Genomic DNA, 56716 nt, shown 5'->3' with positions numbered 1-56716 from the left:
GGACGGGTTCGGCTCGCCCGCACTGGCGCGCCGCCCGCAGAAGCTGACGATCGCGCCTTCGTCGAGGAAGCGCTCGACGATCCGCCGGCCCAGGCCTCGGGTTGCGGCGCTGACGATGACCTTCTTGCCTTTGAGTTCGAGATCCATCAGAATGTCTTTCTGTCGGAGCCTCCTGCCGCGCTTCGGCGCACGCCGGGGCTTGCTGATCGGGAACGGCGTTACAGTTCGCCAGCCAAGTACCGGTCGAGCGTGTCGTGCAGGTGCCGGATACGCGATTCCTGATAGTTGGACAGGATCTGCACACCCGTGGCGCTGGCGTACATGCCCTCGCGCTGCCAGCGCATGATGTCGGTATCCTGATCGAGGACGCTGGCAAGGAACGGGTCCATCCCCTCGACACTGCTGAACGGCACATCCTCGGCGATGTCGATCACCTGCGCAGGGGTGAAATCGCCTTTCGCGGGCTTGGGCCGGAGCACCAGCTGGTCGAAGATCGAGCGGTCGGGATCATGGCCGTCCGGACGGAAGAGTTGGATCAGGCACAGGCCCGGCGCCGGGTAGAAATTGACGTTTGGAAAGACCGCATATTTGATGCTGTCGATCATCTCCGGCACCGAGTGGCCCGAATAGTCCAGCCCGTGCTCGCGCTGCATCGTCTCGCGAAGCTGCTGCGCCATTACCCAACGCGCGGTCTTCCCCGGCGGAACCTCTGAACGCTGCCCGACCATAGAGCCGTCGCCGACCAGCATCGTCTCGAGCAACTGCTGCTCGCTCATCCTGACGGTCGAGGTCGGGCTGGGGGTGGCCATCGCGCAGAGATCGCGGCTGACATGATCGGAGAAGATGTCGTGCTGCATATTGTGGTCGCCCACCACATGCGTCATTTCCGGATGCACGACGGGCGTATGATAGGCCTCCATGAAGGCCTCCTGCGCCAGCTTCCAGTTTCCCGGCAGATGCTTGCGGATGTGGGTGTGGACATACCAGCCCGACATGTCCCAGTTCGCGAAATGCCCGGGCAGATCCGCCAGATACTCGGCGAGGCTCGGCCCTTCCTTGGCGAAATTGATGAAGACGTTGCCGTTCCAGCTGTCGACCCGAACCTCGGGCAGACAAGCCTTGGCTTTGTCCAGATGCGGGAACTCCCATTCGCAGGGGATCTTTTTGATCGTGCCGGACAAGTCCCACTCCCAGCCGTGGAACGGGCAGGCCAGCGACGCGCTCCAGCCCGCGTCGCCGGACGGCTTCAGCTTGGTGCCGCGGTGCAGGCAGGAATTGACATAGCCCTTGATACCTTCGGCCGTACGCACGAGCACCACCGAGAGGCGCGCCAGATCATAGACGACATAGTCGCCTTCCTCCGCGAGATATTCCTCGCGGGTGGCATATTGCCACACACGTTTCCACATCCGCTCGATCTCGAGGTCGAAATGGCGGGTCGAGGCGTAGCGATCGAAATCGATGGGCCGCATGTCCTGCGGCGGGTTGGCCTGCAGCGCAAGCACCGGGGGCAGGTCGCCGTCGCGCGCCGCGATATCGGCCCATGTGTTATCGGGATAGTGCGCACGCTGCTGCGCCTGCACATCGGTCATATCGCTCTCCCAAGCATCGGGACGGCTCAGCCCCTGTCGAGAGTGAATATGAACCGATAGTCACGTTTCGCAACGGCTATTCGCTCACCCTCTCCAAAGAGTGAGGGAGACAGCCTCGCCGCGCGCGCTCCAGCTTGGGCTGGCCTGGAAGTCTACGCGCCGACGAGATGGAGTTGCGGCCGCCCCAATGTCCCGATGCGCGCCGTCAGACCGGGCAGACGCTCGATCCGGGCCACCAGTTCGGCATCCAGGCGGAAATCCCGGCCGAGCAGGACCTCGGCGCGCGAGCCGTCGGACAGAAGCGCCTTGAGGTACATTTCCCCCCTGCCCCCGCGCTCGCCCGCCACCAGCGCCGCCAGTGCCGGTATGGCGGCAGCGTCGGCGGTCTCGACGTCGACGCGCAGGCGGATCGACTCCATCGTGTCGAACCCCTGCAGGGTGCGGATCGTCACGCGCGGCGTCTCTTCCCCGGCGCGCCAGTCGAGCTCGACCCGCAGCAAGGCGCACGCCCCCGACTTGGCCGCCGTTTCCAGCTCAGCCGAAGCGAGGTCGTCGAAGCAGGTCGCAATGAACTGCCCGCTCGAATCCGAGCAGGTCGCCATCATGTAGCGCTTGCCCTTTGCCGAAGTACGCCAGCGCGCCTCTTCGATCAGGGCAGCCATGACGGCGTTGACCCGCCCGCCGTCCGCAGGAGCCGGCAAAGCGCACAGGGCAGCAAAGCTGCGTGCGCCGTTTGCGTCGGCAAGGTGGCGGATGCGGTCGGTCGGGTGCGAGGAGAAATAGAAGCCGAACGCCTCCTTCTCTGCCCCCATCCGGTCCGCCAATGTCCAGGACAGTCCGCGGTCGATCCGGATCGGCGGTATTCCGCCATCGTCCATGTCGCCGAACAGGCCGCCCTGGCCGCTTTCCCTTTGCTGCGCCGCGCTGGACGCATGGGCGAGGATCAGCTCCGCCGAAGCGAAGACGCCTGCGCGCTCGTCCTCCAGCGCATCGAATGCACCGCCGGCCGCAAGGCTTTCCAGCTGGCGCCGGTTGATCAGGCGGGGGTCGATGCGGTCGGCGAAATCCTCGAGCGAGCGGAACGCGCCCTTTGCCTTCCGCTCGTCGACCAGTTGCTCCATCGCCTTCTCGCCCACGCCCTTGAGCGCGCCCAGCGCATAGCGCACGGCCTGGGCATCGCCATGCGGCTCGACCGAGAATTCGGCCTCGCTATGGTTGATGCAGGGGCCGAGGCACTGGACGCCCATGCGGCGCATGTCGTCGATGAAGATCGCCAGCTTGTCGGTCTGCGCCATGTCGTAGCACATCGAGGCGGCATAGAACTCGGCCTTGTGATGCGCCTTCAGCCAGGCGGTATGATAGGCGACGAGCGCATAGGCGGCCGCGTGGCTCTTGTTGAAGCCGTAGCCCGCGAACTTGTCGATCAAGTCGAACAGCTCGTTCGCCTTCTCCGCCGATATGTCGTTCTTGGCGCAGCCATCGACGAAGCGGCTGCGTTGTGCATCCATCTCCGCCTTGATCTTCTTGCCCATGGCGCGGCGCAGAAGGTCGGCGTCCCCAAGCGAGTATCCCGCCAGGATCTGCGCGGCCTGCATCACCTGTTCCTGGTAGACGAAGATGCCGTAGGTCTCGCTCAATATGCCTTCGAGGAGCGGGTGCGGATATTGGATCGGTTCCCGCCCATTCTTGCGGGCGCCGAAGGTCGGGATATTGTCCATCGGGCCGGGCCGATAGAGCGAGACGAGCGCGATGATGTCCTCGAAGCAGGTCGGACGGACTGCGGCCAGCGTGCGCCGCATGCCTTCCGATTCCAGCTGGAACACCCCGACCGTATCGCCGCGCTGAAGCAGGGCATAGACTTCGGGATCGTCCCAGCTCAGCGCATCGAGATCGACTTCGATCCCGCGCTGGCGGAGGAACTGGACGGCCTTCTGCAGCACCGACAGCGTCTTGAGGCCGAGGAAGTCGAACTTCACCAAGCCGGCACCTTCGACATATTTCATGTCGAACTGCGTGACCGGCATGTCGGAACGCGGATCGCGATACAGCGGCACCAGCGCGTCGAGGCGCCGGTCGCCGATCACCACGCCGGCCGCATGGGTCGAGCTGTGGCGCGGCAAGCCTTCGAGCTTCATCGCGAGGTCGAGCAGACGCCGCACCTCGACGTCGCCCTTATACTCGGCCGCCATCTCGGGCACGCCGTTGAGGGCGCGGTCGAGCGTCCATGGGTCGGTCGGATGGTTGGGCACCAGCTTGGCGAGGCGATCGACCTGGCCATAGCTCATCTGGAGCACGCGGCCCGTATCCTTGAGCACCGCGCGGGCCTTCAGCTTTCCGAAGGTGATGATCTGCGCGACCTGATCGCGGCCATATTTCTGCTGGACGTAGCGGATGACCTCGCCACGCCGCGTTTCGCAGAAGTCGATGTCGAAGTCGGGCATCGACACGCGTTCGGGATTCAGGAACCGCTCGAACAGCAGGCCCAGCCGCAGCGGATCGAGATCGGTGATGGTCAGCGACCAGGCGACCAGAGAGCCAGCGCCCGATCCACGGCCCGGCCCCACGGGAATCCCCTGCTCCTTCGCCCATTTGATGAAGTCGGCGACGATCAGGAAGTAACCGGGGAATCCCATCTTGATGATGATGCCGGTCTCGAACTCGAGCCGCTCGAAATAGGCCTGGCGCTCGACCGGATCGGTGATGCCCAGTTTCTCCAGCCGCCGCTCCAGCCCGTCGCGCGCATCGCGGCGGAGCATCTCGGCCTCGCCATCGCGGTCGCCGGCAAGGCTGGGCAGGATCGGCTTGCGATAGGGTGCCGAGACCGCGCAGCGCTGCGCTACCACGAGGGTGTTGGCCAGCGCCTCGGGCACATCCTCGAACAGGCGCTGCATCTCCGACGCCGGCTTGAGCCAGAGATCGGGCGAACTGCGCGGGCGTTCGGGCGTATCGATGTAGGAGGAACTGGCGATGCACAGCATCGCGTCGTGCGCGGGATGGAATTCGGGCTCGGCGAAGCAGGCCGGATTGGTGGCGACCAGCGGCAGGTCGCGCGCATAAGCGAGATCGATCAGCGCTGCTTCCGCCTGTTCCTCCACCGCATTGCTCCGCCGGCAGAGCTCGACATAGAGCCGCCCGGGGAAATAGGCCTGGAGGAGGTCCGCATAGCTTTCGCCCGCCAACATCTGCTGTTCGGCGAACAGCCGCGCCAGGGCGCCCTCGCCCCCCGCCGTCAGCGCGATGAGGCCATCGGTGCGCCCCTCCAGCTTCGACAACGGGACATGTGCGTCCTCATGGACCGGCCGCTCCAGATGCGCCGCCGACACGAGGGCGCAGAGATTGTCATAACCCCGCTCGTCCTGCGCGTAGAGGGCGAGCCAGTCGATCACCAGCTGGTCGATACCGGGCCGGCGGACGGCGAGCATCGTGCCGATGATCGGCTGCACGCCCTCCTTCTTGGCGCCGTCGGAAAAGGCCATCGCCGCATAGAGACCGTTGCGATCGGTCAGCGCAGCCGCCGGAAAGCCCAGCTTCCGGGCATGTTTCGCAATCGCCTTGGGATCGATCGCGCCTTCGAGCATCGTATAGGCGGAGAAGATCCGCAGCGGGACGAAGGACTGATAGGGCATGGCAGCGAATGTATGCCCCCGGGAGGGATTCGTCAGCCCTGACGAGTCCTTTTATCCACAGTCTTGAGGGCAGGAGGCGGGTTGGCAACCGATCAGGAGGGCGCCGTTGGAAAGCAGCTTTCCGTGTTCAGGGTGGTGAGGCTGCTCGGCAGCAGCTTGGTCGAGGCCCCCTGATAGGTCGCCGCGATCGCGACCTTGGTCATTCCCGAAACCGACGAGCAGGTCGCCGCGCTGGTCAGGGTCACGGCGCTGCTGGTGATCTTGACGCCGTTGGCGGCGGCGCGTGCGACGGCGTAGCTCTTCACGTCGGCAGCGTTGGTGCAGCCCGTCGCGCCCAGCGCCGCGCATCGCGCCGCACTGGTCGCGACCTCCTGCAGCGCCTGAAAGCTCCACGCCATGCGGGCCCCGTCGATGATCAGGAACATGAAGGCGAGGAAGGCCGGCGCGACCAGGGCGAACTCCGTCGCCGTGACTCCGCGCCGGTCCCCGAAAAGCGAACGGAGCATCATTCGAGCCGCACCACGGCGGTGCGCGTCTGCGTCAGCGCGCCGCCGAGCATCGCGGCGGGAACCAGCATCGTATTGCTCGTCGCGGTCGCCTTGATTGTCATATAATAGCCCGCAAGGCTGCCGTCGCTGCAGGTCGAATTGCAGGCCGCCGTCGTATAGGTCGGCGCGGCAGACGTGCCGCCCAGACAGGCGCAACTGCGCGACGTGTTGACGCAATTGGACGTGCCGCCATTGCAGCCCACCGTTACCGTGGGCGCGGTCGACAGCTTCGCGGCAGCGCCGACATAGGTCCCGATCGCGCTCTGATCGACGGCAGTTCGCCCGTTGAAGGCGATCATTGCCCCCTGCTCGACCGCGCTGTCGAGCCGGAGGCGCTGGTGATACCACATGGCAATGTCGAGGCCGGCGGTCATCACGAAGAAGAACAGGACCGACAGCAGCGCGAATTCGATCGTGGCGACGCCGCGATCATCAGCCACGAGCGGACAGAGAGTGCGACGCCGGCTCATTTGAAAAGCGCCACGTTGGCGACGCTGCTCGAAGAATTGGCCATGCCAGTGCAACTGCTGCCGATCGCCGTGCCGCCGTTGAGGCTGAGCGTGTTCACGATCAGCATCAGGCAGGCCGAGGTGCCCGAGGACATGGACGCGCCGCCGTCTACGACCATGTCGGACTTCGGCGCATAGACGAGCCCCGAATATTTGCCCGAAGCGCCACCGCCCAGCTTGGTCGCCGAACTGCTCTTGGTCATCAGTAGCACGTTGGGCACGCCATAGCTGGCGGTGGCGCCCGGGGCGGCAAGGTCGAGCGTCGTGCCGCCCGCGAAGGAAAAGGTGCCGCCGAGCGCAAAGCTGATGTCGGTGCCTTGGATCGTGCCGCCGGTGCCGTTCGTGAAATTGCCCTTGATGATGTAAAGGCCGGCACCGAAGATCGCGCTGGAAGACAGCGTCAGATTGCCGTTGACCACATGGTTCACCGACTTGGGAAACACGATCAGGCTGCCGCCGCCGGTGTTGGAGATGTTGCCGTCGGCGCTGAAGACCCCGGCCGCTGCGGTCGCCTTGGTGCAATCGGACGTGAAGCAGACCTGGCTACCGCCTTCGACGGTGATCGCATTGCCCGAGCCATCCTTGCCGATGACGACCGTGTTGCCGACGCCGATCGCGACCTTGATATAGGCACCGCCCGACAGACTCATCCCGCCCGCAAGATTGAAGTTGCCGCTGCCGATGTCGATCTTCTTGCCGCCGAGGATCGTCAGCGATCCGAAGCTGTGATCGCCATTGCCGACCGTAATCGGGTTGTTCGCATTGACCTTGAAATCGCCCGCGACCGTCACCGTCCCGTTGCCGATCGTCATCGTATCGCCGCTCATGTCGATCGAGCCGAAGGTCAGGGTGGAGCCCGAGGCGAAACTGATCTTGCATCCGCCGGGCACGGTCAGCTTGCGGATGCTGTAGGTCCCGGCAGGGACCGTGTAATCGCAATTGTAGGCAACAGCCTGATATTTGCTGGGTTCCGAGCCGCCGATTGCTTCATAGGCCAGCGTCCAGTCCTTGGCGGGCCCGGAATAGCTGACCGTCGTCGGCGCGACCTTGGCCGAGATGCAGGTCGTATTGCCGTCGGCATAATCGGAGTCGCTCGTCCCCGTCAGCTTGTTGACCTGACACAGGGCGGACTTGACCCCGCTGTCATCCTTCATCCAGTCGCTGGCCGCACCCGACTTGTTCTGCAGGATGTTGTTCGCGGTCGGGGAGGTCGTGATGCCGCTGCCGGGGTTGTTGACGTTCTTGCCCGCCGCCACCTGCTTCGCCGTAATGTAGGTGCCGTAGGGTACCGTGACCCCGGCATTCGTCCCAATGGCACAGCCCGGCGCATTGATGCTGACGCCCCCGGTCAGGGTGATGCCATAGGTGGGCGTGGCGGACAGCGCCGCGATGCAGGGCGGGGCCGCGCTGCTCGTCGTCGAGGTCGTCGCGGCACCGGTCGCGGTCACGTCATAGGACAGCGCCGAAGTAAAGACCCGGGCGAGCGCGAGCGGCACGGTCGTCGTGACGGTCACCTGCACCAGTTGCTTGCTGGTCGGTGCATCGGTGACGAGCGCGACGGTGGCGGCGCTCGCCGGCAGACCTTGGGCAACGACGACCGCCTTGGCCGACGCCGTCATCTGGGTCGTATTGTTGTTGACGTTATAGGCGAGCGCCCCGGCCAGCGCCGCCATGTCGGCGATCCGCTGGTTGGTCGCGTCGGCGGCATAGCCCCGGCCGAGTTCGACCGCGAAGGCGCCCATGCCGACGATGGTGGTCAGCGACAGGGCGCCGATCACAGCGACGCCCGCGCGCGTGCAGCGCGCCAGGCGGCCGAAAGCGTCTCCGACTGACTTCATCCAGGCTTGGGCCATGAGACCGGCCTAGGCAAAAATGCTTAACGGACCGCCTAGCGGCCATGGTTAACGACCGCGAACGCTCAGCTCAGACGCCCTTCGTGCAGCCTGACGATCCGGTCCATCCGCTGGGCCAGCCGCTCATTGTGCGTCGCCACGAGCGCGGCCGAGCCTTCCTGCCGGACGAGCCGCAGAAACTCCGCCAGCACGACGTCGGCAGTGGCCTCGTCGAGATTGCCGGTCGGCTCATCTGCAAGCACAAGCGCGGGGCGGTTGGCGAGGGCACGGGCGACCGCGACGCGCTGCTGCTCGCCACCCGACAGCTGCGACGGCCGGTGGCCGAGGCGCTGCGCCAGGCCGAGCGCGCTGAGGAGGTCGGCGGCGCGCGTCTCCGCCGGCTGCGTCTCCGCACCGTGGATCAGCTGCGGCAGCACGACATTCTCGACCGCCGTGAAGTCGGGCAGCAGATGGTGGAACTGATAGACGAAGCCCAGCCGATCGCGGCGGACGCGGGTGCGACCAACCGAGTCGAGCCGCGCCACTTCCTCGCCCGCTATGCGGATCGAGCCCTCGAAACCGCCCTCCAGCAGACCGACAGCCTGCAACAGGGTCGACTTGCCCGATCCCGATGGTCCGAGCAGGGCGACGATCTCACCCGGCGCGATCGACAGGTCGACCTGGCGCAAGACGTGGATCTCGACATCGGCCTGGCGGAAGGTACGGGCAAGCGCGCGAACTTCGAGCACGTCACTCATAGCGCAGCACCTCGACAGGATCGGTGCTTGCGGCCTTCCACGCCGGGTAGAGCGTCGACAGGAAGCTGAAGCCGAGCGCCATCGTCACGATCGCGGTCACTTCGACAGGATCGCTCTTGGCCGGCAATTCGGTCAGGAAGCGGATCGACGGATCCCAGAGATTCTGGCCGGTGACGAACTGCACGAAATTGACCACCGCCTGCCGGTAGAAAAGGAACAGCGCGCCGAGACCGATGCCCGCGCCCGTGCCCAGCACCCCGATCACGGTACCGACCGTCATGAAGATCTTCATCAACGCCCCGCGCGAAGCCCCCATCGTCCGGAGAATCGCGATGTCGCGCCGCTTGGCGCGGACCAGCATGATCAGCGACGACAATATGTTGAACACCGCCACAAGGATGATGAGCGAGAGCACGACGAACATCGTCACGCGCTCGACCGCGAGCGCCTCGAACAGAGACTTGTTGAGGTCGCGCCAGTCGCTCAGCTGCCCGACGCGAACGACCTCGTCCTTCAGCGGCGCCAATATCTCGCCCACCCGGTCGGCATCGACCGTCTGGATCTCGATCATCCCCACCGCGTCGCCCAGCATCAGCAATGTCTGCGCATCGCCCATCGGCATGACCACAAAGGCCTTGTCATAGTCATAGACCCCGACCTCGAAGATCGCGGCGACCTCGTAGGAGACGATGCGGGGCACCGTGCCGAAGGGGGTAGACTGCCCCTGCGGACTGATCAGGCTGATCTGGCTGCCGAGATCGGCACCGAGTTGCTCGGCGAGGCGCGCGCCGATCGCCACGCGGCTGGAACCGGAGACCAGCGCATCCATCGACCCGCGCAACACCTTGCCGCGAATCACGGGATTGCGGCGGATGTCCTCGACCGTCATCCCGCGGACGAGCACGCCTTCGACCCGGCCGTCATAGCTGGCCATCAGCGGCTGCTCGATCAGCGGCGTCGCCGACGTGACGCCGGGCAGCTTGCGGGCGTCGTCGGCGATAATCCGCCAATTGGGCAGCTTGCCGCCATAGCCCTGCACCACAGCATGACCGTTGAGCCCGACGATCTTGTCGAACAATTCGGCGCGAAAGCCGTTCATGACGCTCATCACCACGATCAGCGCGGCGACGCCCAGCGCGACCGCCACGAGACTGATCGAAGCGACGAGAAAGATGAACGCTTCGCCCCGGCCCGGCAGCAGATAGCGCTTGGCGATCATCCGCTCATAGCGGTTGAGGATCATCGCGACGCTCCCCGGCAGCCAGAACGGGCGACAGGGCTCAACCCGTCACCTTCGCCAAAGCGTCCTCGACTGACAGCTCGACCCGCTCGCCGGTCGCACGACGCTTGAGCTCGACCACATTCTTGTCGAGGCCCTTGGGACCGATGATGATCTGCCAGGGCAGCCCGATCAGATCCATCGTCGCGAACTTCGCGCCGCCGCGCTCGTCACGATCATCGTACAGCGTTTCGACACCGGCGGCCTGCAGCTTCGCGTAGAGATCGTCGGAGGCCGCCGCACAGCGCGCATCGTCGGCGCGCATGTTGATCAGCCCGACCTGATAAGGCGCCACGGCATCCGGCCACACGATACCCGCATCGTCATGGCTCGCCTCGATGATCGCGCCCATCAGGCGCGACACGCCGATGCCATAGCTGCCCATTTGCGGCGTGACCGGAGAGCCGTCTGGCCCCTGCACGCTCAGCCCCATGGCATTCGAATATTTGGTGCCGAAGAAGAAGATATGGCCGACCTCGATGCCGCGCGACTGCTTGAGCTTGTCGCCCGCCTCGGCCTCGCGGGCCTCGTCGCGCTTTTCGTCGGTCGCGGCATAGTCGGCGGTCAGCCCGCTGACGAAGGTCTGGAGTGCGGCGGCGTCGTCCGCATCGACGTCGAGCGAGCGGGCGGTCTCCCAGTTGGCGTGGTAGAAGACTTCGCTCTCGCCGGTCGGGGCCAGCACGATGAACTCGTGACTGAGGTCGCCGCCGATCGGGCCGGTGTCGGCCTGCATCGGGATTGCCGCCAGCCCCATGCGCGCGAAGGTCCGCAGATAGGCGACGAACATGCGGTTATAGCTGTGGCGGGCGCCGTCGACGTCCAGATCGAAGCTGTAGGCGTCCTTCATCAGAAACTCGCGGCCGCGCATCACGCCGAAGCGGGGACGGACTTCGTCGCGGAACTTCCACTGGATGTTGTAGAGCGTGCGCGGCAGATCGCGATAGCTGCGCGCATTGTCGCGGAAGATCGCGGTGATCACTTCCTCGGCGGTCGGGCCGAACAATATTTCCCGTTCGTGTCGATCTTTGATGCGCAGCATCTCCAGGCCATAGTCGTCGTAGCGGCCTGACTGGCGCCACAGATCGGCGGACTGGATGGTGGGCATCAGCAGCTCGATGGCGCCCGCCCGATCCTGCTCCTCACGGACGATCTGCTCGATCTTGCGGAGGACGCGATGGCCGAGCGGCAGCCAGGCGTAAATGCCTGCGGCGGTCTGGCGAATCATGCCCGCTCGCAGCATCAGCTTGTGGCTGATGATCTGGGCGTCGGCGGGCGACTCCTTCATGACGGGGAGGAAATGGCGGGAAAGACGCATGAAAAAGCCAGCTCGCAAGTAGAGGTGCGGATGCGGCTGTCTATGCGCGACGAGGCCTCTCGGCAACCGCTTCGCTGGGAAAACTGGAACGGTACCGATCGGTCTCTGTTGCCGATTGATCACACCCGCCGTGTTTCGATTCCGTGACTCTTGAAAGCCAATGACAAGGACCAAGGCGCATTGTAGGAAAACTCCCACGGAACATGAGCAAGAAAACGGCCATGGTTCGGGGAAAAGTGAGGCTCCACCGCCATTTAAAGGGGTGGTTGGTGTAGAGCCCGCCAAGGGGGTTGGCGAATTATCGTCACGCGGCGCCGGGATCGGAAACGATCCCGGCGTTTGCCGTTTCCGGCGGTCGCATCGACGGCGCGATTCGGCTCATGCCATGGACATCCGACGCATCGGCCGCGTTGAGCAGCCGAGGAGATCGATATGGCCAGCCAACCGCCTACCCCAGAGGAACTTCCCCCCGAGACACCGGTGGATATCCCCGTTCCCTCGCCGTCTGATCCCGAACCGGGTGCCCCGATGGACCCAGTCGTCCCGGACATGCCACGCTGAGTGAAGCGACCCCGTGGAGCGTCCTATGCCCCACGGGGTCGGGTCAGAACCTATCGACGGCTGGGAGGATCAGACCAGCCGGCTGTGATTGACTGCGGCCTCGATGAAGCTGCGGAAGAGCGGGTGCGGCTCGAATGGCTTGCTCTTGAGTTCCGGATGGAACTGCACGCCGACGAACCAGGGATGGTCCGGACGCTCGACAACCTCGGGCAACTCTCCATCGGGCGACATGCCGGAGAAGACCAGCCCACCCTTTTCAAGCTGCTCACGATAGCCGACATTGACCTCGTAGCGATGCCGATGCCGCTCCGAGATTTCCGTCGAGCCATAGATTGACGCTGCGTGGCTGTTGCCGGCGAGGACGGCGTCATAGGCGCCGAGCCGCATCGTGCCGCCCATATCGCCACCAGCCTCGCGCTTCTGCAGACCGGCCTCGGTCATCCATTCGGTAATGAGGCCGACGACCGGTTCCTCGGTCGCACCGAACTCTGTCGTGGAGGCCGCGGCGATGCCAGCGGTATTCCGTGCGCCCTCGATGCAGGCCATCTGCATGCCGAGGCAGATGCCGAAATAAGGCACGCCGCGCTCACGCGCGAATCGGACAGCGGCGATCTTGCCCTCGGAGCCACGCTCGCCAAAGCCGCCGGGAACGAGAATCGCATGCATCGGCTCGAGCTGGGCAGCGATCGCCGCTTCGTCCTGCTCGAACAGCTCGGCGTCGATCCAGCGGATATTGACCTTCACCCGATTGGCGATTCCGCCATGGACCAGCGCCTCGTGCAGCGACTTGTAGGCGTCGAGCAGTCCGACATATTTACCAACCACGCCGACCGTGACTTCACCCTCGGGATTTTCCAGGCGGTCGATGATCTCGCTCCAGCGCGACAGGTCAGGCTCGCCCTGCGGCGCGATGCCGAAGGCGGCGAGCACAGCCTCGTCGAGGCCTTCTTCATGATATTGAAGAGGCACGCCATAGATGGTGCTGGCGTCGAGCGCGGGGATGACCGCTTCCTTGGCGACGTTGCAGAAGAGGGCGATCTTGGCCCGCTCGCCTTCGGGCAGGGGCCGCTCGCAGCGGCAGACCAGCACGTCGGGCTGGATGCCGAGCGAGGTCAGGTCGCGCACGCTGTGCTGCGTCGGCTTGGTCTTAAGTTCCCCGGCAGCGGCGATATAGGGCACCAGCGTCAGATGGACGAACACCGAATTGCCGCGGCCGAGATCGTTGCGGAGCTGGCGAATCGCTTCGATGAAGGGCAGCGATTCGATATCGCCGACAGTGCCGCCGATCTCGCACAGGACGAAGTCGAGGTCGTCCGTGTCGGCGCGCGCGAATTCCTTGATCGCGTCGGTGACGTGCGGAATGACCTGCACCGTCGCGCCCAGATAGTCGCCGCGACGCTCCTTCTGGATGATGGTCTGATAGATTCGTCCCGACGTGACATTGTCCGACTGGCGGCCGGGAACGCCGGTAAAGCGCTCATAATGCCCCAGGTCGAGATCGGTCTCCGCGCCGTCGTCCGTCACATAGACCTCACCATGCTGGTAAGGCGACATCGTGCCGGGATCGACGTTCAGATAGGGATCGAACTTACGGATGCGGACCTTGTAGCCGCGCGCCTGGAGCAGGGCAGCAAGGCTTGCCGCCATGAGACCCTTTCCAAGCGAGGAGACCACGCCGCCGGTGATGAAAATGAACCGCGCCATGGGAGGATGGGTTTAGTCGCGCGAGGGGGCGAAGGGCAAGGTGGGCATTCCTTCTTTTCGATAAAAACTGTGGACCGTTCGACGGGCCAAATCAGACGAGGCCCCCGGTGCATGCACCGGAAGCCCTCCGCTCCATGAAATAGTTCGTTATTGTGGCGTCGCGCCGTTCAGCGTGACGTCGCCGCCCTGGGCGGCCGCTGCAGCGAGCGGATCATCGGTCGGCGCCGTCGGCGCGGGGGCCGACGATCCGGTCTTGCCCACCAGCGACGTGTCGACCTTGGACGGCGAGCGTTCGACCGAGGCCAGCGCCGCGAGCGCGATGCTGAGCACCACGAACAGCGAGGCCAGGATCGCGGTCATCCGGGTCAGGAAATCGGCCGCGCCGCGCGCGCTCATCAGACCGGAGGGATTACCACCGGACGCAAGCCCGCCACCCTCGGAGCGCTGCACGAGAATCACGGCCACGAGGGCCACAGCGACGATCAGGTGGATGACGAGCAGGAAGGTGAACATTGCGGGCTTTCGATATCAACGTGCGGCGCATCTAGTCCATCGGCGGCGAAGGTTCAACCTTCGCCCCCTCCGCCCGTTCAGGCGCTGGCGGCGACGGCGCCCTCGATGATCGGCACGAATTGCGCGGCGGTCAGGCTGGCGCCGCCCACCAGAGCGCCGTCGACATCGGCCACCGCCAGAAGTTCCTTGGCGTTGTCGGGTTTCACCGAGCCGCCATAGAGGATGCGGACCTTGGCGCCCTCGGCCCCGAGCAGCGCGGTCAGCTTCGCCCGAATGGCGGCATGCATCGCGGCGACATCGCCCGTCGACGGCGTGCGGCCGGTGCCAATCGCCCAGACCGGCTCATAGGCCACGACCAGCGAGACGCCCGTGCCCTCGCCCGGGATCGAACCGTCGAGCTGCGATGCGACGACAGCCTCGGCCTCGCCGGCATCCCGCTGCGCCTCGGTCTCCCCGACGCAGACGATCGCGACCAGCCCTGCCGCGATCGCCGCAGACGCCTTTGCGCGGACCTCCGCATCGGTTTCATGCTGATCGGCGCGCCGCTCGCTATGGCCCACGATGGCAAGCTTAGCGCCGGTTTCCACCAGCATCGGCGCACTGATGCATCCGGTATGCGCGCCCTTGGCCTGGCCGTGGCAATCCTGAGCGCCGATGGCGAGCGAGGGAGCGCGGGCGACGGCCGGAGCGATCAGCGTGAAGGGCGGGCAAATCGCGACGTCCACGCCGCCATTCTCGGCGGCCGCGGCCGCAATGCCATCGAGCTCCGCCAGCGCAGCGAGCGTTCCGTTCATCTTCCAGTTGCCAGCGACCAGCTTGCGCAATGCCATGTTCGACCCCTCCGGTTAGCGAGCGCCCCTTAAGCGGCGGGGCTGCGGCGTGCAACCATGGCGGGCACTGCTCCGCCCGCCCCCTCGCAGCGGCGGGCGTTGCGGAGGCCGGGAATGCCCCCTATGGCAGCCACATGCCAGTCACGTTCATACGGACCGCCCGATGATTTCCTTTTTCCGCCGTGCCCTCTCCTCCTGGATCGTCCTCGGCCTTCTGGCCCTGATCATGATCGCCTTCATCATCACCGGGGTCGAATCGCCGTCGATGCTGGGCGGCGGCGGGGGCGGCGGGGCAACCGTCGCCAAGGTCGACGGCAAGAAGATCAGCGCGCTGGAACTGACCAACCGCGTCCGCAACCAGATCGACGGGCTGCGGCGCGAACGGCCCGAGATCGATGCGCCGAGCTTCCTGGCTTCGGGCGGATTCGAACAGGTTCTGAACGGCATGATCAATGCCCGCGCTCTCGAGGCGTGGGGCAAGGAACAGGGCTTCGCGATCAGCAAGCGCATGGTCGACGCCGAGATCGCCGGCATGCAGGGCTTCCGCAACGTCGCCGGCCAGTTCGACGAAAGCGTGATGCGGACCGTGCTCGCGCAGGCCCGGATCAGCGAAAAGGAATTGCGGGCGGACATCGCCGGCGAGATCATGCGGAACCAGATCCTCACCCCGGCCGCCGCCCTCGCCCCCGTGCCGTCGAAGATGGCCCGTCCCTACGCCGCGCTTCTGCTGGAGGTACGCGAGGGTTCGGTCGGGATCATTCCGCTGGCGCTGGTGGCCAGCAAGACGCCCCCCAGCGATGCCGATGTGGCCGCCGCCTACAAGGCCAACATCGCCACCTACACCCGCCCCGAGGCGCGTGTGCTGCGCTATGCGACCTTCGGCGAGGCACAGCTGGCCGACAGGGCCAAGCCGACCGAACAGGACATCGCCGACTATTATCGGGACAACGCCGACAGCTTCGCAGCCCGCGAAACGCGGACGATCGCGCAGATCATCGCACCCAGCCAGCAGACCGCGCAGACCCTCGTTGCTGCCGTCAAGGGCGGCGCGACCATGGCAGCTGCAGCGGCCAAGGCCGGCCTCGAGGCGTCGACACTCGCGGACCAGCAGAAGAAGGACTATGCCGGCGCGGCCGGCGCCGCCGCTGCCGACCAGGCTTTCGCCGCCGCAAAGGGCGCGATCGTTGGTCCGGTCAAGGGATCCTTCGGCTGGTATGTGCTGAAGATCGAAGGCGTTGCCGGAAAGCCGGGCAAGACGCTCGACCAGGCCCGTGCGGAAATACTGCCTGTCGTCCAGCGGCAGAAGCTTCAGGAGGCGCTCTCCGACCTCGCCGGCAAGATCGAGGACGCCATTGCCGACGGCAGCAGCTTCGCCGAGATCGCCGCCACCAACAAGCTCGTTGTCCAGGAAACCCCGGCGCTTCTTTCCAACGGCACTGCGATCGACCGGCAGGGTTGGAAGGCCCCGCCGGAGATCATGGCCCTGCTGAAGACCGGTTTCGAGGCCGCCGCCGACGACCGCCCCAGCGTCGAAACGGTTGTCCGCGACCAGAGCTATGCCCTGCTCAACGTCGCCAGGATCATTCCTCCGACCCCGCTCCCGCTCGCGCAGGTCCGCGAGGCCGTCGTGCGCGATCTGGTCGTGAAGCGCGCCCAGCAGCGCGCCAAGGCCATCGGCGACAAGATCGTGGCGGCCGTCAACGCGGGCGCCCCGCTCGCCAAGGCCATGGCCGACAGCGGCGTCGCACTTCCGCCGGTCCAGCCCAGCCGGGCACGCCAGCTCGACATCATTCGGGCACAGCAGGCCGGCCAGCCCATCCCCGAACCGCTCCGGGCGATGTTCGCACTGCAGCCGGGCAAGGCCCGCCTCGTTCCGGGGGATCAGGGCGCCTATTTCGTGACCGTCCTGAACAAGGTGGCGCGTGGCGACCTGTCGCAGGCTGCGGCGCTCGTCGGCGTGACGCAGCAGGAGCTGACCCGCTCCTACACGCCGGAGCTTGGCGATCAGCTTATCCGCGCCGCGCGCGATGAGGTGGAGGTAAAGCGTTATCCAGACGCTATCGCGGCCACCAAGCGCCAGATCGCAACGCCCCAATAAGGGATAGGCAGAGGATGGACGCGCGCGATCAGGCTGCCCTCGACGCCTTGTCCCGGGGCGAACCCGCCCTTGTCTGGCGGACCCAGGTCGCCGATTGCGACACGCCGGTCGCCGCCGCGCTCAAGCTCATCGTTCCCGGGCGGGGCGATTTCCTGCTCGAGTCGGTCGAAGGCGGTGCGGTGCGCGGGCGCTATTCGCTGCTCGGCCTGGCGCCCGACCTGCTGTTCCGCGCCCGGGGACGGGATGCGGAGATCAACCGGCGCTGGGCGAGCGATCGCGAGGCGTTCGAACCGCTGTCCGGCGATGCCCTCACCGAAATGCGCCGCCTGGTGACCGACTGCCGCATGACGGTGCCCGACGGGCTGCCGCGCGCGCTGGCCTGTCTCGTCGGCTACTTCGCTTATGAGACGATCGGCCTGGTGGAAAAGCTCGGACGCCCGCCCGCCAATCCGCTCGATCTTCCGGATATGCTGTTCGCGCGGCCGACGCTCATCCTGATCTTCGACCGACTGGCGGATCAGCTGTTCCTCGTTGCGCCGCTGTGGCCGGACAGCCCCGGCTCCCCCGACGAAAAGGTGAAGGGCGCGATCGAGCGCATCGATGCACAGGCGGCCATGCTCGCGGCGGCGCTGCCCGCGCGGACCGCTGTCACCGTGCCGGCGCCCGAGGCGATCGCGCCAAGGCCGCAGCTCGAGCCCGGCCGCTATGCCGACATGGTCCACCGCGCCAAGGACTATATCGCGGCGGGCGACATCTTTCAGGTCGTGCTCGCGCAGCGTTTCACCGTCGACTTCCCGCTGCCACCGATCGATCTCTACCGGGCATTGCGCCGCATAAACCCCTCGCCCTTTCTCTATTTCCTGGACTTGCCGGGCTTCGCCCTGATCGGGTCGTCGCCCGAGATACTGGTCCGCGCCCGCGATGGGGAAGTCACGATACGGCCGATCGCAGGAACGCGCCCGCGCGGGGCGACGTCGCTGGAAGACGCCGCCAACCGGGAAAGTCTGCTGGCCGACCCGAAGGAGCGGGCGGAACATCTCATGCTGCTCGACCTGGGACGCAACGACGTCGGTCGCGTGGCGGTCGCCGGCACGGTCGAAGTAACGGACAGCTATACGGTCGAACATTACAGCCATGTGATGCACATCGTGTCGAATGTGGTCGGCCGGCTCGACCCATCCAGGGATGCCCTCGACGCGCTGTTCGCAGGCTTTCCGGCGGGCACGGTATCGGGAGCGCCCAAGGTGCGCGCCTGCGAGATCATCGCCGAACTGGAGCCCGAGACACGCGGCGCCTATGCGGGTGGCGTGGGCTATTTCTCGCCGGACGGTTCTATGGACAGCTGCATCGTCCTGCGGACGGCTGTGGTGAAGGACGGGGTCATGCACGTTCAATCCGGCGCCGGCATCGTGGCGGACAGCGACGCTGCCTATGAACAGCGTGAATGCGAGGCCAAGGCAGGCGCCCTGATCGCTGCAGCGCGGGAGGCAATCAAGCGCGCCGCCGAGTCCGGCTACGGCCAATAGCTGTGATGTATTTCACTTATCAGGAAAAAATGACAGCTGTGTCGTTTGTGCACCACATTGGTTTTCTTGCTTGCACTTAGGATCGAAATGCTGTGGGAACCGTTTCCGCTGTGCCGTAACGGCAGCAGAAAGGGTTTTTATATGCGATTTTTCCTCACGACCACTGCGGCGGCCGGCCTGGTAGCCGCGATGGCTTCGAGCGCCGCCTCGGCGCAGGACGTGGCCTCGAGCAACTGGACCGGCTTTTATGTCGGTGGCCAGCTCGGCTATAACTGGCAGCCGACCGACGGCGACGAAGTCGTAAACTTCGACCGCAACCGCGACGGCAATTTCGGCGATGCCTTCCCGAATTTCTCGCCGGGCTTCTGCGGTGGCGCGCCGACCACGGCCCGCCCGACCTCGGGCTGCTCGAAGGACAATGACTCGACCGCGTGGAAGCTGCACGCAGGTTACGACTATCAGTTCGGCGACACGTCGGGCCCGGTCGTCGGCCTGATCGCGGAATATGGCAAGTCGTACCTGTACGACAACGTCACCGCCTTCAGCACCACCCCGGCCGTCTACAAGCTGCAGGCCAAGCTGAAGAGCGACGGCGCCATCCGCGCGCGCGCCGGTTACTCGTTCGAAACCGGCACGCTGATCTACGGCACCGGCGGCGCTGCCTATGGCAAGATCCGCAACAGCTTCTCGATGTCGAACACCGTCAACAGCGCGACCGTCAACGACCCGACGAAGAACGCCTGGGGCTGGACCTATGGCGGCGGTATCGAGCAGAAGATCGGCAAGTTCTCGGTCGGCGCGCTCTACACCTTCACCGCGCTGAAGAACAACGACAGCACGGTCACCGTCGGCTCGCTCGCGGGCGTGACCCCGGCGACCAACCCGTTCATCGCACAGAACGCGGCTGGTACCGATTTCCAGCGTTCGTTCAGCAAGTTCGCGTTCCACTCGGTTCGCGCGACCGTCAGCTACCGTTTCTGACGATCGGCCTTGCGCCAATAGAAAAGGGCCGGCGGAGCGATCCGCCGGCCCTTTTTCTTGTCCCGAGCCGGGCTCCCGAGGGAGCTGCGGCGAGGATCACTTCTTCAGCTGAACACCGACATAACGCGGCGGGTTATTGCCCCGCTGAACGAACAGCAGCACCGACGGACGCTTAGCCTTCACCGCCGCATCGATCTGCGCTGCCGCCGCCTGGACAGTGGTGACCGGCACATTGTTGATCTGCAGGATGACATCGCGCGGCTGAAAACCATTGGCCGCGGCGTCGCTGCTCGGATCGACAAAGCTGATCACCACGCCGCGCAGCGACGCGGAGAGCCCCAGGCGGCGCGCGATATCGGGCGTCAGCGTCTGCAGGCCCAGACCCAGCGAATTGCGGGTTGCCTGATCCGGAGCAGACTGGCCGCTGTCGGGAACGCTATCGTCCTGATCCGCATCCTGCCCACCGTTGATCAGCTGGTCTTCGGGCGGACGCTCGCCGAGCGTCACGGTCAACGTCTTGCGCTGCCCCTCGCGGATCACCTCGACCGGCAGCTTGGCACCGACGGCAGCCTTGCCGACAATGTAGGACAGGGTGTTGTCGGGCGTGACGTCCTGGCCATCGACCTTGACGATGATGTCGCCCTGGCGAATGCCGGCGCGCGCGGCTGCTTCGCCCGGTTCGACGCGGGCGACGATCTCGCCCCGATCCTTGGGCAGGCCCAGGCTGGCGGCGATATCCTCGGTCATCGGCTGGATGCCGACGCCCAGATAGCCGCGGCGGACGCGCTTGCCGGTCATCAACTGGTCGATGATCGGCTTGGCCTCTTCCGCCGGGATCGCAAAGCCGATGCCGACATTGCCGCCCGTCGGCGAGAAGATGGCGGTGTTGATGCCGATGACATTGCCCTGAAGATCGAACATCGGACCGCCCGAATTGCCCTGATTGATCGAGGCATCGGTCTGGATATAGCGATCATAGGGACCGCTGATGCCGATCGAGCGGTGCAGCGCCGAAACGATGCCCGCCGTGACCGTGCCGCCGAGGCCGAAGGGATTTCCGATCGCGACCACCCAATCGCCGACGCGCGTGCGGGTCGAATCGCCGAACTGGACGAAGGGAAGGTTCTTGGCTTCGATCTTGAGCAGGGCCAGGTCGGATGCCTGATCGCGGCCGACGACGGTCGCCTTATATTCCTTGCGGTCAGGCAGCGTCACGGTGATCGAGCTCACCACCGCATTGCTCCCACCCTCGGGCGAGGCCGAGATGACGTGGTTATTGGTCACCACATAGCCGTCGGCGGAAATGATGAAGCCCGAGCCGAGCGAAGTCGCCTCGCGGGTGACGGGCTGCCCATCGGAACCACCGCCGCCGAAGCGTTTGAACAGTTCCTCGAACGGCGTACCGGAGAAGGCGTTTCCGCCGCTGCGGACCTGGATCTTCTGCGTGGTGGAGATGTTTACCACCGCCGGCTGCAGCCGGGCGGCGAGATCGGCGAAACTCATCGGGGCGCCCGGACGCGGCGCGGCGGCGTTGATCGAACCCGGAGCATTCTGCGCCACCTGTGCTCCCACAGGTTGCTGCATCGTCAGGGTCGCGGTCGCACCACCTGCCAGCAAGGCCGCGGTGATCGCATAGGCATAACGCACTTTGGCCAACTCCTTAAAACTCCTGTTCTGCTTCTGCCGACATTGCGAGCGGATTATTTCGGTCCCGATCGCTGAACACCGCTTGAACGGTAGCGTTCCCGCCCGATCAGCGGCGCCCCCTGAACTCGCGCAGATATTCATTGTCCGGCGACAGGATCACGTTGGACGATCCCGGCGCTTCGGTGCCGTCGGTGCCGAAGGTGACTCGGTAAGACTGCATGGCCCGATAGAAATTGTAGAAGTCGGGATCCTTGTTGAAGCTCTCGGCATAGGTGCCGGCGGCGTTCGCGTCGGCTTCTGCGGTGATGATCTGCGCCTGCTTGCGGCCTTCGGCCAGTATCGAGCGTGCTTCCTGCTCGCGGGCTGTGCGCATCCGGTTGAAGGCGGAGTCGAGCGGCGTGCCATCGGGCAGGTCGGCGCGCTTGATCCGGACGTCGACGATCTGCGCGCCATATTGGCGGGCGACCTTGTTCAGCCGCGTCTGGATATTGTCCATGACGGCCCCGCGCTCCGGGCTCAGCAACGCGGCAAAGGGCCGCTTGCCCAGCTCGTTGCGCAGAGAGGAACCGAGGATAGGCCGCAGCGCCTCTTCGACGCGCCGCTCGGTGCCGGCCGTGATCGACATGCGGAGCGGATCGATGATCCGGTAGCGGGCATAGGCGTCGACCTCGAGACGAAGCTGGTCGGTCGACAGCACCGACTGGCGCTCCATGTCGAAATTGCGGACCCGTTTGTCGATCCAGACGATCTGGTCGATGAACGGAATCTTGGCGATGATGCCGGCACCGGTCCGCCCGAAATCCTCATTGGGCTTATAGGCGTTGTAAACCGTCTCCGGCTTGCCGAAACGGACGACGAGAGCCTGCTTCGTTTCGGGCACGACTGCAAAGCAGCTGCTGACCACGACGACGGCGAAGATCGCGCCGATGGACAGCCCGATGACGTTCCGGCTGGCGAAATTGTCGCTCATGTTCATTGCTGCTGCTGCACCTTCGCTGCCTGCTGCGGCGCCAGGGGAATATAGGGAACGACATTCGGCGCTTCGACGACGGTCTTATCGGTCTTGGCGAGCACGCGTTCCATCGTCTCATAATACATGCGCCGCCGGGTCACCTCGGGCGCAAGCCGATACTCGGCATAGACCTTGTCGAAGGCTGCGGCTTCACCCTCCGCCTTGGCCCCGAGCTGCTGGGAATAGGCGCGAGCCTCGTTGAGATAGGCCTGCGCCTGCTGCTGCGCCGCCGACACCGATTTGAACGCCTCGACCACTGCCGCCGGCGGATCGGCCTGCTTGATCGCCACGCCCTGCACGGCGATGCCGGCACGATAGCCGTCGAGGATCTCCTGCATGCGCTGCTGGACGCGCTGTTCGATCTGGCTGCGCTGCGGGCCCATGGCGTCGTTCAGGGCGACGCGGGCGATCTCTGCCCGCATCGCGCTCTCGGCGACCTCGCCCACCGTTTCCTCGGGATTGGCGAGCTCGTAGATGAAGAGCTCCGGATCGCGGATGTTCCAGCGCACCGAATAGGCCAGGTCGATGATGTTCTGGTCGCCGGTCAGCATCAGGTTCTGGCCGGTGCCGCCGCCTTCGGGGATATCCTTTACGCGGATATCCTCGATGTCGATCTTGGTGACGCGGTCGATCGGCGACGGAAAGGTAAACTGCATGCCCGGGCCGAGCGTCTTGGCATAGGAGCCCAGCCGCGTGACGACGCCCCGCTGCTGCGGGTCGATGCGGTGGCTGCTGGTCCACAGCACCCAGATCAGGAGAAGGCCGCCGACGCCCCACAGAAGCAGCCGGCCCGCATCCGGCTCGGGACCGCCGCGACCGCCGAAACGGGCGCGCCCGCGCCGGACGAGCTCGTCGATCGCCGAGCGCCCGGCAGGTCCACGGCCGGGCCGTCCGCGCGGAGGTTGGTTCCACGGATTGGGCTCGTCCCCGCCGCCGCCTGATCCTCCGCCGCCCCAGGGACCGCCCTCGTTGAGGAGGGGGCCGCCGTGCACTCCGCTGCTTTCGCTATTGTTCATCCTTTCATTATAGGAGGCGATCGACGGAAAAACAGTGCCCTTTGGTCGGCGAAGCCCTATTTGCTGCCGCCATGGATATCGCTGAATCGCTCTCCGCCGCCCTCGACGGCATCATCGACCCCATCTCGGGCAAGGGTCTCGTCGCATCGGGTCGCGCGGCACCACCGCGTTTCGACGCGGGAACGGCCAATGTCGTCGTCGACGTCACCGGGCTGTCGGGCGACGCCAGATCCCGCCTGGAGGCCGAGATCAAGCACCGGCTCTCGGCCGTCGCCGGGGTGGAAATGGTGCGCGTGGCCATGACCGCCGAGAAGCGCGGGCGAAAGATCATCGCCGTGGGATCGGGCAAGGGCGGCGTGGGCAAGTCCACTTTGTCCGCCAATCTTGCGATCGCGCTGAAAAAGCTGGGCCATAAGGTCGGCCTCGTCGATGCCGACATCTACGGACCCTCGCAGTCCCGCCTGCTGTCGACCGAGGGCGTGCGGCCGACGGCGCAGGGGCAGAAGATGGACCCCGTCCCGTCGCCTCACGGCATCCCCATGCTGTCGATGGGACAGCTGGTGAAGCCGGGCCAGGCGGTCGCATGGCGCGGGCCCATGGCGGCCAATGCGCTGGGCCAGCTGATCGACGCCGAATGGGGCGACACCGACCTGCTCATCCTCGACCTGCCTCCCGGCACCGGCGACGTCCAGCTGACGATGGTGCAGAAATACAAGCCGGCGGGCGCTATCATCGTCTCGACGCCCCAGGATCTGGCGCTGATGGACGCGACGCGGGCGATCGACTTCTTCCGCCAGGCCTCGGTTCCCGTGATCGGCATGATCGAGAATATGGCGGGCTATGCCTGCCCGCATTGCGGCGAGGTGTCGGACCCCTTCGGCATGGGCGGCGCGCAGGCCGCGGCGAAATCGATGGATCTCGACTTTCTCGGGCGCATCCCGCTGGACATCGGCATCCGCACGGCATCGGACGCCGGGCGGCCACCCGCGGCGGCTGAGGACGACGAACTGTTCGCACCGCTCGCCCAAAAGATCGCGGACTGGTTGAAGGCGCCGCGATCGATCGCATCTTGAGGCAAAGCCAGCAGGAGATTTCGATGCCGATCACCAAGGACGACGACCTTCGGCATCTGCTGAGCGATACGCGTCACATCGCGCTGGTCGGCGCAAGCGACCGTCCCGATCGGGCCAGCTTCGGAGTCATGCGCTTCCTGCTGTCGCGCGGCTACGACGTCACTCCGGTCAACCCGCAGCTCGCCGGAAAAGAAATTCATGGCCGGACGGTCGTGGCTACGCTTGGGGACGTTTCGAGCCCGATCGACCTCGTCGACATCTTCCGCAATACGGCAGCCGCCGGCGAGGTGATCGATGATGCCATAACGGTCGGCGCCAAGGCGGTGTGGACGCAGCTGGGTGTCACGCCCTACGAGGCCATCGAACGGGCGGAGGCCGCCGGACTGAAGGCGGTCGTCGACCGCTGCCCCGCCATCGAGATTCCGCGCCTGGGTCTTTAGTCGCGCGGCACGCCGGCGTCAGCGGACGCCCCGTGCGACTGGGTCAGCGAATGATCGCCCGGGCTGCGCGCGCGGAAAGGCGCTGGACCGCGTCGGCGTGAATGGCCGGAGCCGTCGCCAGCACGCCGAACTGCTCGCCCTTGGTGCTGTTGTAGCGCAGCGGGCGCCCCATCGCATCGGTGACCACCGCGCCGGCTTCCTGCGCGATGAGCGCTGCGGCCGCGATGTCCCACTCATTGCCCCAGCGCAGCGTGGCGAGAAGGTCGGCCTGGTCTGCCGCAACCATCGCGATCCGCAAGGCGATCGAATTGGGCTTTCCGACGGTCACGAGATCGGCATCCGCCCGCGCGAGCACATCGGCCGGCACCCGCGCGCCTGGCAGTTCCCGCCGCCCCGAGGCCCGCAGCGGCTGCCCGTTCAGATAGGCGCCCCTGCCGGCCTGGGCCCGCCAATGCTGCCCGCGCGCGGGAGCGTCGAGCACGCCGATCATCGGCCGGCCGCCTTCGACCAGCGCAATCGACACGGCCCAACCGTCACGCCCACGGACATAGTCTCGCGTCCCGTCGATCGGATCGACCACCCACACACGGACGCAGTTGAGCCGCTCGGCGCTGTCAGCGGTCTCCTCCGAAAGCCATCCCGCCTCCGGATCGAGCGCCATGAGCCTTTCGCGCAGCAACGCATCGGCCGCGAGATCGATATCGCAGACCGGGCTTCCCGGCGTCTTGTCCCAATATTTGAAATCGCCGCGCCACGAGGCATGCGCCATCGCGCCGACCTCGGCTGCGATCGCGCTTACCGCGTCGAGGAGCGTTTCAGGCACCGGCTACGGTCATCCCTTCGATCCGCAGCGTCGGCACGTCGACACCCCGGCGGAAGCGCAGGTCGGACGCCGGGGTCAGCTCCCGGAACATGTCCTTCAGGTTGCCCGCCACGGTGATCTCCGCCACCGGCTCCGCCAACTGCCCGTCGCGAATGACATAGCCCGAAGCGCCCCGGCTGTAATCGCCGGTCACGCCGTTGACGCCCTGGCCGATAAGCTCGGTGACATAGACTCCCAGCTTGATGTCGGCGATCAGATCCTCGACCGACTGCTTCCCCGCCTCCAGATAGAGGTTGGTCAACCCCGCGCCCGGAGGCCCGCCGATGCCGCGCGTGGCGTGGCCGGTCGGTTCGAGACCGAGCTGCCGGGCCGATGCCGAATCGAGCACCCAGCCGGTGAGGATGCCGTCGGCGATGATATCGCGTGGCGCGGTAGGCAACCCTTCGCCATCGAAGGGCTTCGAGCGCAGGCCGCGCAGCCGGTGCGGATCGTCCCGCACGACGACGCCGCGCGCGAAGACCAGCTCGCCCAGCTTGTCGAGCAGGAAGCTCGTCCGCCGCGCCACGGCCGAACCGGTGATGGCGCCCGCCAGATGGCCGAGCAGGCTGGACCCGACGCGCGGATCGAACACCACAGGCATCGCCCCGCTCGCGAGCCGGCCGGGGTTGAGCCGCTTCACCGCGCGCTGACCCGCACGCCCGCCAATGGCAGATGCCGCTTCGAGGTCGGCCAGATGGCGGGTGGAGTGATAGGCATAGTCCCGCTGCATCGCACCGCCTTCGCCCGCGATCACGCTGGCCGAACAGCCATAGCCGCTGTTCGAATAGCCCCGCGCGAAACCCGTGCTGGTGGCGAGCGCGATCAGGGTGCGGCTGGCCGATGCACCGGCGCCCTCGCTGTTGGTGACGCCGGCAACGGCGCGCGCCGCATCCTCGGCCTCCTCGGCCCGCTCGCGCAGGGTTGCCGGCGAGGGATCGGCTCCGTCATCGCCATCGACATCCACCGGCGCGCCGCGCAGCAGACGGTCCTCCGGAGCGAGACCAGCATAGGGATCTTCGGGCGCTTCGCGTGCCATGGCTACGGCGCGCTCGACCAGCGCCGCCAGCGCATCTGCCGACAAATCCGAAGAGGAGACGCTGGCCGAACGCTGGCCGACGAACAGGCGCAGCCCGATTTCCTCGCCCTCGGACCGCTCGACATCCTCGAGCGCGCCGAGACGCACCGATATCTGTGTCGAGTTGTTGCAGAGATAAAGCGCGTCGGCGGCGTCGGCGCCGGCCTTGCGGGCAGCTGCGACAAGGTCGGCGGTACGGTCTTGGGCTTCGGAGAGGCTCAGCATCGAGGCGACTTAGGTATCGCCACCGCAAAGGTCAAATTGCGGCCGCGTTTATTGGAGACGACGCCGGGTCTCAGGCGGTCGTTCCTACGACCAGGCAGGCAAGGAACATGAGCAGGCCGGCAAAGCGGTTGGAGCGGAACCGCCGCAGCGCATCCGCCGGATCGTGGCGGTCGAGCCCCTGCAGCTGCCAGCCGAAATGGAGCGCAAGCGGAAGCAGCGCGACAAGCGCGAGCCCCTGCGGGCGGACCTGCCAGAGCGATGTGCTCCACAGCACCAGCGCGGCGCCATAGCACAGGCCTATGCCGAGGCGGGCACGGCCGCCGAGCGCGCGAGCGGAGGACTTGACCCCCGCCAGCGCATCATCCTCGATGTCCTGCAATGCATAGATGGTGTCGTAGCCGATCACCCAGAAGATCGATCCGGCGTAGAGCAGCCACAGGGCCGGTGCGAACCCGCCGGTCACGGCGGGCCAGCCGACCAGCGCCGCCCAGGAGAAGACGATGCCCAGCCACGCCTGCGGCCACCAGGTGATCCGCTTCATGAAGGGGTAGGCCGCGACCGCGCCGAGGCTGGCGAGCGCGGTGATCGCGGCGACGAGGTTCAGTTGCAGCAGCACGATCAGGCCCAGCAGGCAGAGCAGAAGCAGCCAGAGCCACGCCGCCTTGAGGCTGACCCGCCCGCTGGCGAGCGGACGCGCCGCGGTGCGTGCCACCTTCCGGTCGAGATCGCGATCGACGATGTCGTTATAGACGCAGCCCGCACCGCGCATGACCACCGAGCCGAAGGCGAACCAGAGGATCAGGTCCCAACGCTCGAACGCCCGGCCGGCAAGCGCGATCGCCCAGGCACCGGGCCAGAACAGGAGCCAGCTGCCGATCGGCCGGTCGAATCGGCCGAGCAGCCAGAAAGGCCTGACCGCGCCGGGCAGGCGGGCGACGACCCCGCGAAGCTCGCTATCGGGTATGATTTGCTCGACTTCCTCGGCCATGGGCGGCAGGTAGGACAAAAGCACCGCCTTCGGAAGTCCCATGGCCCAGACCCCCGCCTGGCCTCCCGCCAGCCTTACCCGTCTCTTCGTCGACCAGCCGCTGACGGCCGGTCTCACCCTCGCCATCGATGGCGGGCAGGCGCATTATCTCGGCGCGGTCATGCGGCTGAAGGCCGGCGATTCGATCGCTCTGTTCGACGATGTGAGCGGCGAATGGCGGGCGGTTATCGAGGCGGTGGGCAAGCGCGCCGTGTCGGTCCGGGTCGAGGAGCGGACACGCGAGCGCGAGGCGGTTCCAGATCTCTGGCTGCTCGCTGCGCCGATCAAGAAGGGCCGGATCGACTGGATCGCGGAGAAAGCCTGCGAACTCGGTGTCGCACGCCTGCGCCCCGTGATCACGCACAGAACGATCGTCGATCGGCTCAATCTCGACCGGCTTCGCGCGCATATGATCGAGGCGGCCGAGCAGTGCGAACGGACGGCCCTGCCCCGACTCGACGAGCCGGTGAAGCTGGCAACGCAGCTGAAGGACTGGCCGGCCGAGCGCACCCTGCTGTTCGCCGATGAGGAAGGCGGAGCGCCCATGGCCGACGTCGCCCGGCCCGGCCCGACCGCGATATTGATCGGCCCCGAAGGCGGCTTCACGATGGAAGAACGCGCCGCGATCAAGGCGCTGCCGCAGGCGGTGGGTGTATCGCTGGGCCCGCGCATCCTGCGCGCCGACACCGCGATGGCCGCCGCCATATCGGTGTGGATGGCACTCGCCGGGGACTGGCGCTGAGCAATCAGCGCTAGCAAGGTACCGATCGGTCCGCTATGGCGCCGCCATGAGCACGCGCAAGGCCGCCGAAGGCGAAGATCCCATTGTCGAATCCCGCGACGACCTGATCTCGGTCTTCGCCGGCGGCGAGAAGCCCAAGTCCGACTGGCGCATCGGAACCGAGCACGAGAAGTTCGTCTTCTTCGAGGATTCGCATCGGGCGCCCTCCTATGAGGAACGCGGCGGCATCCATGCGCTGCTGATCGGCCTCACCAAATATGGCTGGGAGCCGGTCTACGAGGGCGAGAATATCATCGCGCTCGAGGGGCCCGACGGCAATGTCAGCCTCGAGCCAGCCGGGCAGTTCGAACTTTCGGGCGCCCCGCTCGACAATATCCACCAGACCTGCGCCGAAACCGGCCGCCACCTCGAACAGGTCAAGGCGGTAGGCGAGCGGCTGGGCATCGGCTTTCTGGGTCTCGGCCTGTGGCCCGACAAGACTCGGCAGGAACTGCCGATCATGCCCAAGGGCCGTTACGACATCATGCTGCGCCACATGCCGCGCGTCGGGTCGATGGGCCTCGACATGATGCTGCGCACCTGCACGATCCAGACCAACCTCGACTATTCGAGCGAAGCGGACATGGTGCGCAAGTTCCGGCTGAGTCTGGCGCTCCAGCCGCTGGCGACCGCACTGTTCGCCAACTCGCCCTTCCTCGAGGGCAAGCCCAACGGCTTCCTCAGCTATCGCAGCCATATCTGGACCGACACCGATCCGCACCGCACCGGGATGCTGCCCTTCGTGTTCGAAGACGGCTTCGGCTATGAGCGCTACGCCGATTATATGCTCGACGTGCCGATGTATTTCGCCTTCCGCGATGGCTATGTCGACGCGGCGGGGCTCAGCTTCCGCGACTTCATGGATGGCAAGCTGTCGGTGCTGCCCGGCGAGAAGCCGACGATCGCCGACTGGAAGGACCATCTGTCGACGGCCTTCCCCGAGGTCCGTCTCAAGAGCTTCCTCGAGATGCGCGGCGCCGATGGCGGTCCGCATGGGCGCATCTGCGCCCTCCCCGCCTTCTGGGTGGGCCTGCTCTACGACGACTCAGCCATGGACGCCGCCTGGGACGAGGTCCGCCACTGGACGATCGAGGACCACCAGCGCATCCGCGACGAGGTGCCGAGGCTCGGCCTCAAGGCCCGGGGACCGCGCGGCCGCACTTTGCAGGAGCTGGCGGGGCGCATATTGGACATCTCCGCGAGCGGCCTGCGGGCGCGGGCGCGGCTCAACGGCGCCGGCGACGATGAGACTGGCTATTTGAATCCGCTCCGCGAGATCGTCGCATCGGGCAAGACGCCGGCCGAACAGTTGCTGGATCTCTATCATGGGAGCTGGGGCGGCGACCTGAGCAAAGTCTATGAGGATGTCCGCTTCTGACACCGCAGGACAGTGGCTCGCCTGCAACAGCCTTCCGCAAAAGCAGTCTGAGCGCGCCCACGACGCTCGGCTAGCGCACGGCGACTGCGGAGTCCGCTAGCGTACAACTACCCTATAGGCTAGGAGAGCGGTGCTGCGTCGGCAGGGACAATCGCTTTAAGGCGAGCCCTTTCGCAGGAGGGGAATGCACCGGTGAAAGTCCGGTATCGGCGTGCAGGACGTGGTGGCTGCGGTAAAATCGAGGCTCAGGAAATATCCTGGCCCGAGCCGGGGGATCCGGCCCGCAGCACCGTCCCGCCACATCAACCACCATCGACCATGGACTGACCAGCCAGGCCCGGCTTGGTTACGGCCGCGTCAAGCATTGGCCAAAGCCTCTGCTTTTCCTCGACTTCCGGCGTGATCGCCTCGATCGGAAGGTGAATATCGCGGTCACCAGTCCCGCCAACCATCAGGCAAGGCCAGCCCGATAGGCTTCACGGTATCGACCCCCGTGGAGCACATCATGCGTCTCGATCTACGACAGACGAAAGCTGTGAAGCTGGCGGCCGCTCTCGCGCTTGCCCTTGCCGCCCCCTTCGTTCAGGGCGCGACCGGCTTCGACAACAAGCTGAACGAGCGGCTGCTCGCGAGCCACAATCGCGAACGCGCGAGCCTCGGCATCCCGCCACTTGCCTGGAACGAGCTGCTCGAACGCGACGCCCGGCTTTACGCCCAGCATCTCGTGCGTGTGGGTTATCTGGTGCATTCGGAAGACGCGCCGGGCGAGACGGACCCCCAAGGCGAAAATCTGTGGGCCGGTACGCGTGGCTATTATGGCCCGGAATCGATGGTCGGTCTCTGGATCGCCGAGAAGGACGACTTCAAGAACGGTGTCTTTCCCAACAACAGCATCAGCGGCGACCTAGAGAAGGTCGCGCATTACACCCAGGTGATGTGGCGATCGTCCCGCGCGGTCGGATGCGCGGTGGCGCATGGGCGCGCCGACGATTTCCTGGTCTGCCGCTACAGCGAGGGTGGCAATGTGATCGGCGAGCGGCCGTTCTGATCGCAGTGGGCGGAAGCCCGCCCGCCGCGATGGCTCAGGACGGCTGCGCTTCGCCCGTCGGCGCGCTTCCGTTCCGACGATAGGATACGCGCGCGACGCCGCCGATGAGCCCGAAGCCCAGCATCAGCTGAACCCAGGTCGACGGCTCGGGCACGCCCGACGAATCGGGGGGCGGAACGCCGCCCGACGGCGGAACGAAGATGCGCGGGGTCAGCGGCACCGCCGCATCGGGCGGAGGAGCTTCGGCCACCTGCAGCGGGGTCGACTCCATCGGCACCGGGCTGACGGTCGGCAGGTTCGACAGCGCGAACGGGGTGACGCTGGGGCACGGGCTTTCGGCCGATGCCACCTGAACGCCCTCCTCCGGGGCGGCGCGAACGCGCGTTTTCGGCTTGGCATATTGGCGCGGCTGCGTGGCCTTGTGAACGGCGTCGCGAACCTGCGGAACCCCGAGGCTGAGCGCAGTCGTACCGGCGACCGGACAGACGCAGGTCATCAGCAACTTGGCGGCCTTGGACGCTACTGCTTCCTTCAACATGCAATACTACCCCAAACACCCCAGCACGTAATGCGCAGCTTCTACCACAAGTCGGCAGCGTCACAAAATCGATGTGGTAAACTAATGCAAAGTCGCCGTCTGTCCCTGCCACACGGCTTGAATGGCCGGATCGGGCGACTGTTCGGCTCCGTTTCGATCGGCTATGCGTCCGACTTGATCTCGATCGTCCTCTCGACCGTCACATGACGTGATGGCCGTACGGGCCGGTGAAATGCTCTGGAATGGCGTAGACATTGACTAGGACTGCGGACGAGAGGGACGGCGTTCGAAAGCCGGGCAGCAGTCCCGAACGCTATGGTTTCGCCGATCTCGTCCCGCTCCTGTCGGCGATGAGGCCCTATTGGGTCTTCATCGCCGGAGCCCTCCTGATCGCGCTGCCTACGCTTCATGGCGTCGCGACGCAGAGCTGGGTGACCGAACAGGGCGCGCATGGCCCGATCGTACTGGCCACCGGCCTGTGGCTGTTCTGGCGCCGCTGGACCGAGGCGCGCACCGCCGCGACGCCGGGAAGCACCCGGTTGGCGCTGCTCTTCTATGCCCTGCTGATTCCGCTCTACGTCACGACGCGCATCATCAATGTGATCGAGATCGAAGGCTTCCTCATGTACGGCCTGCTCCTGACGTCGGCCTATTGGCTCGTCGGCTGGCCGGCGATGCGGTCGATGTGGTTCCCGATCGTCTACACCGCCTTCATCTTCCCCCCGCCGGACACAGTGGTCGCGATGATCACGCAGCCGCTGAAGATCGCGATTTCGGAAGTCGCCATCCAGATGCTTCACGGCATCGGCTATCCGATCGCCGGCTCCGGCGTGACCATCATCATCGGACAATATCAGCTGCTGATCGCCGCCGCCTGCGCGGGCCTCAACTCGCTCATAAGCCTGTCGGCGATCGGCCTGTTCTATATCTACATCCGTCACAATGCGAACTGGCGCTACGCCCTGCTGCTGATGCTCGCGATCATCCCCGTCGCCGTTTTCGCCAACTTCTTCCGCGTAATCGCGCTGATCATGATCACCTATTATCTTGGCGACGAGGCAGCGCAGGGATTCCTGCACAATTTCTCGGGGCTGACGATGTTCCTCTTCTCCGTCCTGTGCATCTTCGCGGTCGATGCGCTCGCGTCTCCGCTGCGCGGTCGCCTGGCGCGCGGACACGCCGCATGAGCGACGATCGGGATCCGCTGCCAATGAAGCTGCCCAGCCTCGTCACGCGGCGGTCGATGATCGCCGGCGGTCTGCTCGCGGCGACCGCGGCGATCGCCAATTCCCGCCGCCCGGATGAGCCCTTCCGCATGCTGCCGGGCAAGCCGAAGCTCAACCCGCTCTTCCCGCTGAAGGTCGGCGACTGGGAATATCAGACGAGCAGCGGGCTGGTCCTGCCACCGCCCGATCAGCTCAGCGACCGGCTCTACAATGCGATCATCACCCGCTATTATGCCTCGCCCACGGGGCTACCCGTGATGATGCTGGTTGCCTATAACGGGGTCCAGGACGGCATGCTCCAGGTCCACCGCCCCGAAGTCTGCTATCCGGCTGCCGGCTATCGCATCGAAGAGGAACGGATCGTACCGCTCGATGCGGGGCGAGGAGTTCGCGTACCGGGCCATTATCTCGCCACGCGCAGCGTCAGCCGTTTCGAGCAGCTCATCTACTGGACCCGCATCGGCAACGATTTTCCGACCGAATGGTGGCAGCAGCACTGGGCGGTTGCGAAGGAAAATCTCAAGGGGCGCGTCCCGGACGGGGTGCTGATCCGCTTTTCGACCGCCGCGCCCGACGATCAGGTCGCGATCGCGACACTGAAGCGGTTCATCGAACCGCTGTTCGCCGAGCTCGGGCCAACGGCGCGGCGCCTGTTGTTTGGAGAAGCGGGCGCGCCCTTACCTCCGCGCTGAGCTCTCGCCTACTCGGCCGGCTTGTCGAGCGGCCGCAGCGCGACGTGGATATAGGCGAGCGTGCCGAGGATCACCGCGATGGCAAGCAGATGATAGGCCGCACCGCGCCCGGCGACCGCCTCATTGCCGAAATAATTGGCGACAGCGCACCCTGCCGATGCCGCCAGATACTGGACCATCGAATCCCGGGGCGGACGATCCCCCACCGAGCGTTGGAGAAAGAGCACGACGAGGCCCGCGAAGATCGCGACGGTCAGCCAATCGTAAACTGTTTCCAATTCAACGCCCTCCGAGGTGCTTTGACGCCATATCGACTTGTCGGCGGCCTAGGCAATCATGTAGCACCGTCTCATTCGGGACTGTCACATAGGCGTCGGGGGAAGAAAAGTGAAAGTGAAGGCTGCCCTCTTGAGCGGCGTGGTCGCTGCGGGATTGCTTCTTGGCGGCTGCCACAAGGAGCCGAAGGGCCAGATCCTCGCCATCGTCAACGGCGAGGAAATCTCAATGCAGGAGCTCAATGCGGAGCTTCAGGGCGCACGCATCCCCGACAATGCCGACCGCGACAAGATCCGGAAGGAAGTGCTGCAGCGGCTTATCGATCGCAAGCTGATCGTCCAGAAGGCCCGCGAACAGGGCCTCGACAAGACGCCGGAGTTCGTGGCGCAGCAGCGGCGGCTCGAGGAAAACCTGCTCGTCAGCCTGCTCGGCCAGAAGATCGCAGCCACCGTGCCGATGCCCGACGATCGCGACATCACGCAATATATCGCCGACAACCCCAGCCAGTTCTCCGGTCGCCAGCGGCTTCTGCTCGACCAGATCCAGTTTGCCGCGCCCAAGGATCCCAAGATGCTCCTGATGCTGCGCGACGCCCATTCGCTCGACGATGTGGCAGCGGGCGTACAGAAGCTCGGCCTCGCCATGTCGCGCGGCAAGGGCGTGATCGACACCGGCCGCCTCGATCCGCAGATGGTCAAGATCATCGACAAGCTGCCCCCCGGTGAGCCGTTCGTGCTGCCGTCGAACGGACAATATGTCGCCAGCGTGATCGTCGGTCGCGACAGCACGCCGACACCGGGCAACGTCGCCCGCCTGGCCGCCGCCGAGGTGGTCCGCCGCAAGGCGCTGGTCGCGGAAAGCAAGGCGCAGGTCGCCCGCGCCCGCTCCAGCGCGGAGATCCAGTATCAGCCCGGCTATGAGCCCGACAAATCGGCGATCAAGGCGTCGCAGGCGAAAGCGGCCGAGAAGAAGTAACGCCTAGCGCTTGCATCATTGAAGGGGCCATTCCCGGCTATGCGGGGATGGCCCTTTTTTCATGGCGCGGACGAAGCGACGGCGCGCTCAATAGGCGTTGCGGTCCCAGATCAGGCGCCACACCGTTTCGAGCATGATCCGCAGGTCGAGCAGAAACGACCAGTTCTCGATATAATATATGTCATATTCGACGCGGCGTTTGGCGCGCTCAATCGTCGCGATCTCGCCGCGCAGCCCGCGCACCTGCGCGAGCCCGGTTATGCCGGGCTTGACCCGATGGCGCGCGGCATAGCCCCTGACGGCATCGAAATAATGCTTGTCGCCAACCTTCATCTCCGTCGCATGCGGCCGCGGCCCGACGATCGACATCTCGCCCGTCAGCACGTTGAACAGCTGCGGCAGTTCGTCGATCGACAGCCGTCGGATGATGCGCCCGACCGGCGTTACCCGGTCGTCGCCCCGAACGGTCCGCGAGGCGCCGCTCTCGTCCTGTCGCTCGACATACATCGAGCGGAATTTCAGCACCTTGATCCGGACATTGTTGAACCCGAAGCGCTCCTGGCGAAACAGCACCGGCCCAGGGCTGCTGATCTTGATGAGCAATGCCGTCACCAGCAGCACGGGCGACAGGAGCACGAGCCCCACGAAGGCGAGGACACGGTCCTCGACGGCCTTGAGGATCCGATTGAAGTCCCGCATCGGCCGCTGCCACAAGGCGAACAGCGGCACAGATCCGATGAAGCGCATCGTATATTGCTGCGACAGGTCGAGAGCCTCGCGGGGCATCAGGCAGATATCGACCGACACCTGCTGGAGCCGCTCGGTGATCTGGTCGAGCCGGGCCTGGCTGATCATCGGCAGAGCCACGATCACCATATCGACATCGCCGCGTGCGATACGGGCGACGAGCGCGTCGAGCCCGCCGAGGAATGGAACCGACCAGGGGGCCGTGCGAACGATCCGGCTCGAACGATCGTCGGCGACGCCGACGACGGATATATAGGGCAGGCGTTCGAGATCGAGCAGGCGCAGGACGCGGTCGCAGCTGGCCTGCTCGGCACCATAGATAACGATCCGCTGCCCGATGAAGCCCGCCTGGACCAGCTGCCAGACCAGCTTCCGGACGAGGAAGCGGCTGACGAACAGCAAAGCCGGAGTGAGCGTCAGATAGACCAGCGCGAGTCCGGTGGAGAAGGGCTTGGCCTGGCCGATCTGCCAGATCGTCGCATAGACGAGCAGCACGGCGAGCAGGAATTCGAAAGCGACCGCCTGGTCGCTGTCGCCGCCGCGCCCCATCGGATGGGCATAGCTGTTGCGGGACAGACGGATCAGGAAGAAATTGACCGACACGATCACGGCCACGTTCAGGTGCCGCTCGAAGAAATATTGCGGGCCTAGCAGCAGTTCATAGACCAGCGGCGTCGCCAGCGCTCCCACGATGAGGCACAGCAGATCCACCACCAGGATGATCGAGGCGATCACGTTGGACGTGAACCTGTATTTGCGCGAGGTCGGCAGTGCGCCGTCCAACTCGGCCGTTCCCACCGTCAGCATGTCCGCGTGCCTCTTCCCCAGCAAAAGCAGCCCCGAATAACGGCATTGGTCACGGCGTCGGTCCTTTTTGAGAAGATGCGAGCAGCGCCCGGCGCGGCATCAATTCGGCGCGAATCTTCTGACCGCCCGGAATCTGTTCGAGAGCCCCCAACGCGTCGTCCACGCATTCCATGTCGCGCAGCTCCAGGCAAAGTTCGGCACGTTGCCGCCACCCGCCCGAAGATCGGGGGTTTTCGCGGGTGAACCGCTTCGCTGCGTCGAGGGCCACGCTGTTGCGCCCCTTCTGGCGCAGGTAGGCAAGATAGGCCTTCAGCATCTCGGCATCGTCGCCAAGATCCTTCATCGCGCTCGCATAGGCATTGTCGGCCAATATCGGCTCGCGGCGGCGGACATGGATCTCGGCAAGGGCGACGCGTGCCTCGGCGATCCTGGGGTTGTCGCGCACCAGAACCTGCGCATCCCGAAGCGCCCGCGACAGATCGCCCGACCGGATCGACACGCGGACGCGCATCAGCAGAGCGCGCGGATTGTTCTCGTCGAAGCGCAACACCCGGTCCACGATCGCCATGGCCTGCGCACTGCGCCCCAGGCCGCTGAGCGCGCCGGCGTAGAGGACGTCCGCTTCGACATTGGCCGCAGTGATGCTGTCCGCGTCGATATAGGGCCGCAGCAGCGCCTCCACCTCGGCATAGCGGTTCCGGTCGAGCAGCAGATGGGCGAGCGCCATCTTCAGGGCACGGTCGCCGCTCCGCGCGACGAACCGTCCGAGCAGGTCGATGTCGACCTTGTCACTACCGACCTCGGTCCACATGTCGACGATGCGCTGCTCGAGCGCCTGGTCGCCTGGGTGCCGGCGCATCAGCCGGGCAAGCATCGCAAGCGCCCGCTCCGGCCGCCCCTTCTCGTAGAGCAGCCGCGCATATTCAATCCGTAGGTCGCTATTGTCCGGCAGGAGCGTGAACAAGCGTGCGAAGGTTCGCGCCGTTCGCACGAAATCAGCATTGCCCGCATGGAGATCGAGCAGGGCCAGCAGCTTCGGCACCGTCTCCCCGTCCTTCGCGACGGACTGCGCGACGATGCGGATCGCTGCCTGGCGATCGCCAGCCAGGTTCGTGGCCCGCGCGAGCAACAGCGTCGCCCCCTCATTGGTCGGATCGATCGCCAGCATGGCCTGCGCGATGGCGCGGGCCGTGTCGATTTCGCGCCGCTCCACGGCAACCGATCCCTTGACCAGCTGCATGCGCAGCGAACGGGGCTGCTTCTCCAATATCCGGTCGGCCAGCTTCTCGGCATCGTCATAGGAGCCGCCGGAATAGGAAAGCTCTGCCATGGTCTGGATCGCCTCGTCATTCTCCGGATCCAGCTCGACCACGCGGTTATAGGCATCATAGGCCTGAAGCAGGCGGCCATCGGCGAGTTCGAGGCGGGCCAGCCTCGCCCAATATTCCGGCACGTCGTCCTGCGCCGCGAGCGCGCGATTTATTTCGACACGCGCCGAATAGAGATCGCGCCGGGCATAATAGATGTCGAAGCGGGTTGCCGCCTTGGAGGCTTTTTCCTCGGCCGAACCGCAGGCGACAAGCGTCGTCGGCAGCAGCAAGGCCGCCGCGATGATGCGAGCCGTCCCGAAAGCCATCTCTTGCCAGCCATCCTTTTCGCACCGATTACAGACCGGCAACCCGTAGCGATCAATAGGGCAAAGCGTAAACTATGGTTCGGACCGATGTCGCGATCGTGGTGATCGGCCGAAACGAAGGCGCGAGGCTGCTACCCAGCCTGGCGTCCATCGCGGGATGGCGCAGCGTCTATGTCGACTCCGGTTCGGTCGACGGCAGCGCAGACGCCGCAAGGCGGGCCGGCATCGATGTCATCGAGCTCTCGCCTGAGACGGGATTTTCCGCGGCGCGCGGCCGGAATGCAGGCCTGTCCCACATGCTGGCCGATCCCGCCGTCCGCTATGTCCAGGTGCTGGACGGGGACTCGGCCCTCGAACCCGGCTGGATCGCGCTGGCGACGGAAAGGCTCGATCGGGACACGGACCTGGGTGCAGTCTTCGGGCGCCTGCGCGAACGGGAGACCCGGTCCTCCATCTATGGCTGGATGCTCGACCAGGAGTGGGACGTGCCGGCCGGGCCGGCCCGAATATTCGGGGGGAGCGTGCTGCTGCGCGTCGACGCGATCCGGCAGGCCGGAGGCTATCGGGACGACATGATCGCCGGGGAGGATCCGGACTTCGCACTGCGCCTGCGCATGGCCGGCTGGAACATCCTGTGCCTCGACGCACCCATGGCGGTGCATGACGGCGACATGGTCCGCTTCCGCCAATGGTGGCGTCGGACGATGCGCGCCGGCCACGCTTTCGCGGAATTGGTGGACCGGCATCCCGGTTCGACGCTCCACGCTTATGGCCGCAGCCGGGCGCGGATCATCTTCTGGGGCGGCATGATTCCGCTCGTCATCCTGACAAGTCTGGCACTGGCAGTCCTGATCGACCGGCGCTGGATCGCGGGTGCCGCGGTCGCGCTCGCGCTGCTGGGGCTGAACCTCGCCCGCATGGCGGTGCGCGAGACGATACGCCACGGCGTCCACCGGGGCCCTGTCTTCGCTCTGTTTCTGGCCCTCGGCAAATATGCGGAGATGGTGGGGCTGCTTTCCTACTGGCGGAACCGACGGCAAGGCCGGCCGCCACCCCTGATCGAGTATAAGCGCTCATGATCGACGCCCTGGCCTGGATCGCGGTGCTACCGCCGCTGCTCGCCACCACGATCCTGGCGATCGAGCTCGGCGCGGCACAGATGCGCTGTGCCGCGCTGCCCTCGACCAGGCCGGCCGAGCTGACCATCCTGATCCCCGCCCACGATGAGGAGGCGCGGATTGCGCGCACCGTGCAGGCCGCCCGCATGGCAGCGCCAGCCGACGCCGCGATCCTCGTCGTCGCCGACAACTGCTCCGACGCCACCGCCGGGTGCGCCCGCGCGGCCGGTGCCGAAGTCATCGAGCGGCAGGACGAGGCGCAGCGGGGGAAGGGGCACGCCCTCGGCTTTGCCCGCCGGCATCTGCGGGCTGCACCGCCCGCGCTCGTGGTCGTGCTCGACGCGGACTGCGACGTCGAGGGCGATGGCCTGTCGCGCCTTGCTGGCGCTGCCGCAGCGCTGAACCGGCCGGTGCAGTCCGCCTATCTGTTTCGGCCCGCCGACCACAGGGGCCCGCTCGTTGCTGTGTCCGGCTTCGCGCTGCTGTTGCGCAATCTGGTGCGGCAGCGCGGACTCGCGCGCATCGGCGCACCGGCGCTGCTTACGGGATCGGGAATGGCCTTGCCGTGGCGCTGCTTCGAGGCGGCCCCGCTCGACACGGGCGATCTGGCCGAGGATCTGACGATGGGGATCGCGCTCGCGCAGCTCGGCATGGCCCCCGGCTTCCTTCCCCTCGTGACCACCTGGTCCGATCCGGGCGGGCGCGTAGCGACCCTCGGTCAGAGGACCCGCTGGGAGCAGGGATTCCTGCGCGGCGCGGCGCGGCATGTGCCGCCGTTACTGCTGTCGGGAGACTGGCGGCAGATGTGGCTCGCACTGCATCTGTGCGTTCCGCCGCTTGCCCTGCTCGGGCTGTTATCCGCAGCGGCGCTGCTGGCGTCGGCGACACTGGCCGCCTTTGGCGCCTCCACTCTCCCCCTGCTTTTGCTCAGCCTGTCACTGGCAGCCGCAGCGGCGCTCGTCCTGCTTAGCTGGTGGCGCTTCGGCCGCGGGCAGGTCGGCCCGGCGCAGCTGCTTCTGGCACCCGCCTATATGCTCTGGAAGCTGCCGATCTACCTGCGTGCAATCCTTGCCCCCGAGCGGCTGTGGAAGCGCACGCCGCGCGACTGAGGCGTCAGCCGATCACCCGCAGGCCTGCCGCCACCACCTGCGGCGCGACTATCTGGCTGAATGCCGCCGCAGGCAAGGCGGCGAGGATCAGCACCCCATAATAGAGCGCATGTTCCCCGGCATCGAACAGCCCGTGCCGCCGGAGCAGCGGCAGAGTGTACAGCACGCCCGCGAGTTCGCCGCCGACCAGCGCGAGCGGAAGAGCGATCGTACCGAGCGGCGCATAGCCCACGGCGACCAGCAGCAAGAACAGGGCGAGACGCAGCAGATTGGCGATGAACATGACGCGCGCATGGCCGATGGCGAGCAGCGTCTGGAGATTGGTGAAGGAATCGAGATCGAAGGCGATGCGCAGCAAGAGAATGCTGAGATAGACCCAGCCATATTCGTAGCGATGATCGAACAGCAGCCGGAACAGCGCGGGGGCAACGCCGATGGCGAAGCCGAGCCCTGCGAAGAGCACCAGATATTGCCGCCGCCGCGCCGCGTAGAAGATCGACCGCAGGCTGTCGGGTGCCGCCTTCCAGCTGCGCGACACCAGCGGAAAGAAATAGCGCTCCACATAGTTGCGGCCAAAGGGCTGGAAGGCGACCGCCAGATTGGCCGGCACCATGTACACACCGAAATCGGCAACGGAGAAAAGGCGCGCGAACAGCACCTTGTCGAACTGGGTCATCGCCAGTGTCACGAGCGTCGACGCCATGATCCACCGCGAGAAGCCAAAGAACTCACGCGCGAGCCGGCGGTCCCAGGCGAGCCGCGACCCGCCACCGACCAACGCCAGGGTGAACAGCATGCGGGCGAGGCCGCTGACGTAGAGCCCGACGATCAACGACCGATAGTCGGGCATGACCAGCGACAGGAGCAGATTGGACGCGATCTGGACGACGAGCGCGGCCAGCTCGACGGTGCAGCTTGCCCGCACGCGGCCCTCGCGCTGGGCCAGCAGCAGGCTCATCGGGCAGAGCGCGTTGATCAGGAAAAGTGGCGCGGTCGCGGCGATCGGCCAGGCAAGTTCCGGCTTGCCGAGCAGCAGGGCAATCGGCCAGGCGCCGGCGAGCATGGCTCCGGCCTGCAACGCCCCCTGCCCCAGCCGGATCGACCAGATCACGTCGAGAAAATGGCGGTCGGCGCCCTTCTCATGCCGGATCACGAAGTCGAAGACGCCGAGGTCGGATAGCATCGCCAGGATGATCATCGTCGAGGTGATCACCCCGACGACCCCGAAGGCCTCGGGACTGAGCAGGCGGGTGAGGACGATATTCCCCCCCAGCCGCAATATCATGGTGGCCAGGGTGAAGGCGAACACCATCCGGCCGGGACCGTCCAACAGCCGTGCGGCAATGCCGCTCAGCCGCGGAGGCAGGCCTCTTCCCCGGGCGCTCATCGCAGCACCGGCAGCCTTTCGCCGAACTCTTCCGGCGCCGTGGCGACGAGCGCAGGCCGGGCGCGCGACGCGGCGCGGTCCGCGGTCAGTTGGGTGCGCAAGGCGACCAGCAGCGCGACCATGATGAAGCTGAGCTGCATCGGGGCGACCCAGCTGCTGAGCAGCGCCAGCGAAACCGCCGTCGCGCTGTGGATCGAGATCAGCACCTGCGCAAAGATCAACTGCTCGCGGTCGGGCTGGAGGCGCTTGATCGCGCGATAATGGGGATAGGCCGACAGGATGAACAGCAGGAAGGCGATGACCGTCACGAGGCCACCTTCCACCAGCAGCGCCAGATAGGCGTTGACCAGGTCGACGATGCCCTGCCCCTGGATGAAGCTGTCGAGCATTCCCTGCGCCACGGCTTCGCGGTAGCCGAACCACAAATGCCCACCCAGCGCTCGGGGCACGCCGCTCAGCAGCCCGATGCGATAGGCTGCGTTGAAGCGCGCGTCTTCGCCGCCGAGGATCGGCAGGCCGAAGACGATGACGAGCCCGGCGAGCGGCACCAATATGGCGAGCAGGTAACGCCCCCGCAGGAACTGGAAGACCATCAGCCCCACCGCGACCGCGACCAGACCCGACCGCGACAAGGTCGCGCCGAGGCCGACGAGGATCAGCGCTCCGAGCAGCGCCAGCGGCCCCGACACACCGCGGATCCGCGACAGGCCCCATGCCGCCACGGCGGCAAGCCCCAGCATCGCACCTCCGGTTAGCGGATGTGCGAAGGGGCCATAGGCGCGCGCGATCCCGCCGCGCTCGAGCCAGGTGCGCGGCGCATCGACCGTCCAGATGTCGTTCTTGACGCCCATGATCCCGGCGTAGAGCGGCCAGTGCCGCAGACTCTCGAACAGACAGAGCAGCCCGGCTGCGGCGGCTGCGACCACGAACAGGCGCAGGACGATCTCGGGCGAACCAATCCTGACGCGCGACACTATCTGGTAGCTGAGCACATAAGGCACCAGGAAGGTGACCACCGTCCGCGCGACACCCGTGGGCGTGTCCCGCAGCGACATGCAGAAGCAATAGATCAGCGTGAAGCCGAGGACAGCCAGGTCGCTCGCCACCCATGTGCGCTTCTGATGGCTTTCAGGGTGCAGGAGATAGCCGAGCAGAAGCGCGCCGGAGAAGGTGAGGAACGGGGTGATCGGCGCAATATAGGCGCCCGACACCGCCAGGAGGGAGCCCGCCGCAGGAGTCCACAGCAGAAAGAAGAGATAGGTCGCCGCCATCGGCAGCCGTCGATCGAAGCAGGCGGTGAGCAGCAGAAGATAGCCGATCTGCGTTGCGATCATCGGCAAGGCGCTGAGCGCGAGGCAGACTGCGATGGTAGCGCAGCAGAACAGCCGGGCGAGGTAGAGCTTCTCCCAGCGAGCGCGCACGAGCATCGATGCCGGGAGCGTCACGGCTCCCAGCAATATGATCAGCACTACCGCATTCTTCCAGAGAAACATCGCCCCCCGACATGACCCAGCTTCGGCGTCGCACCGTGCGAACCGCCCGCCGCAGCCTTAATCAAGCTCAATGCGCCACAGGTAAAGAAGGAATGCCTTGATCCACCGGCCAACTGCCCCCAAATGGCGGACATGCTGATCGAGACAGAAACCACGCCCAATCCGGCGACGCTGAAATTCCTGCCGGGCCGCGCCGTCATGACGGCCGGAACGCGCGACTTCGCCGATCCGGAGGAAGCAGGCGCCTCGCCTTTGGCCGAGGCCCTCTTTTCGCTGGGCGATGTCACCGGGGTCTTCTTCGGTCAGGACTTCGTTTCGGTCACCGCCGCCGAAGGCGCAGACTGGCGCGACCTCAAGCCGCAGGTCCTGGGCGTGCTGCTCGATCACTTCTCGGCCGAGGCCCCTCTCTTCCGACCCGGCACTGCGGCCGACATCGCCATCGGCGCTGACGAGAGCTTCAACGACGATCCTGCCGACGCCGACATCGTCGCGCAGATCAAGGATCTGATCGAGACGCGCGTTCGTCCTGCCGTGGCCCGCGACGGCGGCGACATCGTCTATCGCGGCTTCCAGCGCGGTACGGTCTATCTCGCCATGCAGGGCGCCTGTTCGGGCTGCCCCTCGTCCAGCGCGACTCTGAAGCAGGGTATCGAGACGCTGCTCAAGCATTATGTCCCCGAGGTTACCGAGGTCCGGGCGGCCTGATCGCCCCATGCCCCGCACGCTGGTCATCGACACCGCGACCGCCGCCTGCTCGGTGGCCCTGTTCGACGCAGACCTGCTTCTGGCGGAGGTTCATGAGGAAGTCGGCCGTGGGCATGCCGAACGGCTGATGCCGATGATCGCATCGCTACCCGATGGCGGCCGGGCCGACAGACTGTTGGTCGACTGCGGCCCGGGCAGCTTCACCGGCGTTCGCGTCGGGCTGGCGGCAGCCCGAGCCCTGGCGCTGGGCTGGGATGTGCCGGTGCACGGCTATTCGTCGATGGCCGTCATCGCCTCCACCGGAGTCTCCATCGCGCAGGAGCTCGCCATTGCCATAATCGGCGGCCATGGCGAACTCTTCGTCCAGGCCTTTGCCTGCGATCCCTTGCGTCCGACGTCCGAACTTGCCTCTCTTGCACCCGAGGAGGCGGCACGCGCCATGGCGGCCGACCATGTCTTCGGCTCGGCGTCCGAGCGGCTGGTCGAGCTTCGCGGCCATGGGACCGCGCACCCGCGCCTGCCCCGCGCGGCCGATGCGATGCGACTGGCTGGGCTTGCGACCCTACCGCCCAGTCCGATCTACGGGCGCGGTGCGGACGCCAAGCCGGCAGCCGTCTGACGTGGCTGGCCTGAGCATCGCCGAGGTGGGCCCCGGGGAGCTCGGTCCGGTCATGGCCGTCATGAACGCGGCCTTCGATCCCGGCTATGGCGAAGCGTGGAATGAAGCCCAGACGGTGTCGATGCTCACTTTGCCCGGCACCTGGCTGTCGCTGGCCAGCTGCGACGGAACGCCAGCGGGCTTTGCCCTCGTTCGCCAGGTTGCGGACGAGGCCGAACTGCTGCTGCTCGCGGTCGCACCCGCGCACCGGCGCACCGGGGTTGCCCTCGCCCTCATAGCGCATACGCGCCGGTTGTTACGAGATCGCAATGGCGCCACTTTGCATCTTGAAGTGCGCTATAATAATCCTGCAATCGAATTGTATAAAAGAGCAGGCTTCGTTCAGATCGGGCGCCGTCCAGGGTACTACCACGGAATCGACGGGCAGGTTCACGATGCCTTGACCCTTTCATGTTCGGTTTGACTCGGCCCTATATCTTCCCGACTACATTTACGTTGCAAACCGCGTCAAAGTGACGCAGAGCCGGCGCAGTCAATGCTCTCGGGGCGGCATTGCCAACTCGGATTCGTCATTCTCTTTCCTGTGAAGGTCAACTCATGTCGGACAATAACGGTCTTTCTGAAACTCTGATCGCGCTTACCGCGGACATCGTCTCGGCGCATGTCAGCAACAACAGCGTCGCCGTTTCGGATCTGCCCCTCCTGATTCAGAACGTCCACAACGCTCTCGCAGGCCTGGGCGAAGAAATCGTCGAGCCTGAGATCAAGCAGGAGCCTGCGGTTTCGATCCGTTCGTCGATCAAGCCCGACTATATCGTGTGCCTTGAGGACGGTAAGAAGCTCAAGATGCTGAAGCGTCACCTGATGACTCATTATCAGATGACCCCCGAGCAGTACCGCGCCAAGTGGAACCTGCCCGCCGACTATCCGATGGTCGCCCCCAATTATGCCGAGCAGCGCCGTTCGCTCGCAAAGAAGATCGGCCTGGGCACCAAGCGCCGCTCGCGCTGATCCGTCCGCCGGACTCGATATGGGAGGGCGCCCCATGGGGTTGCCCTCCCATTGTCTTTTCGGCGACCCGCATCTTGTTTTCGCAACCGCAATATGAGTAACAAGGCCCCATGCCTAACAGGATCGACATCGAGCAGCTCTGCGCGGACAAGGGCCTCCGGATCACCGAGCAGCGCCGCGTCATCGCACGCGTTCTGTCCGACGCAGAGGACCATCCCGACGTCGAGCTGCTGCACCAGCGTGCCGCCACGATCGACCCCGGCATCTCGATCGCCACTGTCTATCGCACGGTCCGGCTTTTCGAGGATGCCGGCATTCTCGAGCGGCATGATTTCGGTGACGGCCGCGCCCGGTACGAGGCTGCGCCGGAAACCCACCACGACCATCTGATCAATGTGGAAACCGGTGAGGTGATCGAGTTCGTCGACCGCGACCTCGAGGAACTGCAGCGCAAGATCGCCGAGAAGCTGGGCTTCCGGCTGGTCGATCACCGCCTCGAACTATACGGCGTTTCGGCCCAGCGTCCCAAATAAGCATGGCCGACGGCAGAACGATCGCCCGCGTTTCGACCGGGCTGTTCGTCCTGGGCTTCTGCCTGACCGGCTATGTGCTGACCTGGCCGGTGCGCAAGCGGATCGGCTGGACGCGCTTCTTCCTTCAATGGTTCGGCGAGGCGATGGGGCTGGATGTCCATGTCGAGGGACGTCCGCTGGGCCATGACGTGCTCTACGTCGCCAATCATCTCAGTTGGCTCGACATATTGGCGCTGGGCGGTGCGACGCGCACGGCCTTCGTGTCGAAGGACGATGTGCGCGGCTGGCCGCTGGTGGGCATGCTCGCTGCGATCGGCGATACCGTTTTCATCAATCGCGAGAGCCGCCGGGCCGCGCACGGACAGGTCGATCAACTCGGTCGCGCGCTGATCGAGCACCGAGCGGTGACGCTGTTTCCGGAGGGCACCACCAATGATGGCGTCACCCTCTTTCCCTTTCGCCCGGCTCTGTTCGCCTCGGTAGCACCGGCCCCGGCGGGCGTGCGCGTCCAGCCGGTGGCGATCGACTATGGCCCGGCCGCCCGCGACATCTGCTGGACGGGCGACGAGAATCTCGGACCGAATGCGCGGAAGGTTCTGGCGCGGCGTGGCAGTCTGCGCTGCACCCTGCGTTTCCTGCCGCCGCTCGCCCCCTCGACCGATCGCAAGGCGCTCGCGGCCCAGGCCCAGGCAGCGATCGCAGCCGCGCTGGCGCCAACGGCCTAGTTCCGCTATGGGCGCGGCCATGTCCCGCACGATCCCCAAGCGCTTTCACGTCAAGTCTTTCGGCTGCCAGATGAACGTCTATGACGGCGCACGCATGTCCGAACTGCTGGAGGCGGACGGCATGTCCGCGACCGACAATCCCGACGAAGCGGACCTGATCGTCCTCAACACCTGCCACATCCGCGAAAAGGCCGCCGAGAAGGTCTATTCGGACATCGGCCGGATCGTGAAGCGGGCAGCCAGCGACGAGCAGCCCCGGGAAAAGCCTATGATCGCGGTGGCCGGCTGCGTCGCGCAGGCCGAAGGCGGCGAGATTCCGCGCCGGGCACCGGCGGTGGACATCGTCGTAGGCCCCCAGGCCTATCATAACCTGCCGCAACTGGTCGCCGATGCGGTCGCGGGCCGGCGCGCCATCGATACCGACATGCCGGCCAATTCGAAGTTCGACGCCTTGCCGAAGCGCAGGCGCCAGGGACCGACGTCGTTCCTGACGGTGCAGGAGGGCTGCGACAAATTCTGCACCTATTGCGTCGTGCCCTATACGCGTGGCGCAGAGATATCGCGTCCATGGTCGGCGATCGTCGACGAGGCGCGCGCGCTCGTGGATGCCGGCGCGCGCGAGATCACCCTGCTCGGCCAAAACGTCAACGCCTGGACCGGCGAGGACGAAGCGGGGCGCAGGCGCGGCTTGGAAGGGCTGATCGAGGCGCTCGACGCGCTGCCCGGCCTCGCCCGCATCCGCTACACGACCAGCCATCCGAACGACATGAGCGACGGCCTGATCGCGGCGCATCGGGACGTCGGAAAGCTCATGCCCTTCCTGCACCTGCCGGTGCAAGCGGGATCGGATCGCATATTGCGCGCGATGAACCGCAGCCATGATTCGCGCTCCTATCTGGACCTGATCGACCGTGTCCGCGCCGCCCGGCCCGACATCGCGATCTCGGGCGACTTCATCGTCGGCTTTCCCGGCGAGACAGAAGAGGATTTCGAGGCCACGCTGGCGATCGTCCGGGCGGTTGGCCACGCGCAGGCCTTCAGCTTCAAATATAGCCCCCGGGCCGGCACCCCTGCTGCGACGATGGCCGACCAGATCCCTGCAGAGGTGATGGACGAGCGGCTCCAGCGGCTTCAGGCGCTGCTCAACGAGCAGCAGCACGGGTTCAACCTCGCCAGCGTCGGCAAGCGCTGCGACGTCCTGCTCGAGCGTGACGGCAAGAAGCCGGGGCAGCTTATCGGCAAGTCGCCCTGGCTGCAGTCGGTGATCGTCGAAGCGGACGCCGCGATCGGGGACATGGTCACGGTCGACATCGTATCAGCTGGTCCCAACAGCCTGATGGGAGAACTCGTGGATCGCGAACGCGCTGCCGCTTGAGCTAGCGACGTCTCCGCTGACGACCGCAACATAAAAGCCACATCCGCAGTGGATAAGTCGGCTGTTCCTCCGCTTTCCCCCTTCGCACGGGTCCAAATGCGCGTAGGATCGTTGTCACCGGACGATCGCCGTCCGAGTGGTCAGAGGAAAGGAACGCACCGCCTCTTATGTCGCGCAAGCCAGTCCCAGCGCAGGCCGGAGATCGCGCCCGGCTCGAGATCATCTTCGATAAACCCCAGTTGCTTGGCCGATTGTTCGGCGAGTTCGACCAGAATCTGGTGGCGATCGAAAATCGTCTGGGAGTCTATATCGCGGCGAGGGGCAACAAGCTGCAGATAGAGGGCGAGGCGGAAGCTGCAGGCCGGGCGCGCGAGGTGCTCACTGGGCTCTACAACCGAATCGTGAAGGGTCAGGATATTGACAGCGGCGCTGTCGAGGCCGTGATCGCCATGTCGGCCGAGCCCACATTGGACGGCATCATCCGCAACGACGTGTCCGATCCTCCCAAGGTGATGATCCGCACGCGCAAGAAGACGATCGTTCCGCGCTCCGCGACGCAGATCCGGTATATGGAAGCGCTCAACCGCTCCGACATCATCTTCGCGCTCGGGCCGGCAGGCACCGGCAAGACCTATCTGGCGGTCGCGCAGGCCGTCCAGCAGCTGATCCAGGGTACGGTCGACCGCCTGATCCTGTCGCGCCCCGCCGTCGAGGCGGGCGAGCGGCTGGGCTTCCTGCCGGGCGACATGAAGGAGAAGGTCGATCCCTATCTCCGCCCGCTTTACGACGCGCTCTACGACATGCTCCCAACCGAACAGGTCGAGCGGCGCATCGCCTCGGGCGAGATAGAGATCGCCCCGATCGCCTTCATGCGCGGACGCACGCTATCCGACGCCTTCGTCATCCTCGACGAGGCGCAGAACACGACGCCGGCGCAGATGAAGATGTTCCTGACCCGCTTCGGCCAGAACAGCCGGATGGTCGTGTGCGGTGACCCTCGGCAGATCGACCTTCCCGATATCGGTAAGTCGGGTCTGGCCGATGCGGTCGGCCGGCTCGAAGGCATCGACGGCATCGCGACCATCCGCTTCGGAGCCGCCGATGTCGTCCGCCACCCGATCGTCGGCCGGATCGTCGAAGCCTATGAAGGGCCCGACGCCGCATGATGGACGTAGCCGTGCAGGCGGAAGAAAGCTGGGGCGAAGACACCGACTGGGAAGCCCTGGCGATCGAGGCCGTCACAGCGGCGCTGTCGATCTCGCCCCATGCCGGGCTGCTCAATGCGCCCTTCACCGTCGAAATTTCGGTGCGGCTGGCCGACGATGACGAGGTCCACGCGCTGAACCGGCAATATCGGCAGAAGGACAAGCCGACCAATGTGCTGAGCTTCCCGATGGTCCAGCCGGACCTGATCGAGACGCTCGACAACAGCGACGACGGGGAAGTGCTGCTCGGCGACATCATTCTCGCACGCGGCGTCTGCGAACGCGAGGCTGCCGAGAAAGGCGTGGCGCCGGCCGAGCATGCCACCCATCTGATCGTCCACGGCACGCTCCATCTGATTGGCTACGACCATCTCGAGGACGACGAGGCCGAAGCGATGGAGGATCTCGAGAAGATCGCGCTGGCCAAGCTTGGCATCGCTGATCCTTATGCAATCAGGGAAGACTGAGATTTCGCCTTCCCGGCCGATGCCAGGTTGAGCCCCCGATCCATCGCCGATTACTGACGACGCGCGTAGCGCCCTTCGGCGGGAATGATCGTCGCCCCCTCGGTTCTGCGCAGCCGAGCTGCGATATGGTCTGCCGTGCGCAGCGCCAGCGCCACGATCGTCAGCGTCGGATTGGCCCAGCCCGAGGTCGGGAAAAGCGAGCTGCCCGCGACGTAGAGATTGTCCAGGCCATGCACCCGCCCGGTGGCGTCGGTGACGCCATCGCGCGGGCTGTCGGACATGCGCGTCGTCCCCATATGATGATAACCGCCGATAGCATGGGTGCTGATCAACGGATCGGTCTGCCAGCGCCGCGACGGATCGCCGAGCCAGGGGGCTGCTTCGACACGCCCCATGGCGAGCCGACGAAGCTCGCGGTCGAGCGCGGATACAAGGCCCCCGACGCTGTCGACATCGATCGGACTGGTTCGCCAGTCGAGCACTGGCCGGGGCATGCCCAAAGCATCCAGCTCTGCCCCGAGGCGTATGCGGCTGTCCGGATTGGGCGCCTGCTCGGCACGCACCACCAGCGATATTTCCCCGAGACCCAGCCTTTCCTGTAGCCAGGGACGCGCCGGATCGACGACCTGTTGCGCGGCGTTGACGGCCCTCTTGAGCGTCTTCCACAGGCCGCGGCCACGCGCCGTCGGGGCCGTCCCATGCTTCATCCTCTCATACGCTGCCATCAACAGGGCCTGCCGGCCATCGGCCCGACGCCGACAGGCGATTGTCAGCGATGTGTTGAGCAGTCCCGCGCGCCGCTGCAAGGCCACGCCGGGGGCCAGGAGCGGCGCGAAGGACAGCCTGCCGGATCGCTTGCGACCAAACAGGTCGAGAAGCTTCCAACTGGCGCCGCCGACGATCCGCCCGCCGCGCGCGTGCGGATGCTCCATGAAATAGCGTCCGACCAGATCATGGTCGTTGCCGAGGCCCCGGGGCATGACCGACCGGGATGCCAGCAGCAATCTGGGATTCTCGATACCGCCGGCGGCCAGCACGAACTGCCGCGCGCTCACCGTCATGCGGTTGCCCGAGAGGCTGCGCAGGCTGAGCCGCTCGACTGCGCGCCCGGACGACGCCGCGACGATCTCCCGCACCGTGGCATGGGTGACCACCGTGCAGCGGGGATGATCGAGAAGATCGGCGCTGTTCTTGCGGCTGAAGCGATCGAACCGCTCGTCGAAACACCAGAGCGGCGTCGCCAATTCTTCAGGATCGAAGGCGGGCAGCCTCTTACCCAGCAAGGCTTGGGCCGATGGCGGCTCCCCGGGCAAGCCGAAGGTGCGGCGGGCCTGCGCATAATAAGGTGCCAGGTCCTCGTGCGTGATGGGCCAGCCCGAATGGGCGACCCACGGCCGCCGCTCGAAATCGATCGGATCGAGCGTCGCGCAGCGGCCACCCCAGATCGCGGTGGTCCCGCCGAAGAAGCGCAGGCGCGCATCCCTCAACGCATAATAATCCAGGCCGACCGAGCGGCCCGCATTCAGGTCCGCAGTGGACGCTTCATGATCGAAGCCACCGCTTTCCAGGATCGCAACCGATGCACCGGCTGCGAGCAGACGCCGCGCAAGCGAAAGCCCCGCCGCGCCGGCACCGATGATCGCGACATCGGCGGCAATGCCGTCCGGACCGCCCTCGGCGAGATCGAATCGCATCGGTCAGCCCCTCCTGCGGACCCGACACTGCCGGAAGGATGGGCGGGAGGAGGCGATGGTCATGCTGGAAATACGCACCAGCGACGCCTTTAATTCTGACTATTCCCATGAAATTACGAGATAATCATTTCGCAGGAGTAAGGGAGCTTGCGGAGATTGCACCGCCCCGCCTATTTCAGTCAGCGAAACATATATGCGGGACGGCACAAAGAAAGACGATGCCAGACGACAGTAGTAGCAGCGCCGCAGACAGCGGCGGACGATGGTGGCGCGGGCTCCGCGCGCTCTTTGCGCCAGAGCAGGAGCCGAGCCTGCGCGACCAGATCGAGGAAGTTATCGAGGAGCATGCCGGCGACGGCAGCGAGGATGACGACGACCTCTCCCATGCGGAGCGCGAAATGCTCCGCAACATCCTCCATTTCGGCGAACGCACCGTGGGCGACATCGGCGTGCCCCGCGGCGACATCATTGCCGTGCCCGAGACGATCGGCTTCGACGACCTCGTGGCGCGCTTCGCCGAGGCCGAGCACAGCCGGCTTCCGGTCTTCGCCGACGACCTCGACCATGTGATCGGCATGGTCCATGTGAAGGACGTCTTCCGCATCGTCGCCACCGGCGCGCCGCGTCCGGACTCGATCGCCGGACTCATCCGGCAGCCCCGCTATGTGCCTTCCTCGATGCGCATCATCGACCTGCTGGCAGAGATGCGCGAGACGCGGACGCATCTGGCGATCGTGCTGAACGAATATAGCGGAACCGACGGGCTCGTGACGATCGAGGATCTGGTCGAGGAAATCGTCGGCGACATCGAAGACGAGCATGACGAGAAGGAAGAAGACCTCCTGATCCCGCTCGGCGATGCGATCTGGTCGGCCGATGCGCGCGCCGAGCTCGAGGATGTCGCGCGGCTGATCGATCCCCGCCTCGCCGACATCGACGACGATGTCGAAACTCTGGGCGGCCTCGCCTCGTCGCTGGCCGGCCATGTGCCCCTGCCCGGCGAGATATTGGAGCATCCCAGCGGCTGGCGACTCGAAATCGCCGATGCCGACGAACGGCGGGTGAAGAAGCTCCTGCTCCATCCGCCGCTTCCCGAGACGGCCGATCAGGACTGAGGCGCGGAGAGGCGACCTTTTTCCCTGATATGCGTTGAGGACACGGAACGATCGCCGGAGAGGCCAGATGACAACGAAGAAGAAAATCCTGCTATCCCTGCCGCTCGTCGCGCTTATCGCCGCCGGGGTGGGCGTCTATGTGATGGCGACCGACGAGAGCGCGACGGTCGACTTCGCAGCCGTAGTGGGTACCCGGCCCAAGCTGGTCGACCCCAAGGAACAGCTGATCCCCACGATCGCGGTCGCCAAGGCCGTGGGCTGGAAGGCGGGCGAGAAGCCGACGGCCGCCGCCGGGCTTTCGGTTGCCCCCTTCGCGGAAGGTCTCGACCATCCACGCTGGATCTACGTCCTGCCCAATGGCGACGTGCTGATTAGCGAAAGCAATTCTCCGCCGCGCGACGATGATAATGGCGGGGGCGGCGTCACCGGCTTCGTCATGAACAAGATGATGGCGCGCGCCGGCGCCGGGTTGCCCTCGCCCAACCGCATCATCCTGCTCCGCGATGCCGATGGCGATGGCAAGGCCGAACTGAAGACAGTGCTGATCTCCGGCCTGAACTCGCCCAGCGGCATGGCCTGGGCGGATGGCCAGCTCTATATCGGCAATACCGACGCGCTGGTGCGTGTGCCCTTCCAGCCCGGTCAGACCAGGATCGACGCCAAGCCGGTGACGGTCGCGAAGCTTCCCGGTGGCTATAACCACTGGGCGCGCAACCTGCTGCTCGCGCCCGACAACAAGTCGATCTACGTTGCGGTCGGCTCCGCCTCGAACATCGGCGAACGCGGCATGGATCTCGAGCAGAAGCGCGCCGCCATCCTCCAGATCGAGCTGCCCTCGGGCAAGGATCGCATCTTCGCCTACGGCCTGCGCAATCCCAACGGTCTCGCCTTCGAACCCGGCACGGGCGACCTGTGGACGACGGTCAACGAGCGCGACATGATCGGTTCGGACCTCGTCCCCGACTATCTGACCGAGGTGCAGCTTGGCGGCTTCTATGGCTGGCCCTGGTATTATTGGGGCGGTTATATCGACAAGCGCGTGCCCGAGCCGGAGCAGGACCTTCAGTCCTATGTCATCCGCCCCGATTATGCGCTCGGCCCCCATGTGGCAGCACTCGGCATGACCTTCGCCAAGGACGCGATCCTCGGTCCAGCTTATGCCAGCGGCGCCTTCATCGCCGAACATGGCTCGTGGAACCGCCGTCCGCGGTCAGGCTACAAGCTGGTGTTCGTGCCCTTCGCGCAGGGCAAGCCGATGGGCAAACCACGGGATGTGCTGACCGGATTCCTCTCTCCGTCGGAGGAGGCGCGCGGCCGGCCGGTCGCCGTGGCAGTCGGGAAGCGGGGCGGGCTTCTGGTCACCGACGATGTCGGCGGCAAGGTCTGGCGCGTGACCGCGACGGCCGTAGGCATGGCCAAACCCTGACGGGATTGCTGGACGGGGCATCACCGCCCCGTCGCGGTCAGATCAGCTGGCTGAGCTTGGACGGCGCGGGAAAGGCGGTCGGCTGCTCGACGGCTGGCGGCGCATCGAACCGGTGCCACCCGCCGGCCGAGAGCCGTTCGAGCGGCTGGAAGCGGGTCTTGTACTGCATACGCGGCGATCCCTCGACCCAGTAGCCCAGATAGACATAGGGCAGCCCGGTCTCAACCGCGCGGCGAATATGCTCGAGAATGATGAAGGTACCGAGACCCGGCCGCTGCTCATCTTCGGTTTCGAAGAAGCTGTAGACCATCGACAGCCCGTCGGCCTGGATGTCCGTGAGGCAGGCACCGACGAGGCGACCGGGTCGCCCGTCGACCGACGGCTCGCGATATTCGACGACATTGGTCTTCACCGGGGTCTGCTCGACCATATCGGCGAAATCCAGCTCGTCCATCTGCGCCATGCCACCGCCCGGGTGGCGAACCTTGAGATAGCGGCGCAGCAGCGCGAACTGCTCCTCGGTCGTCCAGGGCTTGCACACGCTGACCTCGAGATCGGCGTGGCGGCGCATCAGCTTGCGCTGGCTGGCGTTGGGCTTGAACTCCGCCGCGACGACGCGAACCGAAACGCAGGCCTGGCAATCGACGCAGCTCGGCCGATAGGCGACACCCTGGCTGCGGCGAAAGCCGATCCGGCCCAGCGCATCGTTGAGATCGGCCGCGTTCGGGCCCGACAATTCGGTGAACACCTTCCGCTCGGTCCGGCCCGGCAGATAGGGACAGGGACCCGGCGTGGTCACGAAGAAACGGGGGAAGCGAAACTGTGCCGTCATTTCGAAAGCATGCCCCCTGTCAGTGCGTGCGCCTTGGTCGAATCGGACTATGCCTACGCACGAACGTCATGAAAAGAGCATTAACCTCGATTCTTTCGGCTATGTTGACCATCGCCTCCGCCGAAAGGCGAAACGCTCAGGCCGCCTCGATCGGCGTCACCTCATAACCTTCGTGGCGCAGCGCCTGGAGCAGCCGGTCGAGATGCTGCGCGTCGCGGGTTTCGCATTCGATATCCGCGATCAGTCCCTTGGCCGGCAGCGTCGTGAAGACGCGCTGGTGGTACACCTCGACGATATTGACCTGCTGCTCGTCGAACACGCGGGCGACATGGAAGAGCGCGCCGGGCCGGTCCTGGAGGCGAATCCGCAGACGCGCCAGCCGGCCCGAGCGGGCGAGATCGCGCAGCAGCACATTGGCGAGCAGCCGGGTATCGATATTGCCGCCGCACAGGATGATGCCGACATTGCGGCCCTTGAACCGCTCGGGATGCGCGAGCAGCGCCGCGAGACCCGCCGCGCCGGCACCTTCGACCACCGTCTTCTCGATCTGGAGCAGCATCGATACCGACGTCTCGAGATCGCGTTCGGCGACGAGCACGATGTCGTCGACCAGCGCCTTGACGATTCTCGACGTCAGCGCGCCCGGCTGCTTGACCGCGATGCCCTCCGCCAGCGTGTCGCCCTCGCAGGGCAGGGTCACGCCCTTTATCCGGGCATACATCGACGGATAGAGCTCGGCCTGGACGCCGACCACCTGGATCGGGCGGCCCGTCGCGCGGGCCACGACGGCCGCGCCCGAGATCAGGCCGCCGCCGCCGATCGGCACGATCAGCGTGTCGATCTCGGGCGCGTCCTCGATCATCTCGAGCGTCACCGTGCCCTGGCCCGCTATCACATCCGCATCGTCGAACGGATGGACGAAGGTCAGGCCTTCCTGCTCCGCCAGCGTGCAGGCAGCCTCATAGGCATCGTCGAAGCGCTCGCCAGACAGGATGACGCGTGCACCATGGCCTTCGGTCTGCTGGACCTTCACCGTCGGCGTGGGCTTGGGCATGACGATGGTCACCGGAATGCCGAGGCGCGCACCGTGATAGGCCAGACCCTGCGCGTGATTGCCCGCCGAGGCGGCGATCACGCCGCGCTGGCGCTGTTCCTCGTCGAGCAGGCTGAGCTTATTGAGCGCGCCACGCTCCTTGTAAGCGGCGGTGAACTGGAGATTCTCGAACTTCAGCCAGACATTGGCGCCGGTAATCCGGCTGAGCGTGCGGCTGTGCATGATCGGCGTCCGGACGATCGAGGGCGCGATCCGGGCGTGCGCCGCGAGAACATCTTCGAAAGTGACGGGGACGCCGTGCGCGTCGCTGCTGCTCTGCAAGGTAGCCATGGTGTCGCGGCCCATAGACGATTGCGCAGCAGACTCCTAGCGCGGGCTCCGATTCCGCCTTATGCGATGCATCCATGGCAAAGGTGAGCTTTCTCGGGCTGGGCGCTATGGGCGCCCCCATCGCACGACATCTCGCGGCCGCAGGCCATGATGTCACCGTCTACAACCGCACGCGTGCCAAGGCCGAGGCCTGGGTGGAAAAGCATGGCGGGCGGCTCGCGCCGACCCCCGCGGCTGCCGCGGAGGATGCCGACGCGGTCTTCTCCTGCGTCGGCGCAGACGGCGACCTGGAAACGGTGACGCTGCGCAGCGATGGCTGCTTCCGCGCGATGAAGAAGGGCGCGCTTTACGTCGACCACACGACC

The 56716-nt window shown here is 65.8% G+C and carries 53 protein-coding genes (2 of these 53 cut by a window edge); 26 read left to right on the top strand and 27 right to left on the bottom strand.

Annotated features, from left to right (window positions below; all coding sequences use genetic code 11):
* From G6P88_RS15185 to tpiA, 12 genes are all read right to left on the bottom strand, one after another.
* On the bottom strand, window positions 1-147 hold the start of the coding sequence (locus G6P88_RS15185; protein ID WP_165323922.1) for an SDR family NAD(P)-dependent oxidoreductase. Its footprint begins 681 nt before the window's first position; only the first 147 of its 828 coding nucleotides appear in the window; its start codon is at window positions 145-147; its stop codon lies off the left edge, out of view.
* Between the two features lie 71 nt (window positions 148-218).
* A complete protein-coding gene (locus G6P88_RS15180) occupies window positions 219-1592 on the bottom strand; it encodes an aromatic ring-hydroxylating oxygenase subunit alpha (RefSeq protein ID WP_165323921.1) in 1374 nt (457 codons plus the stop codon).
* Between the two features lie 152 nt (window positions 1593-1744).
* Window positions 1745-5218, bottom strand: a complete 3474-nt coding sequence (gene dnaE, locus G6P88_RS15175) for a DNA polymerase III subunit alpha (RefSeq protein ID WP_165323920.1) — start codon at window positions 5216-5218, stop codon at window positions 1745-1747.
* A 92-nt stretch (window positions 5219-5310) separates the two neighbouring features.
* A complete protein-coding gene (locus G6P88_RS15170) occupies window positions 5311-5727 on the bottom strand; it encodes a TadE/TadG family type IV pilus assembly protein (protein ID WP_226946590.1) in 417 nt (138 codons plus the stop codon).
* Window positions 5724-6206: a TadE/TadG family type IV pilus assembly protein gene (locus G6P88_RS15165; protein ID WP_226946589.1), complete on the bottom strand. Its 483-nt coding sequence runs from the start codon at window positions 6204-6206 to the stop codon at window positions 5724-5726. Before G6P88_RS15165 ends, G6P88_RS15170 begins: the two co-directional genes overlap by 4 nt.
* Before the next feature lie 26 nt (window positions 6207-6232).
* On the bottom strand, window positions 6233-8113 hold the full coding sequence (locus G6P88_RS15160) for a Tad domain-containing protein (RefSeq protein ID WP_226946588.1): 1881 nt from the start codon (window positions 8111-8113) through the stop codon (window positions 6233-6235).
* 80 nt (window positions 8114-8193) lie between these two features.
* Window positions 8194-8865, bottom strand: a complete 672-nt coding sequence (locus G6P88_RS15155; RefSeq protein WP_165323917.1) for an ABC transporter ATP-binding protein — start codon at window positions 8863-8865, stop codon at window positions 8194-8196.
* Window positions 8858-10108, bottom strand: a complete 1251-nt coding sequence (locus tag G6P88_RS15150) for a lipoprotein-releasing ABC transporter permease subunit (RefSeq protein WP_165323916.1) — start codon at window positions 10106-10108, stop codon at window positions 8858-8860. The genes G6P88_RS15155 and G6P88_RS15150 overlap by 8 nt, the downstream gene beginning before the upstream one ends.
* Window positions 10109-10145: 37 nt before the next feature.
* Complete coding sequence (gene proS / locus G6P88_RS15145; RefSeq protein ID WP_165323915.1) at window positions 10146-11459, bottom strand: proline--tRNA ligase; 1314 nt, start codon at window positions 11457-11459, stop codon at window positions 10146-10148.
* 630 nt (window positions 11460-12089) lie between these two features.
* Window positions 12090-13724 (bottom strand): CTP synthase, encoded by a 1635-nt coding sequence (gene pyrG, locus G6P88_RS15140; RefSeq protein ID WP_165323914.1) that lies wholly within the window; start codon window positions 13722-13724, stop codon window positions 12090-12092.
* Between the two features lie 147 nt (window positions 13725-13871).
* On the bottom strand, window positions 13872-14237 hold the full coding sequence (gene secG, locus G6P88_RS15135; protein WP_165323913.1) for a preprotein translocase subunit SecG: 366 nt from the start codon (window positions 14235-14237) through the stop codon (window positions 13872-13874).
* A gap of 77 nt (window positions 14238-14314) precedes the next feature.
* Complete coding sequence (tpiA, locus tag G6P88_RS15130) at window positions 14315-15067, bottom strand: triose-phosphate isomerase (protein WP_165323912.1); 753 nt, start codon at window positions 15065-15067, stop codon at window positions 14315-14317.
* A 163-nt stretch (window positions 15068-15230) separates the two neighbouring features.
* On the opposite strand from tpiA, the gene G6P88_RS15125 reads away from it, so the two are divergent.
* The 3 genes from G6P88_RS15125 (at window position 15231) to G6P88_RS15115 (ending at window position 19672) form a co-directional block, all read left to right on the top strand.
* On the top strand, window positions 15231-17165 hold the full coding sequence (locus G6P88_RS15125; RefSeq protein WP_165323911.1) for a peptidylprolyl isomerase: 1935 nt from the start codon (window positions 15231-15233) through the stop codon (window positions 17163-17165).
* Window positions 17166-17179: 14 nt separating this feature from the next.
* Window positions 17180-18691, top strand: coding sequence for an anthranilate synthase component I family protein (locus tag G6P88_RS15120; protein ID WP_165323910.1), 1512 nt, complete (start codon window positions 17180-17182; stop codon window positions 18689-18691).
* Between the two features lie 141 nt (window positions 18692-18832).
* Complete coding sequence (locus G6P88_RS15115; protein ID WP_226946587.1) at window positions 18833-19672, top strand: outer membrane protein; 840 nt, start codon at window positions 18833-18835, stop codon at window positions 19670-19672.
* Window positions 19673-19768: 96 nt separating this feature from the next.
* On the opposite strand, the gene G6P88_RS15110 is transcribed toward G6P88_RS15115, so the two are convergent.
* The 3 genes from G6P88_RS15110 to hflK form a co-directional block, all read right to left on the bottom strand.
* Window positions 19769-21319, bottom strand: a complete 1551-nt coding sequence (locus G6P88_RS15110) for a Do family serine endopeptidase (RefSeq protein ID WP_165325219.1) — start codon at window positions 21317-21319, stop codon at window positions 19769-19771.
* A gap of 106 nt (window positions 21320-21425) precedes the next feature.
* Entirely contained in the window at window positions 21426-22295 is an 870-nt protein-coding gene (gene hflC / locus G6P88_RS15105) for a protease modulator HflC (protein ID WP_165323909.1), read from the bottom strand.
* Complete coding sequence (hflK, locus tag G6P88_RS15100; protein WP_165323908.1) at window positions 22292-23347, bottom strand: FtsH protease activity modulator HflK; 1056 nt, start codon at window positions 23345-23347, stop codon at window positions 22292-22294. The genes hflC and hflK overlap by 4 nt, the downstream gene beginning before the upstream one ends.
* Before the next feature lie 284 nt (window positions 23348-23631).
* On the opposite strand from hflK, the gene G6P88_RS15095 reads away from it, so the two are divergent.
* A complete protein-coding gene (locus G6P88_RS15095; protein WP_206335952.1) occupies window positions 23632-24420 on the top strand; it encodes an Mrp/NBP35 family ATP-binding protein in 789 nt (262 codons plus the stop codon).
* 23 nt (window positions 24421-24443) lie between these two features.
* A complete protein-coding gene (locus G6P88_RS15090) occupies window positions 24444-24860 on the top strand; it encodes a CoA-binding protein (protein ID WP_165323906.1) in 417 nt (138 codons plus the stop codon).
* Window positions 24861-24903: 43 nt separating this feature from the next.
* Here G6P88_RS15090 and G6P88_RS15085 read toward each other — a convergent pair whose 3' ends face one another.
* The 3 genes from G6P88_RS15085 to ubiA form a co-directional block, all read right to left on the bottom strand.
* Window positions 24904-25683, bottom strand: a complete 780-nt coding sequence (locus G6P88_RS15085) for a 3'(2'),5'-bisphosphate nucleotidase CysQ (protein ID WP_165323905.1) — start codon at window positions 25681-25683, stop codon at window positions 24904-24906.
* Window positions 25676-27022 carry a TldD/PmbA family protein gene (locus tag G6P88_RS15080; protein ID WP_165323904.1) on the bottom strand — a complete coding sequence of 449 codons (1347 nt, stop codon included), beginning with the start codon at window positions 27020-27022 and terminating at the stop codon, window positions 25676-25678. Before G6P88_RS15080 ends, G6P88_RS15085 begins: the two co-directional genes overlap by 8 nt.
* Before the next feature lie 70 nt (window positions 27023-27092).
* Window positions 27093-28052, bottom strand: a complete 960-nt coding sequence (ubiA, locus tag G6P88_RS15075; RefSeq protein WP_165323903.1) for a 4-hydroxybenzoate octaprenyltransferase — start codon at window positions 28050-28052, stop codon at window positions 27093-27095.
* On the opposite strand from ubiA, the gene G6P88_RS15070 reads away from it, so the two are divergent.
* The 3 genes from G6P88_RS15070 to G6P88_RS15055 all read left to right on the top strand — a co-directional run bounded on the left by G6P88_RS15070 (window position 28051) and on the right by G6P88_RS15055 (window position 31256).
* Entirely contained in the window at window positions 28051-28791 is a 741-nt protein-coding gene (locus tag G6P88_RS15070; RefSeq protein WP_165323902.1) for a 16S rRNA (uracil(1498)-N(3))-methyltransferase, read from the top strand. The genes ubiA and G6P88_RS15070 overlap by 2 nt on opposite strands.
* 46 nt (window positions 28792-28837) lie before the next feature.
* Window positions 28838-30208 carry a glutamate--cysteine ligase gene (locus G6P88_RS15065; RefSeq protein WP_165323901.1) on the top strand — a complete coding sequence of 457 codons (1371 nt, stop codon included), beginning with the start codon at window positions 28838-28840 and terminating at the stop codon, window positions 30206-30208.
* A gap of 505 nt (window positions 30209-30713) precedes the next feature.
* Window positions 30714-31256, top strand: a complete 543-nt coding sequence (locus G6P88_RS15055; protein WP_165323899.1) for a CAP domain-containing protein — start codon at window positions 30714-30716, stop codon at window positions 31254-31256.
* 34 nt (window positions 31257-31290) lie between these two features.
* Here G6P88_RS15055 and G6P88_RS15050 read toward each other — a convergent pair whose 3' ends face one another.
* Entirely contained in the window at window positions 31291-31794 is a 504-nt protein-coding gene (locus G6P88_RS15050) for a PEPxxWA-CTERM sorting domain-containing protein (RefSeq protein WP_165323898.1), read from the bottom strand.
* An 84-nt stretch (window positions 31795-31878) separates the two neighbouring features.
* Between G6P88_RS15050 and G6P88_RS20455 the strand changes: the two genes are divergently transcribed.
* Genes G6P88_RS20455 through epsI form a run of 3 tightly spaced genes read left to right on the top strand, consistent with a single transcriptional unit; the run spans window position 31879 to window position 33712 of the window.
* Window positions 31879-32001, top strand: a complete 123-nt coding sequence (locus G6P88_RS20455; RefSeq protein WP_282097763.1) for a hypothetical protein — start codon at window positions 31879-31881, stop codon at window positions 31999-32001.
* A gap of 47 nt (window positions 32002-32048) precedes the next feature.
* Window positions 32049-32981 (top strand): exosortase V, encoded by a 933-nt coding sequence (gene xrtV, locus G6P88_RS15045; RefSeq protein ID WP_226946586.1) that lies wholly within the window; start codon window positions 32049-32051, stop codon window positions 32979-32981.
* Window positions 32978-33712, top strand: coding sequence for an exosortase-associated protein EpsI, V-type (epsI, locus tag G6P88_RS15040; RefSeq protein ID WP_226946585.1), 735 nt, complete (start codon window positions 32978-32980; stop codon window positions 33710-33712). The genes xrtV and epsI overlap by 4 nt, the downstream gene beginning before the upstream one ends.
* 8 nt (window positions 33713-33720) lie before the next feature.
* On the opposite strand, the gene G6P88_RS15035 is transcribed toward epsI, so the two are convergent.
* Window positions 33721-33990: an XrtV sorting system accessory protein gene (locus tag G6P88_RS15035; RefSeq protein WP_165323897.1), complete on the bottom strand. Its 270-nt coding sequence runs from the start codon at window positions 33988-33990 to the stop codon at window positions 33721-33723.
* 115 nt (window positions 33991-34105) lie between these two features.
* On the opposite strand from G6P88_RS15035, the gene G6P88_RS15030 reads away from it, so the two are divergent.
* Window positions 34106-34963, top strand: a complete 858-nt coding sequence (locus tag G6P88_RS15030) for a SurA N-terminal domain-containing protein (protein WP_226946584.1) — start codon at window positions 34106-34108, stop codon at window positions 34961-34963.
* A gap of 87 nt (window positions 34964-35050) precedes the next feature.
* Here G6P88_RS15030 and G6P88_RS15025 read toward each other — a convergent pair whose 3' ends face one another.
* Window positions 35051-36517, bottom strand: a complete 1467-nt coding sequence (locus G6P88_RS15025; RefSeq protein ID WP_165323895.1) for an undecaprenyl-phosphate glucose phosphotransferase — start codon at window positions 36515-36517, stop codon at window positions 35051-35053.
* Between the two features lie 49 nt (window positions 36518-36566).
* The gene (locus tag G6P88_RS15020; protein ID WP_165323894.1) at window positions 36567-38153 is read right to left on the bottom strand and encodes a tetratricopeptide repeat protein; all 1587 of its coding nucleotides are present in this window, start codon (window positions 38151-38153) and stop codon (window positions 36567-36569) included.
* Window positions 38154-38227: 74 nt separating this feature from the next.
* Between G6P88_RS15020 and G6P88_RS15015 the strand changes: the two genes are divergently transcribed.
* Window positions 38228-39232 (top strand): glycosyltransferase family 2 protein, encoded by a 1005-nt coding sequence (locus G6P88_RS15015; RefSeq protein WP_165323893.1) that lies wholly within the window; start codon window positions 38228-38230, stop codon window positions 39230-39232.
* The gene (locus G6P88_RS15010; RefSeq protein WP_165323892.1) at window positions 39229-40380 is read left to right on the top strand and encodes a glycosyltransferase family 2 protein; all 1152 of its coding nucleotides are present in this window, start codon (window positions 39229-39231) and stop codon (window positions 40378-40380) included. Before G6P88_RS15015 ends, G6P88_RS15010 begins: the two co-directional genes overlap by 4 nt.
* Window positions 40381-40384: 4 nt before the next feature.
* Here the strand turns inward: G6P88_RS15010 and G6P88_RS15005 are convergent, their stop codons facing one another.
* Window positions 40385-41767 carry an oligosaccharide flippase family protein gene (locus tag G6P88_RS15005; RefSeq protein ID WP_165323891.1) on the bottom strand — a complete coding sequence of 461 codons (1383 nt, stop codon included), beginning with the start codon at window positions 41765-41767 and terminating at the stop codon, window positions 40385-40387.
* Complete coding sequence (locus G6P88_RS15000) at window positions 41764-43260, bottom strand: O-antigen ligase family protein (protein ID WP_165323890.1); 1497 nt, start codon at window positions 43258-43260, stop codon at window positions 41764-41766. The genes G6P88_RS15005 and G6P88_RS15000 overlap by 4 nt, the downstream gene beginning before the upstream one ends.
* A gap of 132 nt (window positions 43261-43392) precedes the next feature.
* On the opposite strand from G6P88_RS15000, the gene G6P88_RS14995 reads away from it, so the two are divergent.
* The 9 genes from G6P88_RS14995 (at window position 43393) to ybeY (ending at window position 49900) form a co-directional block, all read left to right on the top strand.
* A complete protein-coding gene (locus tag G6P88_RS14995; RefSeq protein ID WP_165323889.1) occupies window positions 43393-43965 on the top strand; it encodes a NifU family protein in 573 nt (190 codons plus the stop codon).
* A 7-nt stretch (window positions 43966-43972) separates the two neighbouring features.
* Entirely contained in the window at window positions 43973-44584 is a 612-nt protein-coding gene (gene tsaB / locus G6P88_RS14990; RefSeq protein WP_165323888.1) for a tRNA (adenosine(37)-N6)-threonylcarbamoyltransferase complex dimerization subunit type 1 TsaB, read from the top strand.
* Window positions 44585-44636: 52 nt separating this feature from the next.
* Complete coding sequence (locus tag G6P88_RS14985; RefSeq protein WP_226946583.1) at window positions 44637-45047, top strand: GNAT family N-acetyltransferase; 411 nt, start codon at window positions 44637-44639, stop codon at window positions 45045-45047.
* A gap of 134 nt (window positions 45048-45181) precedes the next feature.
* Complete coding sequence (locus G6P88_RS14980) at window positions 45182-45595, top strand: Ros/MucR family transcriptional regulator (RefSeq protein WP_165323886.1); 414 nt, start codon at window positions 45182-45184, stop codon at window positions 45593-45595.
* A gap of 110 nt (window positions 45596-45705) precedes the next feature.
* A complete protein-coding gene (locus G6P88_RS14975; RefSeq protein ID WP_165323885.1) occupies window positions 45706-46128 on the top strand; it encodes a Fur family transcriptional regulator in 423 nt (140 codons plus the stop codon).
* Window positions 46129-46130: 2 nt separating this feature from the next.
* Window positions 46131-46853, top strand: a complete 723-nt coding sequence (locus tag G6P88_RS14970) for a lysophospholipid acyltransferase family protein (RefSeq protein ID WP_165323884.1) — start codon at window positions 46131-46133, stop codon at window positions 46851-46853.
* A 7-nt stretch (window positions 46854-46860) separates the two neighbouring features.
* On the top strand, window positions 46861-48228 hold the full coding sequence (gene miaB / locus G6P88_RS14965) for a tRNA (N6-isopentenyl adenosine(37)-C2)-methylthiotransferase MiaB (RefSeq protein ID WP_165323883.1): 1368 nt from the start codon (window positions 46861-46863) through the stop codon (window positions 48226-48228).
* A gap of 167 nt (window positions 48229-48395) precedes the next feature.
* The gene (locus G6P88_RS14960; RefSeq protein WP_165323882.1) at window positions 48396-49394 is read left to right on the top strand and encodes a PhoH family protein; all 999 of its coding nucleotides are present in this window, start codon (window positions 48396-48398) and stop codon (window positions 49392-49394) included.
* On the top strand, window positions 49391-49900 hold the full coding sequence (gene ybeY / locus G6P88_RS14955) for an rRNA maturation RNase YbeY (RefSeq protein ID WP_165323881.1): 510 nt from the start codon (window positions 49391-49393) through the stop codon (window positions 49898-49900). The genes G6P88_RS14960 and ybeY overlap by 4 nt, the downstream gene beginning before the upstream one ends.
* A 50-nt stretch (window positions 49901-49950) precedes the next feature.
* Here the strand turns inward: ybeY and G6P88_RS14950 are convergent, their stop codons facing one another.
* Entirely contained in the window at window positions 49951-51594 is a 1644-nt protein-coding gene (locus G6P88_RS14950; RefSeq protein WP_165323880.1) for an FAD-dependent oxidoreductase, read from the bottom strand.
* Window positions 51595-51812: 218 nt separating this feature from the next.
* Between G6P88_RS14950 and G6P88_RS14945 the strand changes: the two genes are divergently transcribed.
* Together G6P88_RS14945 and G6P88_RS14940 are read left to right on the top strand one after the other, a co-directional pair.
* Window positions 51813-52709: a hemolysin family protein gene (locus tag G6P88_RS14945; protein ID WP_165323879.1), complete on the top strand. Its 897-nt coding sequence runs from the start codon at window positions 51813-51815 to the stop codon at window positions 52707-52709.
* Window positions 52710-52776: 67 nt separating this feature from the next.
* Window positions 52777-54135 (top strand): PQQ-dependent sugar dehydrogenase, encoded by a 1359-nt coding sequence (locus tag G6P88_RS14940; RefSeq protein WP_165323878.1) that lies wholly within the window; start codon window positions 52777-52779, stop codon window positions 54133-54135.
* 37 nt (window positions 54136-54172) lie between these two features.
* Here G6P88_RS14940 and G6P88_RS14935 read toward each other — a convergent pair whose 3' ends face one another.
* Together G6P88_RS14935 and G6P88_RS14930 are read right to left on the bottom strand one after the other, a co-directional pair.
* On the bottom strand, window positions 54173-54967 hold the full coding sequence (locus G6P88_RS14935; protein WP_165323877.1) for an arginyltransferase: 795 nt from the start codon (window positions 54965-54967) through the stop codon (window positions 54173-54175).
* Window positions 54968-55103: 136 nt separating this feature from the next.
* The gene (locus tag G6P88_RS14930; protein ID WP_165323876.1) at window positions 55104-56351 is read right to left on the bottom strand and encodes a threonine ammonia-lyase; all 1248 of its coding nucleotides are present in this window, start codon (window positions 56349-56351) and stop codon (window positions 55104-55106) included.
* Between the two features lie 74 nt (window positions 56352-56425).
* On the opposite strand from G6P88_RS14930, the gene G6P88_RS14925 reads away from it, so the two are divergent.
* Window positions 56426-56716: the start of an NAD(P)-dependent oxidoreductase gene (locus G6P88_RS14925; RefSeq protein WP_165323875.1), read on the top strand. Its footprint extends 579 nt past the window's final position; the window shows 291 of its 870 coding nt (coding positions 1-291); the start codon lies at window positions 56426-56428; its stop codon lies beyond the right edge, outside the window.

Source organism: Rhizorhabdus phycosphaerae (assembly GCF_011044255.1).
Classification (GTDB): domain Bacteria; phylum Pseudomonadota; class Alphaproteobacteria; order Sphingomonadales; family Sphingomonadaceae; genus Rhizorhabdus; species Rhizorhabdus phycosphaerae.
Note: the sequence above shows the minus strand (reverse complement) of the source record. Positions and strands in the feature narration are given on the sequence as shown.

What these genes read in the sequence shown, in the direction of transcription:
- G6P88_RS15180 (WP_165323921.1), bottom strand. Translation starts at nt 1,592, where the DNA reads ATGACCGATGTGCAGGCGCAGCAGCGTGCGCACTATCCCGATAACACA.
- dnaE (WP_165323920.1), bottom strand. Translation starts at nt 5,218, where the DNA reads ATGCCCTATCAGTCCTTCGTCCCGCTGCGGATCTTCTCCGCCTATACG.
- G6P88_RS15170 (WP_226946590.1), bottom strand. Translation starts at nt 5,727, where the DNA reads ATGATGCTCCGTTCGCTTTTCGGGGACCGGCGCGGAGTCACGGCGACG.
- G6P88_RS15160 (WP_226946588.1), bottom strand. Translation starts at nt 8,113, where the DNA reads ATGAAGTCAGTCGGAGACGCTTTCGGCCGCCTGGCGCGCTGCACGCGC.
- G6P88_RS15155 (WP_165323917.1), bottom strand. Translation starts at nt 8,865, where the DNA reads ATGAGTGACGTGCTCGAAGTTCGCGCGCTTGCCCGTACCTTCCGCCAG.
- G6P88_RS15150 (WP_165323916.1), bottom strand. Translation starts at nt 10,108, where the DNA reads ATGATCCTCAACCGCTATGAGCGGATGATCGCCAAGCGCTATCTGCTG.
- proS (WP_165323915.1), bottom strand. Translation starts at nt 11,459, where the DNA reads ATGCGTCTTTCCCGCCATTTCCTCCCCGTCATGAAGGAGTCGCCCGCC.
- pyrG (WP_165323914.1), bottom strand. Translation starts at nt 13,724, where the DNA reads ATGGCGCGGTTCATTTTCATCACCGGCGGCGTGGTCTCCTCGCTTGGA.
- secG (WP_165323913.1), bottom strand. Translation starts at nt 14,237, where the DNA reads ATGTTCACCTTCCTGCTCGTCATCCACCTGATCGTCGCTGTGGCCCTC.
- tpiA (WP_165323912.1), bottom strand. Translation starts at nt 15,067, where the DNA reads ATGGCATTGCGCAAGCTGGTCGCTGGCAACTGGAAGATGAACGGAACG.
- G6P88_RS15125 (WP_165323911.1), top strand. Translation starts at nt 15,231, where the DNA reads ATGATTTCCTTTTTCCGCCGTGCCCTCTCCTCCTGGATCGTCCTCGGC.
- G6P88_RS15120 (WP_165323910.1), top strand. Translation starts at nt 17,180, where the DNA reads ATGGACGCGCGCGATCAGGCTGCCCTCGACGCCTTGTCCCGGGGCGAA.
- G6P88_RS15115 (WP_226946587.1), top strand. Translation starts at nt 18,833, where the DNA reads ATGCGATTTTTCCTCACGACCACTGCGGCGGCCGGCCTGGTAGCCGCG.
- hflC (WP_165323909.1), bottom strand. Translation starts at nt 22,295, where the DNA reads ATGAACATGAGCGACAATTTCGCCAGCCGGAACGTCATCGGGCTGTCC.
- hflK (WP_165323908.1), bottom strand. Translation starts at nt 23,347, where the DNA reads ATGAACAATAGCGAAAGCAGCGGAGTGCACGGCGGCCCCCTCCTCAAC.
- G6P88_RS15095 (WP_206335952.1), top strand. Translation starts at nt 23,632, where the DNA reads ATGGTGCGCGTGGCCATGACCGCCGAGAAGCGCGGGCGAAAGATCATC.
- G6P88_RS15090 (WP_165323906.1), top strand. Translation starts at nt 24,444, where the DNA reads ATGCCGATCACCAAGGACGACGACCTTCGGCATCTGCTGAGCGATACG.
- G6P88_RS15080 (WP_165323904.1), bottom strand. Translation starts at nt 27,022, where the DNA reads ATGCTGAGCCTCTCCGAAGCCCAAGACCGTACCGCCGACCTTGTCGCA.
- G6P88_RS15070 (WP_165323902.1), top strand. Translation starts at nt 28,051, where the DNA reads ATGGCCCAGACCCCCGCCTGGCCTCCCGCCAGCCTTACCCGTCTCTTC.
- ubiA (WP_165323903.1), bottom strand. Translation starts at nt 28,052, where the DNA reads ATGGGACTTCCGAAGGCGGTGCTTTTGTCCTACCTGCCGCCCATGGCC.
- G6P88_RS15065 (WP_165323901.1), top strand. Translation starts at nt 28,838, where the DNA reads ATGAGCACGCGCAAGGCCGCCGAAGGCGAAGATCCCATTGTCGAATCC.
- G6P88_RS15055 (WP_165323899.1), top strand. Translation starts at nt 30,714, where the DNA reads ATGCGTCTCGATCTACGACAGACGAAAGCTGTGAAGCTGGCGGCCGCT.
- G6P88_RS15050 (WP_165323898.1), bottom strand. Translation starts at nt 31,794, where the DNA reads ATGTTGAAGGAAGCAGTAGCGTCCAAGGCCGCCAAGTTGCTGATGACC.
- G6P88_RS20455 (WP_282097763.1), top strand. Translation starts at nt 31,879, where the DNA reads ATGCAAAGTCGCCGTCTGTCCCTGCCACACGGCTTGAATGGCCGGATC.
- epsI (WP_226946585.1), top strand. Translation starts at nt 32,978, where the DNA reads ATGAGCGACGATCGGGATCCGCTGCCAATGAAGCTGCCCAGCCTCGTC.
- G6P88_RS15025 (WP_165323895.1), bottom strand. Translation starts at nt 36,517, where the DNA reads ATGCTGACGGTGGGAACGGCCGAGTTGGACGGCGCACTGCCGACCTCG.
- G6P88_RS15020 (WP_165323894.1), bottom strand. Translation starts at nt 38,153, where the DNA reads ATGGCTTTCGGGACGGCTCGCATCATCGCGGCGGCCTTGCTGCTGCCG.
- G6P88_RS15015 (WP_165323893.1), top strand. Translation starts at nt 38,228, where the DNA reads ATGGTTCGGACCGATGTCGCGATCGTGGTGATCGGCCGAAACGAAGGC.
- G6P88_RS15010 (WP_165323892.1), top strand. Translation starts at nt 39,229, where the DNA reads ATGATCGACGCCCTGGCCTGGATCGCGGTGCTACCGCCGCTGCTCGCC.
- G6P88_RS15005 (WP_165323891.1), bottom strand. Translation starts at nt 41,767, where the DNA reads ATGAGCGCCCGGGGAAGAGGCCTGCCTCCGCGGCTGAGCGGCATTGCC.
- G6P88_RS15000 (WP_165323890.1), bottom strand. Translation starts at nt 43,260, where the DNA reads ATGTTTCTCTGGAAGAATGCGGTAGTGCTGATCATATTGCTGGGAGCC.
- G6P88_RS14995 (WP_165323889.1), top strand. Translation starts at nt 43,393, where the DNA reads ATGCTGATCGAGACAGAAACCACGCCCAATCCGGCGACGCTGAAATTC.
- tsaB (WP_165323888.1), top strand. Translation starts at nt 43,973, where the DNA reads ATGCCCCGCACGCTGGTCATCGACACCGCGACCGCCGCCTGCTCGGTG.
- G6P88_RS14985 (WP_226946583.1), top strand. Translation starts at nt 44,637, where the DNA reads ATGGCCGTCATGAACGCGGCCTTCGATCCCGGCTATGGCGAAGCGTGG.
- G6P88_RS14980 (WP_165323886.1), top strand. Translation starts at nt 45,182, where the DNA reads ATGTCGGACAATAACGGTCTTTCTGAAACTCTGATCGCGCTTACCGCG.
- G6P88_RS14975 (WP_165323885.1), top strand. Translation starts at nt 45,706, where the DNA reads ATGCCTAACAGGATCGACATCGAGCAGCTCTGCGCGGACAAGGGCCTC.
- G6P88_RS14970 (WP_165323884.1), top strand. Translation starts at nt 46,131, where the DNA reads ATGGCCGACGGCAGAACGATCGCCCGCGTTTCGACCGGGCTGTTCGTC.
- miaB (WP_165323883.1), top strand. Translation starts at nt 46,861, where the DNA reads ATGGGCGCGGCCATGTCCCGCACGATCCCCAAGCGCTTTCACGTCAAG.
- G6P88_RS14960 (WP_165323882.1), top strand. Translation starts at nt 48,396, where the DNA reads ATGTCGCGCAAGCCAGTCCCAGCGCAGGCCGGAGATCGCGCCCGGCTC.
- ybeY (WP_165323881.1), top strand. Translation starts at nt 49,391, where the DNA reads ATGATGGACGTAGCCGTGCAGGCGGAAGAAAGCTGGGGCGAAGACACC.
- G6P88_RS14950 (WP_165323880.1), bottom strand. Translation starts at nt 51,594, where the DNA reads ATGCGATTCGATCTCGCCGAGGGCGGTCCGGACGGCATTGCCGCCGAT.
- G6P88_RS14945 (WP_165323879.1), top strand. Translation starts at nt 51,813, where the DNA reads ATGCCAGACGACAGTAGTAGCAGCGCCGCAGACAGCGGCGGACGATGG.
- G6P88_RS14940 (WP_165323878.1), top strand. Translation starts at nt 52,777, where the DNA reads ATGACAACGAAGAAGAAAATCCTGCTATCCCTGCCGCTCGTCGCGCTT.
- G6P88_RS14935 (WP_165323877.1), bottom strand. Translation starts at nt 54,967, where the DNA reads ATGACGGCACAGTTTCGCTTCCCCCGTTTCTTCGTGACCACGCCGGGT.
- G6P88_RS14930 (WP_165323876.1), bottom strand. Translation starts at nt 56,351, where the DNA reads ATGGCTACCTTGCAGAGCAGCAGCGACGCGCACGGCGTCCCCGTCACT.